This window comes from Waltera sp. (assembly GCF_046969025.1).
Lineage (GTDB): Bacteria > Bacillota > Clostridia > Lachnospirales > Lachnospiraceae > Acetatifactor > Acetatifactor acetigignens.
In genome coordinates, this window is sequence record NZ_JBKVQF010000006.1 from 124,658 (window position 1) to 180,112 (window position 55,455).

At 43.4% G+C, this 55,455-nt stretch carries 48 protein-coding genes (1 of these 48 running past the window's edge); 11 read left to right on the top strand and 37 right to left on the bottom strand.

Features of this window, described 5'->3' with window-relative positions; translation table 11 throughout:
• The 3 genes in view from ACLTOH_RS04870 to ACLTOH_RS04880 are tightly spaced (at most 55 nt apart) and all read right to left on the bottom strand, a layout consistent with a single transcriptional unit that may run on beyond the window.
• A protein-coding gene (locus ACLTOH_RS04870; protein ID WP_412223501.1) for a beta-galactosidase crosses the window boundary here: on the bottom strand, window positions 1-1,114 show its 5' portion. The gene continues 917 nt to the left of window position 1, outside the view; 1,114 of the gene's 2,031 nt are visible here — the first part of the coding sequence; the start codon lies at window positions 1,112-1,114; the stop codon falls past the left edge of the window.
• Between the two features lie 55 nt (window positions 1,115-1,169).
• Window positions 1,170-4,499: a DUF5107 domain-containing protein gene (locus ACLTOH_RS04875; RefSeq protein WP_412223503.1), complete on the bottom strand. Its 3,330-nt coding sequence runs from the start codon at window positions 4,497-4,499 to the stop codon at window positions 1,170-1,172.
• A gap of 52 nt (window positions 4,500-4,551) precedes the next feature.
• Window positions 4,552-7,461 (bottom strand): glycoside hydrolase family 2 TIM barrel-domain containing protein, encoded by a 2,910-nt coding sequence (locus ACLTOH_RS04880; RefSeq protein WP_262593224.1) that lies wholly within the window; start codon window positions 7,459-7,461, stop codon window positions 4,552-4,554.
• A 263-nt stretch (window positions 7,462-7,724) separates the two neighbouring features.
• Between ACLTOH_RS04880 and ACLTOH_RS04885 the strand changes: the two genes are divergently transcribed.
• Both ACLTOH_RS04885 and ACLTOH_RS04890 read left to right on the top strand, forming a co-directional pair.
• Window positions 7,725-8,558, top strand: a complete 834-nt coding sequence (locus ACLTOH_RS04885) for a helix-turn-helix domain-containing protein (protein WP_118538090.1) — start codon at window positions 7,725-7,727, stop codon at window positions 8,556-8,558.
• A 19-nt stretch (window positions 8,559-8,577) separates the two neighbouring features.
• Window positions 8,578-8,703: a hypothetical protein gene (locus ACLTOH_RS04890; protein WP_265104439.1), complete on the top strand. Its 126-nt coding sequence runs from the start codon at window positions 8,578-8,580 to the stop codon at window positions 8,701-8,703.
• Window positions 8,704-8,742: 39 nt separating this feature from the next.
• Here the strand turns inward: ACLTOH_RS04890 and ACLTOH_RS04895 are convergent, their stop codons facing one another.
• Complete coding sequence (locus tag ACLTOH_RS04895; RefSeq protein WP_412223505.1) at window positions 8,743-9,510, bottom strand: zinc ribbon domain-containing protein; 768 nt, start codon at window positions 9,508-9,510, stop codon at window positions 8,743-8,745.
• 142 nt (window positions 9,511-9,652) lie between these two features.
• Between ACLTOH_RS04895 and ACLTOH_RS04900 the strand changes: the two genes are divergently transcribed.
• Window positions 9,653-10,954, top strand: a complete 1,302-nt coding sequence (locus tag ACLTOH_RS04900) for a transposase (RefSeq protein ID WP_412223507.1) — start codon at window positions 9,653-9,655, stop codon at window positions 10,952-10,954.
• Window positions 10,955-11,471: 517 nt separating this feature from the next.
• On the opposite strand, the gene ACLTOH_RS04905 is transcribed toward ACLTOH_RS04900, so the two are convergent.
• The 7 genes from ACLTOH_RS04905 to ACLTOH_RS04935 form a co-directional block, all read right to left on the bottom strand.
• Window positions 11,472-12,365, bottom strand: coding sequence for an ROK family protein (locus tag ACLTOH_RS04905; protein WP_227734002.1), 894 nt, complete (start codon window positions 12,363-12,365; stop codon window positions 11,472-11,474).
• A gap of 28 nt (window positions 12,366-12,393) precedes the next feature.
• Window positions 12,394-13,560, bottom strand: coding sequence for an MFS transporter (locus ACLTOH_RS04910; protein ID WP_412223508.1), 1,167 nt, complete (start codon window positions 13,558-13,560; stop codon window positions 12,394-12,396).
• Window positions 13,547-14,905: a glycoside hydrolase family 28 protein gene (locus ACLTOH_RS04915; protein WP_118538093.1), complete on the bottom strand. Its 1,359-nt coding sequence runs from the start codon at window positions 14,903-14,905 to the stop codon at window positions 13,547-13,549. Before ACLTOH_RS04915 ends, ACLTOH_RS04910 begins: the two co-directional genes overlap by 14 nt.
• 22 nt (window positions 14,906-14,927) lie before the next feature.
• Entirely contained in the window at window positions 14,928-18,050 is a 3,123-nt protein-coding gene (locus ACLTOH_RS04920) for an alpha-mannosidase (protein WP_412223509.1), read from the bottom strand.
• A gap of 76 nt (window positions 18,051-18,126) precedes the next feature.
• The gene (locus ACLTOH_RS04925; protein WP_227063484.1) at window positions 18,127-19,008 is read right to left on the bottom strand and encodes a carbohydrate ABC transporter permease; all 882 of its coding nucleotides are present in this window, start codon (window positions 19,006-19,008) and stop codon (window positions 18,127-18,129) included.
• The gene (locus ACLTOH_RS04930; protein WP_117465050.1) at window positions 18,992-19,906 is read right to left on the bottom strand and encodes a carbohydrate ABC transporter permease; all 915 of its coding nucleotides are present in this window, start codon (window positions 19,904-19,906) and stop codon (window positions 18,992-18,994) included. Before ACLTOH_RS04930 ends, ACLTOH_RS04925 begins: the two co-directional genes overlap by 17 nt.
• A gap of 125 nt (window positions 19,907-20,031) precedes the next feature.
• Window positions 20,032-21,366 carry an ABC transporter substrate-binding protein gene (locus ACLTOH_RS04935; protein WP_117465049.1) on the bottom strand — a complete coding sequence of 445 codons (1,335 nt, stop codon included), beginning with the start codon at window positions 21,364-21,366 and terminating at the stop codon, window positions 20,032-20,034.
• Between the two features lie 339 nt (window positions 21,367-21,705).
• On the opposite strand from ACLTOH_RS04935, the gene ACLTOH_RS04940 reads away from it, so the two are divergent.
• Window positions 21,706-23,496, top strand: a complete 1,791-nt coding sequence (locus ACLTOH_RS04940) for a sensor histidine kinase (protein ID WP_337536461.1) — start codon at window positions 21,706-21,708, stop codon at window positions 23,494-23,496.
• Window positions 23,471-24,994, top strand: a complete 1,524-nt coding sequence (locus ACLTOH_RS04945; protein WP_412223510.1) for a response regulator transcription factor — start codon at window positions 23,471-23,473, stop codon at window positions 24,992-24,994. The genes ACLTOH_RS04940 and ACLTOH_RS04945 overlap by 26 nt, the downstream gene beginning before the upstream one ends.
• 31 nt (window positions 24,995-25,025) lie before the next feature.
• On the opposite strand, the gene ACLTOH_RS04950 is transcribed toward ACLTOH_RS04945, so the two are convergent.
• Both ACLTOH_RS04950 and ACLTOH_RS04955 read right to left on the bottom strand, forming a co-directional pair.
• Window positions 25,026-25,880: a sugar phosphate isomerase/epimerase family protein gene (locus ACLTOH_RS04950; RefSeq protein WP_412223511.1), complete on the bottom strand. Its 855-nt coding sequence runs from the start codon at window positions 25,878-25,880 to the stop codon at window positions 25,026-25,028.
• 13 nt (window positions 25,881-25,893) lie between these two features.
• Window positions 25,894-27,048 carry a Gfo/Idh/MocA family oxidoreductase gene (locus ACLTOH_RS04955; RefSeq protein WP_337536465.1) on the bottom strand — a complete coding sequence of 385 codons (1,155 nt, stop codon included), beginning with the start codon at window positions 27,046-27,048 and terminating at the stop codon, window positions 25,894-25,896.
• A gap of 125 nt (window positions 27,049-27,173) precedes the next feature.
• Here ACLTOH_RS04955 and ACLTOH_RS04960 point away from each other — a divergent pair, with 125 nt between their 5' ends.
• A complete protein-coding gene (locus tag ACLTOH_RS04960) occupies window positions 27,174-28,076 on the top strand; it encodes a helix-turn-helix domain-containing protein (RefSeq protein WP_118538099.1) in 903 nt (300 codons plus the stop codon).
• Between the two features lie 53 nt (window positions 28,077-28,129).
• On the opposite strand, the gene ACLTOH_RS04965 is transcribed toward ACLTOH_RS04960, so the two are convergent.
• The 8 genes from ACLTOH_RS04965 to ACLTOH_RS05000 form a co-directional block, all read right to left on the bottom strand.
• Entirely contained in the window at window positions 28,130-28,447 is a 318-nt protein-coding gene (locus tag ACLTOH_RS04965) for a hypothetical protein (protein WP_182427038.1), read from the bottom strand.
• Between the two features lie 7 nt (window positions 28,448-28,454).
• Window positions 28,455-28,832: a TRAP transporter substrate-binding protein DctP gene (dctP, locus tag ACLTOH_RS04970; RefSeq protein WP_227734025.1), complete on the bottom strand. Its 378-nt coding sequence runs from the start codon at window positions 28,830-28,832 to the stop codon at window positions 28,455-28,457.
• Window positions 28,833-29,192: 360 nt separating this feature from the next.
• Window positions 29,193-30,488, bottom strand: a complete 1,296-nt coding sequence (locus ACLTOH_RS04975; protein WP_118668241.1) for an ATP-binding protein — start codon at window positions 30,486-30,488, stop codon at window positions 29,193-29,195.
• A gap of 301 nt (window positions 30,489-30,789) precedes the next feature.
• Window positions 30,790-32,337, bottom strand: coding sequence for an InlB B-repeat-containing protein (locus tag ACLTOH_RS04980; RefSeq protein WP_118538102.1), 1,548 nt, complete (start codon window positions 32,335-32,337; stop codon window positions 30,790-30,792).
• A 284-nt stretch (window positions 32,338-32,621) separates the two neighbouring features.
• Entirely contained in the window at window positions 32,622-34,286 is a 1,665-nt protein-coding gene (locus tag ACLTOH_RS04985) for a recombinase family protein (protein WP_412223513.1), read from the bottom strand.
• A gap of 47 nt (window positions 34,287-34,333) precedes the next feature.
• Window positions 34,334-34,510 carry a hypothetical protein gene (locus ACLTOH_RS04990; protein WP_022036775.1) on the bottom strand — a complete coding sequence of 59 codons (177 nt, stop codon included), beginning with the start codon at window positions 34,508-34,510 and terminating at the stop codon, window positions 34,334-34,336.
• Between the two features lie 433 nt (window positions 34,511-34,943).
• On the bottom strand, window positions 34,944-35,192 hold the full coding sequence (locus tag ACLTOH_RS04995) for a helix-turn-helix domain-containing protein (RefSeq protein ID WP_002593582.1): 249 nt from the start codon (window positions 35,190-35,192) through the stop codon (window positions 34,944-34,946).
• A complete protein-coding gene (locus ACLTOH_RS05000) occupies window positions 35,176-35,616 on the bottom strand; it encodes a sigma-70 family RNA polymerase sigma factor (protein ID WP_412223514.1) in 441 nt (146 codons plus the stop codon). Before ACLTOH_RS05000 ends, ACLTOH_RS04995 begins: the two co-directional genes overlap by 17 nt.
• 527 nt (window positions 35,617-36,143) lie before the next feature.
• Between ACLTOH_RS05000 and ACLTOH_RS05005 the strand changes: the two genes are divergently transcribed.
• Entirely contained in the window at window positions 36,144-36,494 is a 351-nt protein-coding gene (locus ACLTOH_RS05005; protein ID WP_412223516.1) for a helix-turn-helix domain-containing protein, read from the top strand.
• 94 nt (window positions 36,495-36,588) lie between these two features.
• On the opposite strand, the gene ACLTOH_RS05010 is transcribed toward ACLTOH_RS05005, so the two are convergent.
• Window positions 36,589-36,924, bottom strand: coding sequence for a hypothetical protein (locus ACLTOH_RS05010; RefSeq protein WP_118413176.1), 336 nt, complete (start codon window positions 36,922-36,924; stop codon window positions 36,589-36,591).
• A 167-nt stretch (window positions 36,925-37,091) separates the two neighbouring features.
• Here ACLTOH_RS05010 and ACLTOH_RS05015 point away from each other — a divergent pair, with 167 nt between their 5' ends.
• Window positions 37,092-37,349 carry a helix-turn-helix domain-containing protein gene (locus ACLTOH_RS05015; RefSeq protein WP_118489394.1) on the top strand — a complete coding sequence of 86 codons (258 nt, stop codon included), beginning with the start codon at window positions 37,092-37,094 and terminating at the stop codon, window positions 37,347-37,349.
• A gap of 21 nt (window positions 37,350-37,370) precedes the next feature.
• Here the strand turns inward: ACLTOH_RS05015 and ACLTOH_RS05020 are convergent, their stop codons facing one another.
• From ACLTOH_RS05020 to ACLTOH_RS05040, 5 genes are all read right to left on the bottom strand, one after another.
• Window positions 37,371-37,745, bottom strand: coding sequence for a winged helix-turn-helix domain-containing protein (locus ACLTOH_RS05020; protein ID WP_334294566.1), 375 nt, complete (start codon window positions 37,743-37,745; stop codon window positions 37,371-37,373).
• Between the two features lie 103 nt (window positions 37,746-37,848).
• Window positions 37,849-39,105 carry an ABC transporter permease gene (locus ACLTOH_RS05025; RefSeq protein WP_015521673.1) on the bottom strand — a complete coding sequence of 419 codons (1,257 nt, stop codon included), beginning with the start codon at window positions 39,103-39,105 and terminating at the stop codon, window positions 37,849-37,851.
• Window positions 39,102-39,989, bottom strand: a complete 888-nt coding sequence (locus tag ACLTOH_RS05030) for an ABC transporter ATP-binding protein (RefSeq protein ID WP_412223517.1) — start codon at window positions 39,987-39,989, stop codon at window positions 39,102-39,104. Before ACLTOH_RS05030 ends, ACLTOH_RS05025 begins: the two co-directional genes overlap by 4 nt.
• 104 nt (window positions 39,990-40,093) lie before the next feature.
• Window positions 40,094-41,218 (bottom strand): sensor histidine kinase, encoded by a 1,125-nt coding sequence (locus ACLTOH_RS05035; protein WP_147403407.1) that lies wholly within the window; start codon window positions 41,216-41,218, stop codon window positions 40,094-40,096.
• A 19-nt stretch (window positions 41,219-41,237) separates the two neighbouring features.
• Entirely contained in the window at window positions 41,238-41,951 is a 714-nt protein-coding gene (locus tag ACLTOH_RS05040) for a response regulator transcription factor (protein WP_412223518.1), read from the bottom strand.
• Window positions 41,952-42,419: 468 nt separating this feature from the next.
• On the opposite strand from ACLTOH_RS05040, the gene ACLTOH_RS05045 reads away from it, so the two are divergent.
• The 3 genes from ACLTOH_RS05045 (at window position 42,420) to ACLTOH_RS05055 (ending at window position 45,132) form a co-directional block, all read left to right on the top strand.
• Window positions 42,420-42,761, top strand: coding sequence for a plasmid mobilization protein (locus ACLTOH_RS05045; RefSeq protein ID WP_118413182.1), 342 nt, complete (start codon window positions 42,420-42,422; stop codon window positions 42,759-42,761).
• A complete protein-coding gene (locus tag ACLTOH_RS05050; protein ID WP_412223520.1) occupies window positions 42,710-44,080 on the top strand; it encodes a relaxase/mobilization nuclease domain-containing protein in 1,371 nt (456 codons plus the stop codon). The genes ACLTOH_RS05045 and ACLTOH_RS05050 overlap by 52 nt, the downstream gene beginning before the upstream one ends.
• A 62-nt stretch (window positions 44,081-44,142) precedes the next feature.
• Complete coding sequence (locus ACLTOH_RS05055; RefSeq protein WP_117831463.1) at window positions 44,143-45,132, top strand: Abi family protein; 990 nt, start codon at window positions 44,143-44,145, stop codon at window positions 45,130-45,132.
• A gap of 156 nt (window positions 45,133-45,288) precedes the next feature.
• Here ACLTOH_RS05055 and ACLTOH_RS05060 read toward each other — a convergent pair whose 3' ends face one another.
• From ACLTOH_RS05060 to ACLTOH_RS05105, 10 genes are all read right to left on the bottom strand, one after another.
• Window positions 45,289-45,495, bottom strand: a complete 207-nt coding sequence (locus ACLTOH_RS05060; RefSeq protein WP_412223521.1) for a transposon-transfer assisting family protein — start codon at window positions 45,493-45,495, stop codon at window positions 45,289-45,291.
• Window positions 45,496-45,499: 4 nt separating this feature from the next.
• Complete coding sequence (locus ACLTOH_RS05065; protein WP_412223523.1) at window positions 45,500-48,817, bottom strand: YodL domain-containing protein; 3,318 nt, start codon at window positions 48,815-48,817, stop codon at window positions 45,500-45,502.
• A 217-nt stretch (window positions 48,818-49,034) separates the two neighbouring features.
• Window positions 49,035-49,364, bottom strand: coding sequence for a winged helix-turn-helix domain-containing protein (locus ACLTOH_RS05070; RefSeq protein ID WP_117947817.1), 330 nt, complete (start codon window positions 49,362-49,364; stop codon window positions 49,035-49,037).
• Between the two features lie 69 nt (window positions 49,365-49,433).
• Complete coding sequence (locus ACLTOH_RS05075) at window positions 49,434-50,105, bottom strand: hypothetical protein (RefSeq protein ID WP_008118594.1); 672 nt, start codon at window positions 50,103-50,105, stop codon at window positions 49,434-49,436.
• A gap of 12 nt (window positions 50,106-50,117) precedes the next feature.
• On the bottom strand, window positions 50,118-50,774 hold the full coding sequence (locus tag ACLTOH_RS05080; RefSeq protein ID WP_008118593.1) for a hypothetical protein: 657 nt from the start codon (window positions 50,772-50,774) through the stop codon (window positions 50,118-50,120).
• Window positions 50,775-50,790: 16 nt separating this feature from the next.
• Window positions 50,791-51,378 (bottom strand): hypothetical protein, encoded by a 588-nt coding sequence (locus tag ACLTOH_RS05085; RefSeq protein ID WP_227700707.1) that lies wholly within the window; start codon window positions 51,376-51,378, stop codon window positions 50,791-50,793.
• 263 nt (window positions 51,379-51,641) lie between these two features.
• Complete coding sequence (locus ACLTOH_RS05090; RefSeq protein WP_007889061.1) at window positions 51,642-51,779, bottom strand: hypothetical protein; 138 nt, start codon at window positions 51,777-51,779, stop codon at window positions 51,642-51,644.
• A 69-nt stretch (window positions 51,780-51,848) separates the two neighbouring features.
• On the bottom strand, window positions 51,849-52,214 hold the full coding sequence (locus ACLTOH_RS05095) for a DUF6033 family protein (RefSeq protein ID WP_008118586.1): 366 nt from the start codon (window positions 52,212-52,214) through the stop codon (window positions 51,849-51,851).
• A gap of 106 nt (window positions 52,215-52,320) precedes the next feature.
• Complete coding sequence (locus ACLTOH_RS05100; protein WP_021960360.1) at window positions 52,321-53,280, bottom strand: hypothetical protein; 960 nt, start codon at window positions 53,278-53,280, stop codon at window positions 52,321-52,323.
• A gap of 439 nt (window positions 53,281-53,719) precedes the next feature.
• The coding region (locus tag ACLTOH_RS05105; RefSeq protein WP_412223524.1) for a helicase-related protein at window positions 53,720-55,455 on the bottom strand (1,736 nt) is incomplete at its 5' end.

Consider the following 55,455-nt stretch of genomic DNA (forward strand, 5'->3'; position numbering starts at 1 on the left):
TTTTGATAAAAGTATGGTGCTTGCGCAGTCGATAATAGCTTTCTGACGGCAGACCGTTTTCCCGCAGGCACGTCTGAAAATCATAGCTTTTCACAGGAAGATCATTGGCATAGCCGGTCGCCTTCGACTCCTGCAGGGTGGTATATTTTCCGTCAGGATTCACGCCGCCGTGGTACATATAATACCCGATCAGATTTGCCCCTGCTCCCAACATACAGATTGTCTGTGCCTCGATATCCTCTGGGTAAGGGTAGGGGCGTCTGTGTGCCGTCACCTGCAGTCCCCCGCCCAGTTCCGCCGTCAGGTAAGGGAATTTTGACGTATCAAATGTAAAACCGCTCTGTCCTTCGGCGAAATCCGATGCGATATTGGCATCGTCGTGAAAAGGCTGAAACAAGAAATTCTCGCTTGCCGCAAGTTCATGGGTATGATTTGCCCACGGGGCATCCACATACCCGCCCAGCACCGGCAGGAAACTTCCCGGCACATAGGCACCACCCCAGCCGGTTGCCGACACATACGGGGCTTCCAGTCCCTTTTTCTCCGCCATGGCACGTAGCGTGCGCATGTGTGCCATACCCTCTTCCCTGTCGGAGGGACCGCCGGCATGTCCGTATTCATTCTCGATCTGTATACCGATGACCGGACCGCCGTCCTTATGCATATACCCTTCCGCCTGCTCTGCGATTTTGGTAAAAAAGACATCGACATATCTCAGATACTGTGGATCGTCCGTCCGCAAAGTCAGTTCTCCCCGTCTTTCCTTCTCCACCAGCCAGTCCGGGAAGCCTCCGTTTCTGCACTCTCCATGGGCCCACGGACCGATGCGGAGCCATACCTTCATTCCCACTTCCCGACAGCAGTTAAGAAAGGCTTTCAGGTTCCTCCTTTCGGAAAAATCCCATTCTCGTTCCGCTTCCTCATGATGGATCCAGAAGACATAAGTGGCTGTGATCTCCACTCCGCCCAGTTTCATATTCTCCAGGGCAGATCTCCACTCCTTTTCCGGATAGCGGGAGAAATGGAATTCTCCCATGATGGGCAGGATCGGTCTGTCGTTGCAGGTTAAGCATTCGCTGTTATAGCTATATACCTCTTTTCCCATGTTTTCCATTTTGTAATCCTTTCCTCAAAAGCCTTCCTATTCAAGTCTTTCTTTTCAAGCTTTTTTACAGATCATGTACCCGGATTCCCTGATGAGCATTGTCCATGGCAAGTAGTTCTTCCGCACACTTTTCCGCTTCGTCTGACCGTCCCAGTCCTTTAAGTCCCAGGCTCATCATGAACAGGCAATGCTTCCGGTTCCGCTCGTCCAGGTTCTCCTCAAAGATCAGCAGATCCGGCAGGGATACCGCAAAATAGTCTATTTTTATTTCATCCCCGATATGTTTTTTTCCATAATCCTCCAGTTTCCGGAATCTCTCCACTGCTTGTTCTTCGTCACCCAGTGCCCGGTACGCCAGTCCCTGATAATAGATCATCTCGGGGGGCTGATCATTGTAATACATCATGCCCACCGGCTCCGACTCTCCGTGACAGGCTTTCGTAAGACTTGCAAAAGCTTCCTCTGTCTCTCCCAGCTTTTCCTGCACCAGTCCAAGCAGATAATGCAGATTATTCTCCTGTGCAGACTCCAATTTCCCTTCTCCCAGATTTTGGGGATATTCATCCACTGCCTGCAGGAGAATTGTTTTGGCTTCTACATATTCTCCTTCTGCCGCAGCCGCTTTTGCCAGCTGATACAGGGCGGTCAGGTACTGGGCTGCCACTTTGCCTTCGCCGCCTTCCCACTGATGGAACTTCCTTGCTTTGATCAGATTGAGAGCCTTCTCAGATTCTCCCAGAGTGTTTAAAATTGTCACGTACTCCAGATACAGATCATCCCTGCTTTCCACCAGGTCAAAATGTTTTTCCATATCACTCCATCGTTCTTTCACGGCAACATTCAGACGCTTTTTCAGCTGATCCAGTTCCAGATACACTCTGGCATCCGTCTCATCCAGTGCAAAAGCTTTCTCCATTTCCTCGTACGCTCTCTGCGGCAGCTTTTTCACATTGTAATATGCCAGTGCCAGATTCCTGTGTACCGTCGGGAAATCCGGACTCCGGAGAATCGATTCCTCATAATCTTCTATGGATTCGTCGTACACTCTCCTGTCATAGAGCAGGCATCCCAGATAATAGTAAGCCATGGCCAGATGATATTCTTCTGCCAGACTCTTTAACACGATATAATCTTCCGTTCTGTGAGGAAAACAGCCATCCGCTGCAGCATTTTCTCCCAATGTCACGTACATTGTCATGTAACAATTTGCCTGTTCCGTATTTTCTTTCCTATGCAGGTTCTGGTATCCGTAAGCAATATAATAATATACCAGCGGATAAATATCCTCTTGCCGTGATACATTCTGTTGTTTCACCCATTTTTCGGCAAGGGTGATTCCCTGTGCGTAGTCTCCTGCCTCATAGAGATCGATCACCAGCTCCAGCAGGGTGTTATGGTTGATTTTCTCCGGCTGTCTGTCATAGAGCGGATCGATCTTCAGACTCTCCTTATGTAATTCTTCTGCTTCCTTCACTCTTCCCAGTTTTCTTAAAATATTTTCCTTCAATGCACGGGCCTTCATACACTGGTACTGTCTGAGAATAGATTCATTTACATGCTCCAGAGCCTCTGCGAATCTTCCCGCTTTTGCATCCAGACAGGCCAGTTCATAGAATCCGGGTGCCTGGAAGCTGCCACCCCAGATGGCCTTGTAAAAGACATCATAGGCTTCTTTTTCTTTCCCTTGATATTTCAGGGAAAGTCCCAGATTATAGTACGGCTCATAATCGTAAGGGTTTGGATTGGAACGAATGGATTTCTCCACTGCCTTCCGAAAATACTTTTCTGCCCCGGCAAAATCACACTTTTTAAGCAGACATCTTCCATAGACATTGTTCAGACGGATATCGGTAGGATCCCTGCGCAGCCCCTCCAGATAATAATCCTCGGGATGATAAGTGGCATGCCGGTATTGTTCCACATGCAGACCGTAGAGGAACAGATCCTCCGTGGTTTCACAGTCTTCGGGAAGTAGCGCTGCCTTCGCCGGTTCCGGCACTTCCGCTTCAATTTTTTTCGGAAAATGGTAAGAGACCAGTTCTCTCCCATCTGCGGCACAAACACATACCCGCAGACCGCAGAGTACCTCTGTTCCATTCTGCTCTCCCTCTGCAAATGTCGGTATCTGTTGCAATTTTTCACGGTCGATCTTTACTTCATAAGTTTCCTCCGGTGACAGATCTGAGGTTTCCTCATACAGTACCTTTTCCTGTCTGCCGTTTTCTCCCGGCAATGTCAGCAGTATATGTGCCCCTTTTTGCACGGAAGTGGTATAGGCCGATACCGTAAGCTGCCCCTTTGTCTCATCATATTCCGCATTTACCGCCGCATCGATCGTAGCATTTTTCACATAGCCGATATTTTTATAGGGCATAAAATACTGTTTGAAATTCTTGGTCTCCTGGGGCTGGATCCATGTGAAATCCGGCTGATTATCCGTAAAACAGCCTGTCATCAGTTCGATATACGGACCGTCCTCGTCGGTCAGTGCAAGGTCCCATGCTTTGCCGAATTCTCCGCATCCCCAGGTCCACTGCTTTTTCCCGGGAGCAATATGATGATCTGCCACATGCAGAAGTCCTGCCTGTTTTCCGTAATCGTACTCCCCTATAAAATTGTAATCGGAACGATATGCCATATAGGAGGTGGGCACCGGAATATTTTTATACTGGGCAATATTCACATGGTCGTATTTATGCTTATAATAAGTTCCCTCCGCATAGGGGAAGCTGATAACATCCCGCTTGCCGTGGTCATAGACCGCCGTCACATCCTCCGGAAATACGGAGATGGTGTCATCATTTACCGCTACTGCAGGGTTCGCCCACCACAGGAAGGTCTGGGGCATTTTCGTCCGGTTATATAGCTTTACAGACAATTCGATGTATGCCTTGTCGGGATACAGGGTCACGCCCAGCACTCCTTCGGTCCGGAACATGTTCTCAATCTCTCCCATCCAGACTGTGGCGCTCCCGTCCTCATTTTCCGCATAGGTATATTCCACCTGATCAAAGGTACTGGGTCTGTGATGCTGCGGCCAGTTGAACTCAATACCGCCGGAGATCCATGGTCCCGCCAGTCCCACTAACGCCGGTTTGATGACATGATTGTAATATATAAAATCGTAGCCATTTGTCTTGTCATAAGCTCTCTGGATCCTGCCTCCCAGCTCCGGCAGCATCATTACTTTCAGATAATCGTTCTCCAAAAAAAGCGCTGTATACTCCTTATCCACTTTCTCATCGCTGATCTTCTCAATCACCGTGTGGGGATAGATCCTTCCCGAGCTTCCCTGATAGACACGTTTCTCCAAAAACATCGGATTCTTATCCGGCTTTCCTGCTTCGTATGTGGGAATGATCACTTTTTCTTCCCAGACCTGAACCTTATTCATGGTTTCCTCCTTTTATCTCCGTGCAGCTTTCTTTCCGCCGCCCGATATTATTTTAACCTCGCACCAGCATGCTTAACTCTTCTTCCGTTATTTCCTCCGCCGGCTCAAAATTCTCTCCCGACAGATACGTATAAATTGACGCCTGCAGTGCCCTCACCTCCGGATACTGCTGACTCTTATGCAATTCCATGGTGGATAGCAATACTTTTCCCTTCAGGCATCGAAACTCTATCATCTGTGCCATGGGACGTAAGAATGCATAGCTGTCCATCTCCGTAATGATCGTCTTCATGGGATGCGGTAGAATCACCGCCCGCTTCGTTGCCATAATCCACCATTGCCAGTCCGTATGAAAATCCGTCGGAAATTCCTTAAAAATTGGATGCTCCGTATCGATCAGCTGCCCCATACCGCCTTCCTGATCTGCAAAAGTTCCCACCGACCAGAAATCCGTCGTAAACTGTGTTTTAATGGAATTGGGCAGACTCTCTTTGTCTGCATCCGGAGACAGATAGACTCTTCCACCATTTTGAAGGATTTCTCTCGTCTTCACATCAAAGGCTCTGGTCTCATATACATTTTCCGGGCATACCGGAGTGGTCTTTCGATACACCCATATCGGATAAGCACTGATACTGTCACCGATGCGCACCTTAAGCGTGAGTGCGGTATTCTTCTCCACAAAGTCGAGCGGAATATCCAGACTTCCTACCTCTGTATAACTTCCAGGGCGGCAGATTGTTATCTCTGTATCTTCTCCGGTTGCGATAACTGTATTTTTGCTTTTTATCTCCGCCGGCTCACAGTTTCCATTCTCAGACACACTCTTTTTTCCCGCAAGGGTCCAGCAAAATACTCCTTCGATATTTCTCTTGCCGAAATTCGCTGCTTCCACTTCTGCGATCAGCCGTTCTCCTGCCTCATAGGTATAATGTGGCAGCTTTACCAAAATCCTACACTCTTGAAAAAATTCCCGGAACCTTTCCGGTCTGGCAAAATCATAGGGCTTCGGTTCTAAATGGGAATTCATCATGCCTACCAGTGCCGTCCCCTGCCCCGGGAAATCCTGCAGTCCGAGGAGCGAAATCCCTGAAAGCTCTCTCGTCCGCATAGCTGCTTCAATCTCTTCCCGGTATGCCAGCCTCGACAGTTCTCCGGTGGCTTCTACGTATTTTTCCCATGTGGGCAAAAGTCCCCGTTCCTCTACACGTTTTTTGATCAGTTTCAGATTCACCGGATCCGATATTCCATGAAAGCTTTCCAGCTCCTCAAAATCCGGCAGCACTTCGAACTGCCCCACTTCAAAACTGAATACCGGCTTCTGATACTCTTTTCGTATCTCTGCCATCGCCTCATCATAGGTTCGATCTGCGGAGGGATAGTTTTCATTGAGATACCCCCGCATGCCGGAGAATGTTCCGCGGATCACCACATCCTTGCAACTCTGCGATGTATAGAAATCGCTCTCTGGGTCACATCCTTCTTCACCATAGAAGGCATTGGATCCGTTCGCATACAGTCTGGTCGGATCCATCCTTTTCGCCGTTCTGACCAGTTCCCGCATCCGTTCTCTGCCTTCATCTTGTGCCTGCAATTCATTGCCCAGTGTCAGCATTACAAAAGAGGGATGATTGGCATAGGTTTTCAATAGGTCCACAAGTTCTGCCCGGTAATACCGATAGCTTTCCTCCGTTCCAAAGGCATCCTTCGGATCCCAGTGAGACAGCTCCGGCTGCAGAAGCATTCCCAGTTCATCCGCTGCCGCAAACGCAGCTTCCGGCTCACAGTGGGAATGGAATCTTACAAAGTTGATTCCATAACTGCGATATTTTAATAACATCTCTTTCCATTCCGGAATTGTCATGGGTGGATGCCCGGTCTCCGGGTATTCTGCGCAATTTGCCTCACCCCGCAGAAAAATTGCCCTGCCGTTCAGTGCCAGTCTGCCGCTGCCGTTATCACCAAAAGAGCGGATGCCGAAACGGGTCCTGCACTCAGCAGTGCTACCGCCTTTATCTTCTGCTGACATACCGTTGTCCAGGGTTACAGCCATCTCATAGAGATTGCCCTCATCTTCGTCCCACAGTTTCACATTCTCCCGCAGAGGCAGATCACGGAACCAGATTTCCATTGTTTTCGGATTCTCCTCTTTATCTGTTCCGGCTTCCGCTAATCCCTCCCCGGAATAGCTGATAATTTCCGTCAATGTCTGTGTGTCTTCTAACTCTCCTGCCGCCAGAGCCTCTGACTGTAATATGATTTTCGCATCTTTATATACTTTCTTTGCGCCAGGTGCCAGTTCCACACATACATCCAGCACATATCCGCCTGCTTTATTTTTCTCTTCCTTTTTCACCGCTCTCGGATATACCCGGAGGCTGTCTATAAAATTCTGCGGTCTGGTATACATGCTGCATTCGCCAAGTATCCCGTTCCAGTTTGTCTGTGTCTCATCCGTCGCTGCGGAAGAATAATAGATGGCAGCTTTGGGCATTCCCGGATAGCTGTTATCCGAAAGAAACGTAAATTCATGTTCTCCCGGTGCCGCCCCGGTGAGTTCAAAAATATAAGGTGTACTTAGTGTCCCCTGCCGGAACACCGAACACGCTTCTCCATCCACTAGCAGCCGGAGTGCCCGTGCCCGCTCCGCCAGTACGAACAGCCTGTCGGTTCCGTAATCCGGTACCGTTATCTTACGACTGATCCTGGCTTCTCCCTCATAGGTATGCCGCCTGGTAAATCTCGTAGCGATCGGTGCATCTTTGTCTATCTCTCCCGCCGCATTCCCCAGTACCGCATCCGGATGCCACTGATTCGCCCCCACATCTCTATGTCCGATCCCGTTCTCATCCAACGTCCCCGGCAGATCCATCTGTCCCGTGGTTCCGTCCTCCAGTACTACATGCCATTTTCCATTCAACAATATTCTCATATAAGCTCCATCCCACAGACCCTTTTCCATACAGAAAATCCCCTAGCAGATCCATAGTAAATTTTCTGATGTTTTCTCCTTGATCACGGAATCATTATATAGCTTAACTTTAGTGTTTTAAATTCACTATCATGAACTATTTTTTATATTTATTGCATTATTCTGAACCTTTTTGATATAATATGATGCCAGGGGCGAAAGGTCTAAGCCCATAAGCACGGAACAATCCGTAGGCATCAAAGTTAAGGGCTTTTGACCCCGACATCATAATACCTGAGAGGAGTGAATCAGAAATGACAGATAGAAGAACTTTTTTATGCGAAGATTTTGAAATTTCCTATGAAGATACAAAAAAAGGATGGTCCATGCCCTATTCGCATCACCACACCAACTATGAAATCTATATTCTGCTCTCCGGGGAGCGTCTGGTTACCATCGGCGATATCACCTACCGGGTAAAAGCCGGCATGGCAAGCCTGTTTGAGAGCAATATCTCTCACCGAAGCGTCGGTGACACGGATTATACCGGGATCTGCATCCATTTTTCAAAAGTCTATCTTGAAAAATACTTTTTACCTGCCGTAGTATCTTCCTACCTGACCTGTTTCAAGGCACCGATTATTTTCATTCCCGAGGATTACAGACAAAAGCTCGTCGACTGGAACGCAGCTTCCTGCTGCAAATCTCCCACTGCCTACCTGTTGCTTGCACAGATTCTTACAGATCTGGCAGCTTTTCGCTATCAGTATCCTCTTGAAAATGAAATTTCTGTCAGTGAGAATAAAGCTTCCGGTTTTCAGCGGATCATTAATTATATTAACGCAAACTATACAACGCTTCAGACCGTCCGGGATATCGCCGAATCCTGCGGTGTGTCCGAAAGCTATGTCCACCGGGCTGTCCGGCGGACAGAATCCCTCACCGTAAAAGAATATATTAATAAGCTTCGCCTCCGTCATGCCATACACCAGGTGGAACAGGGCGGCAATTCTCTCTCTGTCATCAGCAAGTCCTGTGGTTTCCAAAGCGTTTCTTATTTTTACCGGGTTTTTAAAAAACACTACGGCATGACCCCTACACAATATTTTTCCAAAAAAGAACCCCATTACTTTCTGCAGATCACTTAGTATCCTGATGGATGCCTTAATGGCAAGCCTTCAGGAAATCCTAAAGCTCAGCAATGAGCAGTTGGCTGTATTTACTGCTGATTTTGAATCAAGACTGCCGAGATATCTGCGGAATGCACTTCATCCGGAAGCAGTAGCGGCTTAAACCACTATTTTGTTAGCTGAAATTTTCTTTTTGTTAACATTATCTCTTTTTATAAATCAGAAGCTCCGGATTTTCACCATTCTTCTCATATGTACATACCAGAATAAAATCCATACCTGCCAGAATGCCAAAGCATCTGTCTCCTCCGTATTCAGACTCCAGTTGGTTCCCCAGATAGGTTTTCTGATCATCAAGGAATTTCATTTTCTGTCCATTTGGCAGACTATATTCCAGATTCACATGTTTCCCCACAAGTGCATTTAGTTTATCTACCCTGGGAAGTCCGTCTATATGCAGATCATTTATTTCATTTATCAACTGCATTTTAAACTCTTCAAACTGCCCATTGTCACTAAGTTCATCATACCTTTTCCAGTAATCCAATTGGGGAAGCATTTCTTTCAGATAAGAACGTACCTGTTCTTCGGTAAAGTTTTCATTTACCATATTCTTTACACACACATCAATCAATTCATCCATATTATTATATGTGTATGTTCCATCTGCATAGCACCATTTGCAATACTCCTCATTTAATGTGCCATCTTTATCACGTCCCAATATGGAATCATCATCAATTGGCATTCCACAGCACTGGCAGATCAGCTTTCTGGGTTCTCCCAAAAGCGTATTGATGGAAACATCAAATTCTTTTGATAAGAGCTTAAGTGTATCAGTATTGGGAACGGTATCACCGTTTTCCCAACGCGATACCGCCTGCCTTGTAACCATGATTTTATCTGCCAGCTCGTCCTGTGACATTCCTCTTTCTGTGCGAAGTTTCAAAATTATATTTTTTGTTTCCATAGTCATCACCTCCATAACCATATCATATTAGCCATGAGCAAAACTCCACATACTCAGTATTTATGCATGTTTGCGAGGCATGGCAACCTCTTTTATCACTCCAAATTTATAGTAACAACCAGCTCCAAATGGTATAATTAAGTTGTCAAAATCAATTCACCGAGAGGAGCTGATTGTTATCTATCGTCAAGAAATTTTGAAAGACATCCGTCTTTTCACTTCACAACCAGTTGCAAAGTTTTACGATTCACTTTTTCTGAATCTCGATTTATCCTTTGTCCCTGAATTCCCTAAAACCGGACGAAAAGGCTTTTCCAATCATGCCATGATTTGTTCGTTTATCGTTATGAAATGTGAAGGCTTTTCAATGATTACGGATCTTGTTGATTATCTTAACAACAACCTTCTAATCGCCCATTACTGCGGTTTTGATATTTCTGCTCCGTTGCCTTCTTACTGGACGTTTGATCGTTTTCTAAAACAGCTTGATAACGGTGTACTTTCATCCATTATGAAATCCCAAGTTCTTTATCTTTCAAAACAAGGTATTGTTGATACATCTTTTATTGGTTTGGACTCTACTCCGATTGCTGCAAACACTTCACAGAATAATCCTAAATCTTTTCTATCCAACAAATTTAAGCCTGATAACCAGCCCAAAGCAGATACTGATTGCAAACTTGGCGTACATACTGCTTCTAACCAAACAAACGAGAAAAAGTATGAATTCTACTGGGGGTACAAAAACCACGTCCTTGTTGACTGTATTTCAGGTCTTCCCATTTATGAACTGACCACTACCGCCAATGTCCATGATTCCACTGTTGCGCTTGATATTTTGGCTGACACACATACCTTTCTGCCGATAACCGAATGTACCTTCCTTGCTGATAAAGGCTATGATGTTAAAAATATCTATAATCAGGTACAGGAACTCTACCAAGGCGAATGTATTATTCCATTAAACAAACGATCCACCAAAAATCCAAAACTTCTTCCACAGGGAAATCCTGTCTGCGATGCCGGGCTTGCCATGTGGAAGGATGGTAAATTTTCTGATAATGGACGTACACGCCAAAAATTCTGCTGCCCACTAAAATCAAGCAAAGACGCTGATTGTCCCTGCCATCACAAAAATTTTTACAACGGCAAGAAGCATCGCGGCTGTACAAAATACATCACCATTCCCGATGATTTAAGACTCTCCGTCGACAGAGACAGCAAATATTTCAAAAGTAATTACTCTCTTCGTACAGAATGTGAAAGATACAATTCACGTTTCAAAAATACAGGGCAGGAACGTATGTGGGTAAGAAATAAATCATCTGTTACCAACTTGAATACAATTGCCCATATAAGTCTGTTAGCGGTTGCTGTTGCGGCAATCACCACCGGCACAGGGCAATCCTATCGTAAGCTTAAAGCTGTAAAGCGGATCGCATAATAAAGAGCTATTCATATCTCCCCATTTGCGTAGGTTCTGGACTTACGTCAGCTTTGCTATGTCATAAATTCCCATTCTTTCCGATTTGCAAAAGCTAACTGCCAAATCCAACTGTTAAATCAATTCGTTTTGCTCATCTCTCATATCATATAGATAAATTCATGTTATGAAAAGCAACCTGCTGTTGCCATACTCTATGCCTGTCATCCACCAAAATATTTTCGGCACTTTTCGCTTTTAGTGCCAAAAGTGTATTGACAAAATTATGATTATTTATTACATAATTTCAAATCTTTGTTACACGTTTTCATCTCCGCAATCTTGGAACTGCCCAGCAACGTTCCACACACCACTTACAGTCCCCCGGCGTCTCGGCGGTGCCAACCCCGACACGACGAAACCGGATTCTCCCGAGATCCTTGCCTTATAGGACCGCAAAAAAGAGGGCGAGATCGCCGAAAACTCTCTGGTGATCTCACCCTCTCTGGATTATCAACCGCTACTTCATCAAGCCTCCTCACAGATTCTTCCCGCATTCCATCAGGTATGCATCCATTCCCAGACACATTGCACCGATGATTCCGGGGTTCTCGCCCAGTGCAGGAGCCACCACATACTGTGACATATCCTTCGGCAGGCTGGTCTCCGGCAGATAGCCATTCAGAAACTCCACCGCATTCTGTCTCACCATGTCGAAAACCTTCTCCTGGTGCATCACACCGCCCCAGAGAATGATCTTCTCCGGCGAGTAAGTCAGCATGTAATCTGCCACAGCCTGTCCGATGTAGTAACTTTCCAGTTCCCAGACATCCTCTCTTCCGGCCAGTTCAGCTCCCTTTCTGCCATACCTGCCCTGAATCGCAGGACCGGAAGCCAGTCCTTCCAGACAGGCACCGTGATAAGGACAGCAGCCTTCATAGGTATCCTCCGGGTGCTTGCGCAGGAAGATATGTCCGCCCTCGGGATGCATCAGGCCATGCAGCAGTCTGCCGTTAATATATGCCCCTACACCTACTCCCGTACCAATGGTGATATAGAGTGCATTCTCACACCCCTTGGCTGCGCCGAAGCGTACCTCGCCAAGCACTGCTCCATTGACATCTGTATCAAAACCTACAGGGACTTTCAGTGCTTCCCGGAACGCTCCCGCAAAATCATAAAATCTCCATGCCAGCTTCGGAGTGCTGGTAATATAGCCGTAGGTTGCTGATTTTTTATTCAGATCCACTGGGCCGAAACAGCCGATCCCCAGTGCCTCGATTCCTTTATCCTGAAAATATGCTATCATTTTCGGCACCGTACTCTCCGGTGTCTCCGTAGGGAATACTGCCCTGTCGAAAATCTTTCCCTGCTCATCTCCTATGGCACATACCATCTTTGTGCCGCCGGCTTCAATTCCGCCTAATTTCATTCTGACATCCTCCCAATACAACTTTTTACTATGCCTGTTCCCTGTTCAGGATCCGCTTATGGAACACCAGCACAAACAACAGAGTAAAGAGTATCATTGCTGCCGGCATGATCAGAAAGCTCCTGCCATATCCTGTTTTTTCAGCAATGTCTCCGTAAATATAGTTAAATCCAATATCAAACAGGGATGCCACACTGATGATCAATCCGGACATCGTAGACACTTGCGACGGATCATAAAGTCTCCCGATGGCCATAACCAGTGTCGGATAAATGATCGAGCAGAACAGTCCGGCCAGACTCAGCATCCAGAGTGCCCCACTGAAGATCCCTGCCGCATAAAGCACTGCAGAAATCACAGAAAACAAGGCAATGCTCGGGAATACCTTCAGCCGGTCAACCAACGGAGAAAAGACCAGTCTTCCCACCGTCATTCCGCCAAAAAACAACGCCATATAATTGGCAGCCTTTCCCTGCTCCAGTCCCAGCGCATTGGTTCCGTAGATCACAAACCAGTTCAGCATTCCATGTTCTGCAATAAAGTATACACCAAAGATCACCACCATGACAATCCAAAGGTAGTTTCCCTTCATTTTCCTTCCCTGCCGATCCTTTTCTGCCTTCTTCACTTCTCCGCTGTCCGGGATCTGCAGTTTTAAAATGATCAGGAACGCCAGAACGCCGATGGCAAAAAGCACCCCTGTCACAGCTTTCCATCCGCCAAAATCGTTAGCCAGATTTCCGATCAGACTCTGTCCTCCGCTGGTACCGATTCCCTGCGTAAAGAACAATACATTGACGATCATGGCCGGTGATGTGGCAAAAATGAACGGTGTGATCAGTGTAATGGACGTATTCAACAGCGTAGAAGCTCCCGTTGCCAGGAACATTCCCACCAGCAATGCATAATAGTTATCTGTAAGCAGGAATACCAGCATTGCACACATCCATACTGCGAGAAATCCCAAAAAAGCCTTTTTGCGGTCGATCTTATCCATGATTCTGCCTCCGGCCAGCAGGAAGCACAGATTTCCCGCATAGCTTACGGCTATGATCGTGGACAGCCCCTTTGCCGTCAATGCAAAATGCGTCTGAAAAATGCCGGAGAAAATACCTCTCAGGCTGTCACTGATTCCCAGGCCGACCATCAGGATTGCAAATCCGATGAGAGCGATCCTTCTATTACTCTTCTCCATTCTGGCTCCCATCTTCCGGCTCTTCTACATCGATCCGTACATTTTCTACATTTCCCAGTGTCACGTCCTCCTCGTAAAAAGGCAGGATTCCTTCTTTCTTCGTGATCTGAATATCATGGAAGGAGACATTCTTCACATAATCCGCATAGATTCCGGAAATCTTTGTGTGGATCTCTCCCTCTCCCTGGCAGGGTCTCTTATCGTAGCCGTTGATCTCCCACTTGGATTTCTTATCCAGTGTCAGCCGAATGCCCTCAAAGGTCACATCTTCAATATAATTGTCTTCACTGCCCAGCAGGAAAATGCCGTTTTCTCCCTCGCAGGTAATATTCTGGAAGCGGATATTGCGGATCTTACCGGCCTTAACTCCGGGTTTGCGATCCAGCGCAGTCAGGCAGACAGCCTCCGCTCTTCCCCACCATTCATAAGAGAACCTTCTGGTCTCCATAATGATGTTGGAAAAGATTACATTTTCCACGTTGCCATTATCTCTGATCTGAATGGAAATTCCACGGTTACTTCTGGAAATACAGCAATTTTCCACCAGAATATTCCGGAAGTCAGACTCTCCCTCCGTGCCGAATTTGATGGCAGCACTGGTGGATACCAGGGTACAATTGGTGACCACGATATTTTCACAGGGACCGTATTTCTTATAATCCCCGGAATTTTTCAATACGATGGCGTCATCTCCACATTCAATGTGACAGTTACTGATCCGGACATTCTGACAGTGATCCGGATCGATGCCATCGGAATTCGCCATCTTCAGATTATTCAGCAGGCGGATACCGTCGATCAGCACATCCTTACAGCCTACCAGATGCACTGTCCAGAAGGCACAGTTCGTCAGGCGGACTTCCTTGATGGTCAGATGCTTTACATCCTCCAATAGCAGGAGCGGAACTCTGGGATAATAGGAACCCTCGATATGATAACCCGAGTCATCTCCGTAAAAGACAGATTCATTGCCATCAATGGTACCCTGTCCGGAGATCGTCACATTTTCCTGTCCCAGCGCATAGATAAAGGCATGGAACGGGCGTCCTGCATATTCACTGTTCAGGAAAGAAGGCAGGCCGGATTCATGGGCTGTGATTTTACCATTGTTGCTCAGCGGGTAATAATCTTCTATATTGCTGCTGGCTTTCCAGACAGCGCCCGGCTCCAGATGTACCTCCACATTGGATTTCAACAGCACATATCCGGAAGAATATGTCCTGCCGCCGGGGAAGAGGACTACGCCTCCTCCCTGTTCTGCACACGTATCGATTGCTTTCTGAATGACAGGGGCATCATTGGTCTGTCCATCGCCCACTGCACCGTATTCTAATATATTGATCATAATTTTCTCCTTCGTAACCCTCTCACTTTTTTTCATTCACAATACGCAGGGTCTTGATTTCATAAGGCTTCATAGTAAAGCTCCATCCGTCCTGTGCACGGGTCATATCCGCATTCTCCACCCCGGAAAAATTCTCCATGCAGTCACAGACTGTTACCTGTGCATCCGGAGCAAGTGGGAAGTTCACATGCACTTTGGTACGCATTCCCCAAGTCTCATAGATACGTACGATGATGCCATTGCCGTCCTCTGCTGCTTTCACAGTATCTGCCATCACATTTTCCTCTGCTATCTGCAGCATTGAGAAGCTGTCTTCATAGATACCCTGTACCTTCTCCCATGCCATCGGGCAGTTCAGATCGTAAGCTTCTCTTACCACACTGCCCTTGCGGAAATCTCCCTGATGAGGGAACAATGCGTAGGTAAATTCATGCTGTCCCTGATCTGCATCGGGATTGGGGAAAATACCTGACTTGATCAATGTCAGTCCCATCACACCCTCATGGACATCATAACCGTATTTGCAGTCATTCATCAGTGCCACACCATAACCGGGCTCGGAAAGATCTGCCCATTTGTGTGCGCATACCTCGAATCTTGCACGATCCCAGGATGTGTTCTTGTGTGTCGGCCGCTTTACATTGCCGAACTGGATCTCATAATCCGCTTCATGTGCCAGAATATCCACAGGGAAGGATACTCTGAGCAGCTGTTGATGTTCCTGCCAGTCCACTCTGGTCTGAAAATCGATCCTTGCGGTGTGCCGGTAGAAACGAATGGTCTGTTCGATCATGGAATCCTGGAACCGCCTGCGCACATGTAATGCCGCCGTCTCCGGTCCGTTCTCCAATACTTTGAATTCTTCCACATCAATGACATCCCAGGATTTCTCCAGATATCCCTCGTCAATATTCCAGGCATCGAATTCTGCCGGCCGATCCTCATATACGGTGAGACGGTTACCCATCCTGCCCTTTTGGATCAGTTCCCGGTCCTCCCTGATATCCACCAGGCTTGTGATCTCAGCATTGGCATCAAATCTTACGGTAAAATAGGGCGTTTTGAAGCTTACCGGTCGTCCGTTTTCCTCCATTACAAGCTCAGTGAAACAGTTGTCCTCTCCGGAGTTCACCGCTCTGCACACAGTAACACCGCTGGGTCCTGCTGTTATTTTCTGCCAACTGCCCTCTGCATTCCGGATCAGTGCCGTACGTGCAAAGCTCAAAGGATTCCATACTGCGCAGACCTCCTCATTCTTCTCCGCACGATACCGGAACAGCTTTTCCCGGATGCTCTTCTTCGCTGTTTTCATCATTTCTTCATCCGCAGCAAAAATCTCTTCATACTGTGCGGCGGAATCCTCATACACTTCCTTAATAGAGGAACCGGGCAGAATATCGTGGAACTGGTTCAGCAAAAGCAGTTTCCAGCTGTGTTCCAGTTGTTCCTGTGGATAGAGATACTTTTGATCCAGAAGTGATGCCATTGCTGCATACAGCTCGGTTTCGCCGTTTTTGAACTCAGCCTTACGATTATATTTTTTATTCTGTGCCATGGAAGTATAAGTACCACGGTGGAATTCCAGATATAGTTCACCATCCCATACCGCCAGACGCTTTTTGTCCATTTTGTCTTCCAGAATATGAAAGAATTCCTTCACCCCTGTCTGTCTTGCTGCAGGACATTCCACGATGCTGTGCTCCAGCCTTCTGCTCTGCTCCAGCATCTCTTCTGTGGGGCCTCCACCGCCATCACCATAGCCGTAACAGGTCAGCACCTCAGTGCTCACATCCTTATCCTGATACCGCTGCCAGGTACCCATGAGCTGGGAGGCATTCTGCAGACCATTATAAGTGGTGGAATGGTTTCCCACCATCTTCAGGTCACCCGGCTTCTGATAGTTTCTGGTAGAAATCAGATGTGTCAACACTTCCGTTCCGTCAATGCCCTTCCAGAGAAAGGTGTCGTGAGGAAACCGGTTGAACTCATTCCATCCGATTTTCGTGGTCATAAAATAAGGAATCCCGGATTTCTGCAGGATCTGCGGCAGCGCCGCACTGTAACCAAAGACATCCGGCAGCCACAATACTTCATTTTTTTCCGCACCGAGCTCTTGTTCAAAAAATCTGCGGCCATAGATGATATGCCGGATCAGGGATTCTCCGGAGGAAATGTTGCAGTCCGGCTCCAGCCACATGGCCCCTTCCGCTTCCCACCTGCCCTCTTTGATCCGTTCCCTGATTCTGGCAAATACCCCGGGAGCATCTTCCTTCACGAACTCATAGAGCTGTGGCTGACTGGACATAAAACGGTATTCCGGATATCTGTCCATCAGGTTCAGTACCGTCTCAAAGCTGCGCACTGCCTTTTGTCTGGTCTGACGCAGGGGCCATTTCCATGCCACATCAATATGGGTATGGCCGATACTGTGCACCGTCACCGGATTCGGTCTTCTGTCGGCATAATAAGTACCTTCCAGCTCCTGCGCCGCCATTTTCATGCTCTCAAAGCATTCTGCGGATCCGGGTCTGCGCAGATCCAACAGATTTATGCATCTTTCCAGTGCTTTAAAGCCCTCGATCCTGGATAGATTGTCCTCCGGCAGAAGATCCGCAGCTTCATAGACAGCCTGCATGTCATAATAGAGTCCCGCCGCCTCTTCCCGGTAGACTGCCAGCTCCAGGCGGAAGAAATTCGTACCGGTAAACGTGCCTGCATACGCACTGGAATACGCATAAAAAGCCAGTTCGTAAGTCTCTCCTGCTTTGGCATGCTCCGACAGAATGATAAACTGATGGTTCATATCCAGCGTGGCTGCAAATCTGCCGTTCACATAAGCCATGATCTGGGGATTGTCCGTATTCCAGATATCTGTGGCTCCGGTATTCAGCACGGCACGGACTGTATGCCCCTCCATCTGCTCCGGGATCGCCACATCTGCCAGGAAGAAATAATGCTGATCCAGCTCTCCCCAGGTCTCATTGCGGCCGAAATCCCGGAAATCTTTTCCTTCTCTGTGGAATTCCTCCTCAAAATGGTAATCCGCTTTGGCGATCTTCACGGAAATTACCGGTTGTCTGTCACTATATATCATCTGCTCTACGGCTTCGAGAACAGCTTTGATTCGATTTCTAACAGTGTCCATATCACACTCTCCTCTGATTTTTATCTGAAAACAAGAAAAGCGGGAAGAACCGGAACAGTCTCCCCGCCGAACAGCTTTAGCCCTTGATACCGGTGGATGCAATTCCTTCTACCAGATATTTCTGCATAGTCAGGAAAATAACAAATATAGGAATCAGGGACAAGGTTGCCATTGCAAACATAGCACCCCAGTCAGAACCTGCGGTAGGATCCGAGAACATCTTCAGAGCGTAACTCACCGGATATTTCAGAGGATCGCTTAAGTATAACAGTGCTGCCAGGAAATCATCCCATCTCCACATAAAGGAGAAGATCGCACTGGTTACCAGTGACGGTTTGATCAGAGGAAGGATGATACGGAAGAAGATCGTATAGGTAGAACATCCGTCCATTCTGGCCGCCTCATCCAGATCCATTGGAATCCCCTTGATGAACTGGATATTCAGGAAAATGAAGAATCCCTGACCGAACCACTGGGGAACAATGATAGGAAGGTAAGAACCGACCCAGCCTAATTTATTAAAAATTATGTACTGCGGGATCATTACTACCTGGAACGGAAGCATCATGGACAACAGCATGCAGGCGAACCAGAATCCCTTGAATTTGAAGTTAATTCTTGCGAAGCCGTATCCGATCACAGCAGAGGAAGCCACTGCTCCGATGGTGGATAAACCTGCGATCACAAAAGAGTTTTTGAAGAAGGTTCCGAAATTGTATCCGGCAAATCCCTGCCAGCCTACCTTGTAGTTCTCCAGAGAGAAGTGTCTCGGGATCAATTCCGATGCCGTTCTTATAATCTCATTGGTATCCTTAAAAGAACTAAGTACCATCCATACTAACGGATATATCATCACGCAGGCAAAACAGAAGGTGAAGATATGATAAATCACTCCGATAGCAAATCTTTTTTCTTTATATCCTTTTTTCATACGCTCACCATCAACCTTCTGATTCATAATATACCCACTTGTTCTGGGTCTTGAACAAGATCAGTGTCAAAATTCCTACTACCAGAATCATAAACCATGCAAGTGCACATCCATAGCCAAGTTTGTTATAGGTAAATGCGTTCTGGTACATATATACAGTATAGAAAAGGGTGGTATCCCTTGGTTTTCCCTGTGTAATAATATAGCTCTGTGTAAATGCCATAAAGCCGTTGATCAACTGGTTGATCAGATTGAAGAAAATCGTGGGGGTCAGCATGGGGAGTGTGATCTTGAAGAACTTATGGACACCGCCAGCTCCATCCATGGTGGCTGCCTCATATAAGCTTACGGGAATCTGCTTTAATCCTGACAGGAAGATCAGCATGGAGGATCCGAACTGCCATACTGCCAAAATGATCAGGGTCCAGATTGCAGTATCGGAACGTCCCAGCCATGCGATATCCAGTCCGAACAGACCGTTGATCACACCGTCACTGGCGAACATTCTTTTCCACAGAATGGCAACCGCCACACTGGAACCGATAATGGAAGGAAGGTAATACACTGCTCTGTAAAAGCCGGACAGCTTGGTGCTCTTCACCAGAAGCATTGCTACGATCAATGCCATGATCAGACGAAGAGGTACGGAAAATACCACGTAATACATGGTGACACCGAATACCTTCCAGAATTTCGGATCATCCGTGAACATGGTAATGTAGTTTTCCAGCCCAATGAATGTCGGGGACTGTAAAATATTGTATCTTGTAAATGAAAATGCAAAAGATAAAAGCATGGGAACCATCATGAATGCCAGAAATCCGATAATGAACGGTCCGACAAACACATATCCGGATACGTTAGGACTATCCAGCCACTGGCCCAATGTTCTTTTTCTCTTTGGGGAAGTCTTTTCTTTGCTCATTTTTCCTCTCCTTCTGCCGTTTCTATAACAAGCGCCCGGCTCCCGCCCGATGCCGGATGGGATCCAGGCGCCCTTTGATTACAATTTGTTATAACGGTCTTACTTCAGAAGTCTTACTTCTCGTCTTACTTTGCCGCCTCGCTCAGAATCTTCTGAGATGTGGTTACGAATTCTTCTGCTGCTCCCGCTGCATCTGTATCTCCATAACGCAGGTTCTCAACAATGGTCTTGGCCTGTGCTTCTACTTCACCCTTACCGGAGGGATCGGGATCATCAATAGGAGTTGCGATCTTGGATACTTCTGCGATATAGTCAAATACCTTCTGGGAATTCTCATCCACATTAGGTTTGATTGCTTCTGCCACATCACTGTTCACAGGGATGCCTCTCTCTGCCAGCAGGATATTGTTGCACTCAACGCTGTTGGTGAACCAGTCCAGGAATTTTGCAGCTTCCTCTTTATTCTGAGAAGTCTCGGCGATAGAAAAGAACTGGCTGGGCTTTAAGAACATCGGTTGGGTGGTTGCATCGCTGGTAGTAGGATACATGGTGATTCCCAGATCTCTACCGGCTGTGTTGGCAATACTGATATACTGGTTGGAATAAGAAAAGTCATTCCAGGTAGTTCCGTCAATGATAGGCTTGGTCTCTACTACATCCGGGTTCTTCTCTGCCAGAAGATCAGGAGAAATAGCGGATTCTGCCTTGTTGAACTTATCTACATTAGCGAAGTGGGTTTCGCTTGCAGTCTTGGTTCCTGCTGCCAGTTCATCGAACAAATGAGAGCCCTGGGTTCTTGCGATGACCTGCATCATATTGATGCCGCCATCGTAGTAGGTCTTCACACCGGTCTTCTCGTAAATGGTCTGTCCGATATCATACAGTTCTTCGATGGTCAGCTGCTCGGGAAGCTCTACACCGGCCTGTTCTACGATTTCTTTGTCATATACCATCATAGGAGCATTACTGCCAAGGCTTAATGCATAACAGGTTCCATCAATAGATCCACTATCGATAACGCTGTCTGCAATCTTGCTGGTGTCAATGACACCGCTGTCAATGAACTGGCTCAGATCAGCAAGCTGGCCGCTCTGCTGATACTGTTGCAGATAGGAGTAATCCATCTGGATAATATCGGGAAGGTTGCCGCCTGCTGCCATTGCAGAAAGCTTATCCCAGTAGCCGGACCAGTCGGTAAACTCTACCTTGATCTCTACATTGGGGTTCTGTTCCATGTAAAGGTCAACTGCCTTCTTGGTTACATCATTTCTTGTCTGGTTGCCCCACCAGCAAAGGCTCAGGGTTACTTTGTCACCACTGGCAGCCTGTGCTGCGCTGTTATCACCTGTGGCAGCGGAGCCTGTGCCAGATGCATCAGAACTGCCTGCGCTGCTTCCACATGCAGCCAGAGACATGGTCATCAATACAGCCATAAGACCTGCAATCATTCTTTTCTTCATTTGTTATACCTCCCATACAATCTGTCGGGTATGTGTCCTGCACATCCCTCGTTGTTGTTTTGATGAATTTATTTTATGTCCATTTTGCATAATGGTAAAGTTAAATAACGGTTCTGTCGATGCAAAAAAATGGCTTTTTAACCATAATCTTACATTTTTTTCGTCACATTTTCATACTTTTTTCAGTTTTTCCATATTCCATATGGCATTTTGCATAATTTCGTGTTCAAAAAAAGGTTTCTGAGTGTTCAAAAAACGGCTTTTTGTTTTCTTCCCACGGATGAAAATTGAACTTCCCATATTTTTACTATATAATAACCATGATACGGAGGTTTTTCCATGAGCAATTTATCACAGCGTTTTAATAATCTGTCTTTATATAAGAAAATACTACTGATCCTGTCAACGACATTGCTTTTTGTGTTCTTTGCTTTTGTTGTGGGCATTCAGCTTCTTTCCCAGTATTATGCCCGTGAGCTGTATACTTCCAATGCACAGTCTCTGAATTATGTATCTTCCTTCGTCTCTGCAAGAATGGAGACCGTGGAATCCGGTTCTGCCCGGATCCTGTCCGATACCATCATTCAGACGAATCTCACCGATATCATGGATGCTCCCACCAGTATCCGTAATGCCCAGAGAAAGCAGACGATATATCAGGCTCTCTATCCTTATATTTTTGATGACGACTATATCAAATCCATCAGTCTGATACTTCCTGACGACACACTGATCTGTATGGGAAATACTTCCGATCTGGATGCTTTTCCTCTGGAGGAACTGGCAGAAAATGCAGCAGCCTGCCAGGGGCGTGCCAGCTGGAGTGCACCGGCTTCCCCCGGGAATACCATCGTACTTTACCGGGATATCCGGCAGCTTCGCCATCTGACCCTGGATCATCTGGCTTACCTGTACATAGTGATCGACCTGGACCAGCTGATCAGTGATGCCCTGGAGAATGCCGGATATTCTCTCTCCACGCATTCCCGTTTTATCCTGTTTGCAGGAAATGCGCAGTTTTACCCACAGGAGACTTACCATCCGGAACAGTATTCCAGCCTGCTGCAGCCGCTGAATCATGGCAGCAGCCATTATTCTATTCTTTCCATAGATAAACGAAAGACCTTTGTCATCCAGGGAGATTTTCCACGTACCGGATGGAATTATCTGTATTTTCAGGATTACGATCCGCTCTTTTCTGCGATCCATACCGTTCTGATCCGGATGATCCTGTTCTCCGCCGTGGTCGTGATGATCGCTCTGTTTCTGGCACTGTTGCTTCTGCGCAGGATACTGCACCATCTGGATCTTCTGGTAGAGAAGATCCGCCGCTTCGGACAGGGACTCCAGGATCCGGAGGACACCGCTCACTACGATTACAGTCTCCGTACCGATGAGATCGGGCAGCTGCATGTCAGCTTTGACGAAATGAAATCCAATGTAAAGACTTTGCGGGATAAAAACTATGAAAAGCAGCTGTTGCTCCGGGATACCAATATCAAGATGCTGCAGCAGCAGATCAACCCGCATTTTCTCTACAATACCCTGGATACCATCAACTGGATGGCGCAAAAATACGGTGCCGATGACATCTCCACCATGGTCCGTTCCCTGGGGAATCTGTTCCGCGCTGCTGTCAACAGCAAAGAAGACCTGATCCCTTTAAAAATGGAACTGGACGTTTTAAAGGATTATATCCGGATCCAGCAGATCCGTTTCGGAGACCGGCTGGACTTCCAGCTGCATGTGCCGGATGACATTTCCAATATTTATGTCCCGACACTTTGTATCCAGCCTCTGGTAGAGAACGCATTAAAATATGCTCTGGAATTCAGTGACGATGTCTGTCATATCACCGTCACCATTTCCGAAAAAGACACCGTCTACCAGATTACCGTAGCAAATACCGGTTCCCATTTCGAGGATGATCTCATCTGGAAGCTGGAACACAGGCAGGTCACTCCCCAGGGTTCCGGTGTGGGACTGGTGAATATCAACTCCCGCCTGAAGCTGCTCTTCGGCGACCGGTACGGCTTATCTATATACAATGAAGACGGAATGGCCATTGTACTGCTGTCCATTCCCAAAGAAAGAGAGGATTCTTATGCTCAGATTGATGATTGTAGATGATGAACAGATCATACGTGAAGCACTTTCTTCCATGATCGATTATACCTCCCTCGGCTACAAGGTGATTGCTACCGCCAAAAACGGAATGGAAGCCTATGACCGGATCCGTGATGACTATCCCGATGTTGTGATCACGGATATCAAGATGCCTATTTTGAACGGTCTGGAACTGATCGAACGTGGCTCCCGCATCGACTCCCGGATCACTTTTATCCTGTTATCCGGTTACGGTGAATTCGAATATGCCAAGCAGGCCATGACATACGGGGTCCGCTACTATCTCTTAAAACCCACGGACAAGCAGGAGCTGATCAACTGTCTGGATACGATCCGTGAAGAAAAAAAGCAAAAAGAGGTACAGCAGAAGGCGGAGCAGGCACTTCTGCTGAAGGATATGCAGTCGCCATTAGAACAGGGGCTGCTTATGGAAGCATTGGATCAGCCTGATAATTTTCCCCAGGTATTCAAAAAGTATCAGGGACTTCTGTCCTTTCCCGAAAAGGGACTATATGCCTGTATCTGTTCCTTTGTAGAAGAAACCTATCTGAAAAGTTTTCTAAAGGATATCGTGCGGATTCTGCTTTCCTGCGGAGCAGAAAGTGTCTTTCCTGTGATTTATGTAAAAAACAGTGCTCTTTTCGTCCTGTCCTCTCCCACCCTGGCCCATCAGGAAACGATCCGCCAGTCTTTGGAGGAGCTGCATTATCCGCAACAGTGTGTAACCTTTGAAACCTCTTTTCTCCACGGTGACACTTCGGAAGATTTGTTTGCGCAGATCATATCCAAGATATCCCGCTATGAACGGATCCTGCTGATCCGCCCAGAAACCGGAGAAACCAGGGACTTCCATAACAACATGGCCGCTCCCTGGCGGATTTCCAAGCTGCGTGAGGCATTTACCGCTTCCCCGGCCGAAACGGATATTCCATCTCTGCTGGATTCCGTCTTCACTCCTTCCATGACACCGGATGTTGCGAAGAATATCGCCCTGGGACTTTTCCTGAATCCCGATAACTCCGGACAAGAGCCGCCGCTCGATATTGCCTGTGACTTTTTCCGCCGCCTGTATTCCTGTACCCAGACCTCCGAGATCCGGAAGCTGGCGGAGATCGTACTGCTGCAGGAGAAGGACGAGGCTGCCTCCTCTAAGGGCGGTGCCAACATCAGCCTCTTAAAATCTTACGTGGAAGCCCACCTGGACTGTGAGACCCTGTCTTTAAAATGGCTGGCAGAGAACTATCTCTTTGTCAGTGTCGGCTACCTGAGCAAACAATTTGTAAAGGAGGAAGGCATCCGGTTTTCCGATTACCTGAACAAAAAGCGGATGGAACAAGCCATCCGCCTTATGGTGTACTATCATAATGACAATATCAAAACTATTGCCAGGTCTGTGGGATTCGGCAATAATCCACAGTATTTCAGCCAGGTATTTAAAAAATATACCGGCTATACTCCCACAGAGTATATTGAGAAGGTGGGTGCCTCTGCGCCCTCCTGATGCAGTCTCCCTCATCGTAAGGGAATTACATTCAGTTGTCCAGAAGCTTCATCAAAGCATCATGCGCTATGGTAAATGTCTCAAGACCGCTGAGTACCTTCTTTTCTTTGACAGCAATGCTCCTGCCGTCCTTTTCCAGTGCATGGAAACCCTCAAACTCAAACAGGTGCGGTTCCAGTGACAGGAATCCATCAAATCCGGAGGCTGACAGACGCTTCAGGATCACCGCCACATTTCCGTCACCATAGCCTGCCGGAACTACACTCTGGTCTGACTTCAGTGCATCCTTTACATGGATATAGGCAATATAGGACTTTAACATCTCATAGGCTTCCAGCGTATCCTGTCCGCACTGTACAAAGTTGGCAAAGTCAAAAATAGCTTTAAAATGATCCCCGTAAAAGGTATCCATGAGTTTTTTGCATTCCGGAGCCATTGCTCCATAGATATCTTTTTCATTTTCATGCAGGAGCAGTGTATCATTCGCAGAGGCATAGTCCACGAATTTACCGATCCTGTCGAAGACTTCGCCCTCATAGGCTGCCGGATCACTCTCCTGCGGAAGATAGAAGCTGAACATCCGGATCGTCGGGCATTCCATCTTATGGCTGATCTCCACTGCCCTCTTGAACTCTTCAAAATGGGGAGTGAAATCATCCGTGATCAGAATCTTACCCAAGGGAGATCCCAGGGCAGAAAGCCGGATTCCATTATCATCCAGTGTCTTCTTGATCTGCTCCACTTTTTCATCCGTGTGATAGATCAGATTTTCTCCATCCACTCCACGCATCTCCACATAAGACATTCCCAGTCCTTTCAGTCCTGCGATCTGAGCTGTCAGTTCCGGTGCGATTTCATCTGCAAAACCTGTGATTTTTACTGTCATTCTTTTGTCCTCCTTAATAAGTGCCTGTCGTATCAAATACAATATCAGTGTCTTCCTTTTTTCTGGAAGTGGCACGTTTTTTGTTCAATTCTCGTAAAAACAATTCTTCATCCAACGGCAGTTCCACGGTGCGGTCCAGCCAGCTGGACAGGTGCATGGCATTGGACAGGGTCAGCCCCCGGATTCCCTCCGTTCCCTCTGCCACCAATGGAGTTCCTCTTAAAATATGACCTGCGAACGCTTTCAATACACCAATATGCTGCTCGTTTTGTCCATCCGTCTCAATCTCAATTCTGGAATATTCCGGCTTTTTAAATCCTTCCTTCTCCGTTTTGCAGAAATCACTCACATTGGTGGACAGTTTATCAAAAAATAGTCTGCCTTCCTCGCACACGATTTTTCCCATCTCGAAGGTCAGCTCCAGCCGGTTGGTTCCTGGAGCATCTGCCGTGGTAGTCACGAAGACACCGGTGGCTCCGTTTTCAAATTCCATATAAGCCGTCACATCATCCTCGACCTCGATATCATGCCATTTTCCTTCGTGGCAGAAGGCTCTCACCTTCACAGGCATGCCGCACAGCCATTGCAGCAGATCCAGCTGGTGCGGACACTGGTTCAACAGCACGCCGCCACCTTCTCCGTCCCAGGTTGCCTTCCAGCCCGCCGCATCATAATAGCTCTGATTACGATACCAGTCGGTGATGATCCAGTTGACACGTCGTAGCTGCCCAAGTTCGCCGCTCTGGATCATTTCGTGAAGTTTTCTGTATACACAGTTGGTTCTCTGATTTAACATGATGGCAAAGGATCTGTCAGACCTTTCCGCTGCCTCATTCATCTCCCGTACCTGTTTCGTGTAGACTCCTGCCGGTTTTTCGCTGATCGCATGCAGTCCATGCTCCAATGCATAGATGACGAATTCCGGATGCAGATAATGTGGTGTTGCCACCAGAACGGCATCACAGCTTCCCGAATCAATCATTTTCCTGCCATCATCAAATACCTTGACCGTCTCCGGAAGATTGTTCCTTGCCCAGTCCAGGCGGCTCTGCCAGATATCCGCTACGGCGGTCAGTTCCATATCCGGCACCATCCCTTTCAACACATTGCCTGCATGACCGGTTCCCATACTCCCAATACCAATAATGCCCAGTCTTACCTTTTCCATTTAGACACCTTTCCTTTCATTCTCTGATGTATTTCTTTGATGTTCTTATTGTAACTTCTCTACGGTTGTAATAATATGTATATAAAATACTAATTTTATGCAAGATAACGACCTTTGGAGTGCCTATGAAAACCCAAATGACTATTCCCTATTTTACAATTGATGCACCCTATGAACTGGCTTATCGCAACAACGGAACCTCTTCTCCTGCCAGACCGCATACGCACAACGCTCTGGAAATATATCTTACAATGTCCGATCTCCCGGATGTCCTCTTAGACGACACTGTCTCCAGTGTTTCGAAAGGATCTCTGATCATCATTCCGCCTCACCATGTGCATCAGCTGTTCAATCAGAAGCTGACCATCTATGAGCGCTACGTCCTGAATATTAACAGCGACTGGCTGTATACTGTCCTTGGAGCCGGTTCCGGACTCATGCCTTATGCAGATCCGGCTTTCTCTCCTGCGATCCTCCGGCTTTCTCCCACCGGGCTTACCGGGCTCTGCAGTCAGTTGGATCACTATTTGCAGCTGCATCCTCAGCCCTCCCTTTCTGCCTATGCGGATTTTTTCTCTCTGCTAAGTATACTGGATAGCCGGATCCAGCACGGCCTACAGGCATCTTCTACCGGACAGCGTTCTATTTCCCAGTCCCAGAAAAACATCAATGAGGTCATGGCCTTTATCAACCGGCATCTGACAGAGCCACTGACCCTGGAAAGCATTGCTGCAGAATTCTACCTAAACAAGGACTATCTCGGGCGCCTGTTCAAGGAACATACCCATGCCACCATCGGGCATTATATCTCCGTGCAGCGGGCTAACCTCGCCCAGACGATGCTGGCAGAGGGCCGGACCGTCACCGAGGTACAGGAACTTCTCGGCTTCTCCAGCTATGCCTATTTCTTTAAATTTTTCAAAAAAATGACCGGGATCTCTCCCAGTCAATATCGTAAAGATAACACTATGCCTCTGTCGCATTCTCCGTCTCCACATTCCAAAAAAGGAACTGTAGCCTGTGTATAAACACACATTGCAGTTCCTTTTGCTTTTACCTGTCTACTTCACAAGCTATCTTATTATTTAGTCAGCAGCATCATAATGTCATTGCTTCTTGCCACGAACTTGGTCATGGCATCGGCAGACAGAGGTGCGTGCTGAAGCTTTGCCAGATCGTACAGCTGCTCGCAGATCATTTCTGCATTCTCACCATCCTGGTGCTCAGTAATGTACTGTACCAGAGGATGGCTGGCATTCAGGATCAGGGTCTCTCCCTCACCGCCGAAGGCACTCATGTCCATACCGGGCATGGAATACAGCTTGCTGATGCTCTCCGCCTGCTCTTCCATCTCTTTCTCGGCCTTCTTGGAAGTCTTGGACTTCAGGGCATCGGTCACATCCGCATCAATACGCTGGAACTTGATTCCCTCGTTCTTTTTCTTCCGCAGAAAGGGTGCTCACACAAGTTCCGTTGGCAATGGCGGTCTGTCTGGACTGTTCCTCTCTGTCTTTCCAGAGTACTCTTTCATATTCCGCAGACTCTCTGGCACATTCCCGCAGGATTTCTCCGTCCAATACCCTCCACATATGCTCCGAATCTCTGTACAGATACGGCAATTGCAGTACATTCATCTCCGGTGCCTGTTCTGCGATCTGCGACAGGGAAACTCTTGCAAAAGCGATCCCGCCGTATTTGATCTGTTCCAGTACTTCGCTTTCCGAACCCAGTTTTGCTTCACTCTCCACGATGATGTGGATCCGTCCTCCGGTACGCTCCTGCACCAGTTCTGCAAAACCTCAGCGTTACCCAACGCCGCATCTGGGTGCCATTGATTCGCTCCGACGTCTCTGTGACCGATGCCGCTCTCGTCCAAAGTTCCCGGCAGATGCATCTGCGCTGCCGTTCCATCCGTCAATATTACCTTCCACGTTCCCTCCAGTGAAATCCCCATCGCAATCCCTCTGTTCTTATATAATTTTTTATATTTTTCAGTCATCACGAAATATAGTTAGCTTCATTATAGACTTCACCTCAAATTCAATGCAACGGATTCTCCTTCATGTTCTATGCAAAAAAGAACCACATTACCGATATTTCTATCAGTAATGCGGTTCTTGAATTCTTATCAGTATGCCCACGGTTCAAATACAAAATGCCGCATAAAGCGGAACCACCTTTTTGTTGTCCTCAAACGCAAAGTTTTTCGCGGAAAGTTTGATCGCGTAAGCCGGCTTATAGGTATCCATATAGACCTTTAAGCTTTTGGCTCTGGTATTATCGGCGGATTTCACCTCAATCGGGATCAGCTGACCATCCCGCTGGATAACGAAATCTATTTCAGCCCCACGCTCGGATTCCCAGTAGTAAGTGTTATAACCATTGATGGCAAGCTGTACATTGACATAATTTTCTGTCATGCCACCTTTAAAATCATTCAGTTCCTCCACCATATAGAGAATATCGTTTGCAGCCAAATCCTTCTTGGCGCAAAGCAGCCCCAGATCCGAAACATAAATCTTAAACGCATCAATATCCCGATAATTTTCCAAAGGCTTCTTGATCTGCTCTACCCTATAGACCTGTGACACAATTCCCGACAGACAGAGCCATTCAATCGCATTTTCAAATTCAGAAGCACGTCCACCCTTTTTGATCAGCTTATATTGAAAGCGGGTATTTTTCTTGGAAAGCTGAACCGTAATATTATCATAGGCAAGTCTGGTTTTCTTAATTTCATTCAGATTATTGTATTTGCTCATATCATTCAGATAACTTGTCAGAATGGTATCCTGCGTATGGCGGATCAGGATATAATCCCCTGTCTGGACAAACTGCATCACACACTCCGGCATACCGCCTACCACAAGATACTGACGGTAAAGCTGCATGGCTGCATCATGGAGTGCGGATGGCATCGGCCGATTCGTTTCAAAACATTTTTTAATCTGCTCTACAAGTTCATCCTCTCCCACAGCAATCATAAATTCTTCCATATCCATCGGATACAGCGTTTTCATATCAACCTTACCAACGGGAAATGAAAATTTTGCTCTGTTGACGGCAACGCCCAACAGGCTGCCTGCCACAATAATATGATAATCCGGGGCATCCTCACAAAAATATTTCAATGACGTTAAAGCCCTTTCGCAAAGCTGTACCTCGTCAAATACAATCAATGTTTTTTCTTTTACAATCGTCTGACCTGCAATATGAGATAAAATCGGTATCAAATAATCAGGACTGATCTTTTCCTCAAAGGTTTCATTCAGTTTTGGATTCGTTTCAAAATTGAAATAGGCTACATTTTCATAATGAATTCGCCCGAACTCTAAAATAGAATAAGTCTTCCCCACCTGTCTTGCCCCCTGCAAAATAAGAGGTTTGCGGTGTTCATTTTCTTTCCATGCTTCCAGAAAACCCATGATTTTTCTATACATGATCCATCCTCCTTAAAGGTCCTGAATATAGTATAATTATTATTCATGTAAAATTCAATATGTTTTTGTGCTGTTTTTGCATTAAAATGCATGAATATTTTTATGAAATCATCATTTTCCGACATGTTTGCTATGGTTTTTACATTTTTTTACATTTTTTACATTTTTTACGTTTTTACATTTTTTTACATTTTTACATTTCTTTACAAGGAATCGCGTTTGCAGTAAAAGCACCCCCCGCCACAGGTTTTTATTCCTGTAGCGGGGGGTGCTGTAAAATATGGGATTCAACTATCGCAGATCAGTATTCCAATACATAGGTTGCTGTCTCAGTAATCGGGAAGCATACCTGTCCGCCTGCATTCGAAACTGTCTTGACAATGCGGGTTCTGCCGTTGGCATCTACCTTGTAAACCGTCACTTCTCCGTTTTTCACAGGTACTGTGGTATGGAATACAACGTTTGTACCCAATGCCTGTTTGTTGGTAAAGTCGATGGTTCTGGAATGCTCTGTAACAGTATCCTTATGTTCAAAGTTGGTTTCCTTGTAACCGGACAACTTGCTCTTTGCAAGGAAGGTTACTGCATCTGAGTTGCTGATGAATACATGCAGGCCACGCAGAGCTGAGGTGGACACTGCTTTCACTGTTGCTGCAGGAATTGTCTTGTCAAAGCCGCTGGCATCTACATGAAGCAGATCCTGGTTGGCACCGGATACATTCTGCTGCTTGTCTTTTGTCTGGGTAGAGATCACTTTTGTAATGGCATCCCATCCGGTGATCTGCTCTCCTGCGATATTTGTGGTGGTCAGTACCGGTTCAGGAGCTGATGAGCCGGAGTCAGAGGAATCACTGCTGGTGTCTCCGGCGGACGGTGCAGTTGTCGGGGTCACAGGAGCAGGTGCCGGAGTCGGGGTTACCGATGGATTTTCAGAATCATCCGATGTTGTGCCCGGAGTTCTCAAAACATAATAGGTATACTTACTCATCCAGTTTTGTTCCAGACTTTCCGGAACCGGGTTATAGCCTACACCTCCTTTTGCGGTGTTATAAGTAATATAACATACGGTATCAAAATTATAAATTCTTCCTATAATAACAGCATATGCATCATTTGGGTACGGATGTTGCACAAGATATTCATTCGCAAACTTTTTTGCTTCTGACAAGGTAAAGAAAGGCAGGTCAGCACTTTCCAGTTCTTTTATGGTCGTTGCTTTCACCCAGTCTTTACTTCCTTCAGGCCATTTTTTGCACCAGTGCGCATTAATTTCCGTTCTTCCATTATATACGCTTCTTAATGATATGTCCTCCTTATTACTTTGGGGGTCTTCACTCTGAGGATCTTCATACCACCCAGTAAATATATAGCCCTCTTTCGTAGGTATCGGAAGATCTGTAAATACTCCTGCTACCGTTGTTATAGTATCTGTCTTCCACTCACCGCCGTCAAGATTTAATTTAACTTCCTGTGAAGGGAAAAAGTAATGATTAGCTACAGAAATATCTATAGTATCAAGAGTCTTAGAACGAACTTCAATGTCCGCACCATAAAGGCATATATATTTTCCACCCTTTTTTCCTAATATGTAATACTCGTTTTTACTTGACTTAATATAACTATGAGCCCATTCAGCATTAAAAATAAAATTATCATATGTAGTCTGGCTCAAATTGTCCAAAACGGCTACCTTTGTGTCCAAGTCGTCTTTATTGTCCTCCGTCACCTGTATCCAGCCCGAGTTTTCACCCTCTGCTGCTTTCGTGCGCATCTCCGGCACCATACCTGCTATCAATGTAACAACAAGCGCCAGGCTAAGCACCTTTCCTAAAAATTTTGTTTTTCTCATTCTCTTTCCCCTTTCTTCTGTACTTCCGATTTCTATAAATCTGAGTTGTGTTTATTATAACAGCATTTCCAGAAAATAAGCGGCAGATTGCACCAATCGACCCAAAAACGACATCAATCGACCGGGACGGAAATATCGTGCTTTAATTCAGACGAAATAGTAACAAAAAAGAACCTCATTACTGATATTTCTATCAGTAATGAGGTTCTCATCTTATTCTCATATACCCCAATTTATTGCTTGCGCAATACCCTCTCAGATCTGCGTGTTTACCGCCAAATTACTTATCGGCGATAGCAGCCTGTGCTGCCATTGCCAGTTGTAGGACTCTCGATCAGGCTAACTGTTGGATCATTTTTTCGACCCTCGACCTGTAATTTCAAGTCATCATCGACTATATTCAATTTCCATACAAAACAGTCTGGATATACGATTATTTCCTTTACAAAAGCATCTATCACTTCTTCAGGTATGCTATGTGTTGAGAAATTAAAATTCTGTTCCAACCCATACTTTAATACCTGTAAGCGTTGATCATATTCTTCATCCGAAACTTCTTCGTCTATCTGATATGACTGTAGCATTTTCTGCCACTTTTCTTTTTCCTCAAACAAGCTCTTTTTCTTCTCGTCGAATTTTGCTTTGTCGATTTCCCCTGCCATTCTCATATCAACCAGATTATCGAATTTCTTATCTATAATCACAATCTTTCGCTGCGTTTCTTCTATCTCACTTTGAAAATCAATATCCCTATCATCTTTAAAGTGTTCTTCCAGCATTTCATTTGCGATTTCTATAATTCCATTTCTGTCTTGCCAAAACTTCTGAAAGATTATATCTGCCATTGCCCCCAATTTCCATCCCGGAACCATCGGTGTATCACAGATACCTTGTAAATCAAGTCCTTTCTTTTTTCGAGTGGCAATACTTCCAGTTCTCACCTGTGAATAGCATTGATAACAATACTGTGGAATGCCATTTACTCTGCGCCAAACCCGCCTATTCATAGATGCTCCACAATAGCATTTCAACTTTCTGCACCAAACATCATTGGCTTTATGCTTTCCCCTGCGTCCTCTATTATTAACAGAAAATGATTTAGAATCAAGCATTTTTCTTACTTTTTCAAATTCTTCTTTAGTGACAATAGGCTCATGTGAACCTTCTACTGCAATTTGCTCTACTTCTCCCCAATTCTTAACCTTCTTTTGCTCCAGATAATCCGGAACGTATTCTTTCCTATATAATATAATTCCACAATAAAATGGATTATTCAATATCCTACTTATATAAGATGAATACCAATGTGTCAATCCAGTTGAAGTCTTTCTCCCTGCCGCTTCGAGTGCGAATTGAATTTTTCGCATTCCCATACCATCTAAATACATATCATAAATCATGCGAACAGTTTTGGCTTGCTCTTCGTTAATGATAAAATCTTTTCCTATTTTATCATACCCCAAAATATTTCCATTTCCATATATAACACCATTTTGGAAGGAAATCTTCTGCCCCGCCTTTACTCGAACTGATGTTTTTTTACTCTCGTTCTGAGCAAGTGTTGCCATAATAGTCAATCGAAGCTCGCCATCCTCATCATTCATTGTCCAAATATTGTCTTCAGTAAAATATACTTCTACACCATATTTTTTCAACGTTCTTGTCTGTTGTAACGTATCAACAGTATTTCTGGCAAAACGAGAAACCTCTCTAGTAACAATGAGATCAAATGCTCCATTTTTAGCATCTTCCATCATTTCGAGGAAACTCTGTCTTTTATTAACGGATGTTCCAGTAATACCTTCATCAATGTATCTCTTGTATAACTTCCATTCAGGATGATATTGGAATAAATTATCGTAATACTGCACTTGGTTTTCCAAAGCTGATATTTGTGCTTCATGCTCAGTAGACACTCGTGCATATATTGCAACTAATCTCTCCTTCATCGTATTCTCCTCTTTTATTTTTCCTACTTTGTTTCTACGTTTTTATATTAACATAGATAGTCCCTATTTTCAAGTGAAACTTTCTTCTCTGTGTCACTTCTGATATTTCTAAAAACAAACTCAGATATTTTTCCCTGATTATATAGGCTTTTAACAAGTGCTAACGCAATAATTCGCTCCATATCATTCTTTTGCTTTATATTTCTTTTTTCTTTGTTCACCATAAACTCCTTTCACTTATTATGCACCTTATCTGCCAATGACAACCCACACACCATTGCAGGCTCTCATCGGCAGATAAAAATGCAATACAGGTGGCAGGTCATTACTCTGCCCACATCGGTCTTGCACCGTCATTCAAATTGACCGGACTGCAAATTTCTTTACAATCCGGAAGTATCATTATTACAGATATGCTTCATCGCCCTGTGTTACTGCCACACATTTTGTCAGATTTTTCTCGCTCCATACCTTTGCTTCAATGTAATGTTTCAACACTTCTTCACGTTCACTCTAAAAAGAGCAGGCACATCTTTGCGAACCTACCTAGTGGCTCGACATATCCTCACGTCCTGTATGCAAAAATATTCAGTTGTCAAGGTACAACGCTGCATCATTTCCAATCAATGAATAGGAAAGGGATTTTCTGATCGGATGCTATGCAACTTCAAAAGCCAATATTTTTGTAATCAGCTTGGTTTCCAATCTGCGACGTAGCGTTTCATCAATGCAGTAATGCACCTGTCCACTTTCGTCATATAACTTTCTGGTAGACAATTTGATTATGTATCCCTCATAGTGTTTTAACACTGCATTGATGGCACTTACATCGCCCTCTGATGCTGCCTTTATAATATGGAAAGGCAACAAATTTTCCTCATTTCTGCTTTTATACATCTTTTTCATCTGCTATTCCTTCCATGATCTTCTTCAAAATTTCAAGTGAGCGTGTCCTGTGTTCATGAATGGTACTGCGAACCAGATTCATTTCTCTTGCAATATCCGCATCGCTCATTTCCATAAAATACGAAAGTAAAATGACATTCCTTTTTCTTTCTGAAAGTTCCTTCAACGCTTCAGCAATCAGGGTATTTTTCACTTCAATGTCATAGCCATGCACTTCAAAATGATGATATTCTGTTCCATACTCATCCATAGTAAATAACTTGCTCAGCTCCTTTTCCGACAGTTCAGAGAATGTAACTTCGTGTTTCCTGCGATAGTCCATGTGTTTGTAATAATTTACAGCTTCGCCTTTTAATGCCATCTGGCATAACCGGTCAAACTGGTGCCGGATAGTCATTTCATCCTTAGAAGAAGGTTGCCCCATACGAGTTCACCTCCTCCCGTTCCGAATGCCAAGGCTTTTGCCTTTTTTCCCTTCCGGAGTATCTCCCAAATGAAACTGGGGAGATGTTCGGGTGGATTGAAAAATTTTTAGAAAAATTTTTCTGTATATAAAAAACGCCCTTATGAGCACACACCCACAGGACGCAGTTCATATCTGATATTAAATTTTCTCCACACTCTACGAGTGCGTATAATGCACTTTCAACTGTAGCATCTGCCGCATTACTTAAAATGCGACCTATTTACCTGCCCTTTCACGCACTAAACGGTATAGTATTTTCCAAATACAAAAATATCCTTTCAACGGTTCAGAATACATAACTCTCCCAAACACATTCAAAGGATAAAAAAGCATGTGAAAAAACCTTTGAACATTGCGTTTTTTTATATGCAATATCCAAAGTTTCTTATTTCATTAAAGTGTACTATACCCCTCTATTTTAGTGCTTTATTAGTTCATTTCTTTTTCAAATCGTGAACTATACACTATATACGGAGGTGCATGATATGGCTAAATCTAAGAAAATTGATAAAGACATGGGTTTTCGCCTGAAGAAAGCCAGATTAGACCAAAAGCTGACTTATGATGAGTTATCCGAAAAATCCGGTGTCTCATCAAGATATATCAAAGAGATTGAAAATCATGGCAATGTTCCAAGTCTTAAAAAACTCGGACAACTCATTCGTGCTTTACATATCTCTGCTGATCCGTTTTTTTATCCGGCAGCTCCAACCGATAATCTGGATTACCAAAGGCTACTGGTTTATCTTTCAGAATGTACGGACGATCAGATCACCACTATTCTTGCACTTGTGGAAGCCTATCTTCGTACATATAAAACCCATGAGACAGAATAGCAGAAAGATTTCGATTTTTTCTGGATTATTTCTGAATTATTCTGAAGAAAAACAGGGTGGTCAGCTTCCCGGTAAGCCATCCACCCTGTTTGAACTATTTTTTGATATGCATAAGCACTTCTTTCACTTTGTTTCTTTCCTTTAAAATCCCCAGTCCGTCAAATATCTGCATTACATCTACCATCCCCTGATAGTAGGCTCTTTGTTCTTCTTGAAAATGAGCGTGATCCACTATATCCATATAATTTTCAAAAAATTCTCTGTGTTCTGCGGAAAGCTCAGCCAACACCGTTTCATATTCCCGATTCGCCTTTTTCAATGCTTTATCTGCCTTTTCCGATTCTTTCGTCTGAACAGAATATTCACACTCTCCTGCTTCACTCCGAAGCTCCTCAAATACCTCTGCTATTGTTTCAAATACTTCATTCATTTTGTATCCACCTTTCCATATAAGTATTGCATTTTGCAGGCAGTATTATCAATCCTTAAATTTCTTACAACAATATTTTTCCGCACTTCATCTTTAGAAGTATATTATCAAGATTATTCCGTAAAATCAATCATGTGGCACTTCATCTTTAGAAAGTTGGTGATGATATGAAAATTTACTGGAATAAAGAAAGCAATTCCAAAAATCTGATAGGTCAGAGAGTAAAGGAATTGCGAACTGAAAGGCAGCTATCGCAAAAAGCACTGGCAGAACAGCTCCAACTTGCCGGATATGAATTTAGCGATTTGACTGTATTACGAATAGAACAAGGAACACGCTTTGTACCAGATTATGAAGTGGTTGCCCTTGCTGAATTTTTCCATGTATCTTGTGAATATCTTTTAGGTGTCAGAAGCGAAAAATAAGCAGTGATCTGTATTTCTTCTTTACAGACCGCTGCTTAAATTTTTGTTGAAACGATAGCCTACACCCCATACCGTCTGTATGTAGATTGGCTTGCTTGGGTTATCTTCTATCTTTTCTCGTATGTTGCGTATATGGCTCATGACAATATTATGATCGCCAAAATAAGGTTCTTTCCAAACACGATTATATATCTGCTCTTTACTGAATACCCTGCCGATATTCTGTGCCAGCAATAATAAGATTTCAAACTCTGTGTAAGTCAGCTCAATTTCATTATCTTCCCGAACCACCACCCGCTTATGTTCATCAATGTGAAGTCCATCAAATATCAGTTTTTCTTCATCGGCAATCCGATGTCGTAAGACTTCTGTTTCCTCATTCAGCCATGATAAAATATGATTGATAATATGTTCTTCATTATCTTCAAAGGATAAAATCAGTAACTTCCCAAAAGCACCACCTCCTCCATAAATTGAATTTCCTTTTTATATAATTCTCCTATGCCACCTGATGTTTTCTCCAAGTCTTTCGTACAAAAGGAATACACATCAGCGTGATTACAGCATATACAAACATTCTTACTGTTACTACATCAAAAGTAACTCCGCCCAATGGATAGCCAAAATACCCGTAAAAATCATCAGAGAAAACCGGCTGTGCTGCTCGATAAGGCAATAACACAAGAATACGATTCCAAATACCATTTGTTTCGCTGATACCCAAGAACATTGGTAATATCATTGCAAGTATAATAATTGACAAAACAGGAACAGAAGATTTCATTTTAGCTGATAAAAGAAGCGTAATAGCAACCATACCAATCATAACAAGATATAATGTAGCAATCGCAAGCAATGTTGCTCCCAATAATGACAAATTATATGGTGCGATTGTATTCAGTACTTGAACAGGTAAATTCCAACCATCAATACCAAAAGAAAGAAGCAGAATACCACAGCCAGCCAAAATTAATAGAGTAAATGCCAAAAAACTATATACAAATGCAGCTAAAATTTTAGCAGTAACTAATTTTGATTTTCCATATCGTGACGACAGTATAATGCTGTCTGCACCAGACTGATATTCACCGGAAAAAGTTCCTGCCACACAAATACAGATACCAATAATGCCTATTACAAACAATTCCAAACAGCTAAGTAATGTTTCCCACCCGGTATGATAACTGTATTCATAGGGGGTTGAAACAGATGAAACACGATTTAACCAAAATGTTTTTTCACTGTCCGAAAAATTCCAATCGTCATATTCTTGATTTAGTAGTGTTTCAACTTTTTCATCACGAGTTGCATAGAAATCAAAGTTATTTTCCAAATCCATATTCGTAATTGCGGAAAAAGAAGAATCGTAGGCATATGGAGCAGCATAATTTCCATTTATCAATTTCCAATAATCTGAATATGGGAAGAAGTATTTGAAATATGCACTATCATTCAATGATTTTTGCGTAGCGTCTTTGGAAACATTCTCCGGATCATCAAAGAGAGCCTGATATTTCGCAATGTCTGCTTTGATTTTTTCGTTCGTCAATTTACCCGCATTGCTATTTGAAAATTCTTTATCCATAGCGATTGCTTCCATACCGCTTGTTTGTTTTCCGTCTGTATCAAGCACAATAAACTGGCTTACAGGAAGATAAAACAATATCCCAGCCAATATTAAGCAAACTGTAATTACAATGATATTCATTCGCTTTTTGGTAAGTTTTTTTAATTCAAGAGCAAATAATGTTTTCATTCCTCGTCCCTCCTAATTTCCTCATCTTGAAAATGATATAAATACAAATCGTCAAGCGTTGGTGGAACATTGACTGCTCCACACATTGGCTGCGTATCACTAACAACACGCAGCAAGACTTCATTTCCCTGTTCATGGTGCAAGTTTACCACCCGGAAGCGTTCACTTACTTCGTTAATCTGTGATTGTAAAAGTTTACACTTCCAGACTTTTCCATCCATACTATGAATTGCTTTTTCGGTTGAACAGTTCAGGATTAAACTGCCTTTTTTCATCATCAAAATGTCGTCAGCAATGTAATCAATATCTGAAACAATATGTGTTGATAAAATAACGATTTTGTCTTTTGCAAGTTCTGCAATAAGATTACGAAACCGCATTCGCTCTTTGGGATCAAGTCCTGCTGTTGGTTCGTCTAAGACAAGAATATGCGGATCATTGATAACTGCCTGTGCAATACCAAGTCGCTGCTTCATTCCACCAGAAAAAGTGCGGATTTTCTTTTCTGCCACATCAGATAAATTAACAATTTTTAAAAGTTCTGTTATCTGTTTTTTTGCGGTTACAGTATCAATTCCTTTAATTGCGGCAATAAAATTCAGATACTCTTTTGCAGTAAAATCCGGATAATAGCCAAAATCCTGTGGTAAGTAACCAAGATAACTGCGATAATGTTCGCCTAACTGTTCAATTTCTTTTCCATTGTATAGGATTCTTCCTGATGTAGGTTTGAGAACATCACAGACCATACGCATCAAAGTTGTTTTTCCTGCACCATTTGCACCCAGTAATCCATAAACCCCTGGCTGCAATGTAACAGAAATATTGTTTACGGCGATTTTGGAGCCAAATCGTTTCGATAAACATTCAATAGATAGTTCCATACAAATTCTCCTTTCATGTAAAAAGCCTGACAGCTTTTGGTATTATTGTACCGAAAAGCATCAGGCTTTGTATTAAGTCGATTATGATAATTTCCTAAGAAACACTAAAGGTTTTCATTAGAATTTCCTTTTTGTTTTGTGGTTATATCCGGTAAGCTAATGATGAACACTGTTTTGCGATTCTCGCTTTCTACCGTAATATTTCCTCCATGTAAAGCAACAATATTCTTTGCGATTGCTAAACCAAGACCTGCACCTCCTGTATTTCCTTGTCTTGCTTCATCAGCTCGATAAAATTTTTCAAAAATATGTTCCTGCTGTTCCGGTAAAATCGTATCTCCCGTATTGATTACAGAAATGACTACCTTGTCTGTTTGGTATACTGCGGAAATAACAATAACTGAATTAGTATCACTATAAGCGATTGCATTTTTAATAATATTTTGAAACGCTCTTGCAAGATAATTCGCATCGCCGAATATATACACATCTTTTGGCATATTGATTTCAATTTCAAGCTGAGCTGCTTGTAACGATGGAGTAAATTCATCTACAAGCTGTATCAACATATAGTGAAGATCTATTTTTACTTTTGAAAGAGCAAAATCAGATTGTCTAAACCTCGTAATTTCAAAAAATTCATTGATAAGTTTTTCAAGTTTTGTTGCTTTTTCTAATCCTACATGAATACACTTTTCTCGCTGTTCCTGCTCCATATCTTTGTTTTCATCTAAGATACTTAAATAACCAATAACGGAAGTAAGCGGTGTTTTTATATCATGTGCCAAATATAAAATCAACTCATCCTTTTTCTGTTCTGCAAGCTCCGCCTCTTTTCTCTGTTCTGCTAATGTCCGCTGAACCGTTTGCAGATTTTCTTCTACGAAACGCATTTCTTTCGGCATTTTTATCGGTTCAGGCTGTTGGCTCAAAAGAGCGTTGATCCCTTTGTTGATAGAGTCAAAATATTTTCCAAACCATGTAAGTGAAAAATGAAACAATATCAAAAATACGACTGCCATAGCAGCAAACATAAATTCAGTCCAATGTTCTCTAAAAATCATTTCGTAGATTTTATATGCCTGCTCATAATCAATTCCCGGCAATAATGAAAGCAAACCTATTCCCCATACTCCAATTTTTCCTTGCAGAAAATTATATAAAAGCAATACTGCTATGCCTGACATGACAAGCATAATCACAAGTTGCATAAACACTTTTCGCTTCATTCTCGAATAATCATTTCTCTCAGTTTTCAATCTTATATCCCACTCCCCATACCGTTTTTATATATCGAGGTTCATCTATCGCATCCCCCATTTTTTCACGCAAATGCCGCACATGAACAGTAATGGTATTACTATTCTTTTCATAATATTCATCTGCCCATACAGCCTTAAATAGTTCTTCGGATGTCACAACCATTCCTTTTTTTTCGCAAAGCGCCTGTACAATTTTAAACTCCGTAGGTGTTAAGGATAACGGAACATCATTAACAGAACATGTATGAGCATTTATATTCACTATCAAACCATTACTCGTTGTAATAATTGATTCTGTCTCTTTTGCAGCCTCCGTCTCAACATCATTACTATATTTTTTATAACGCCATAACTGTGCTTTTACTCTTGCCATTAAAGCTAAGGGTTTAAATGGTTTCGTAACATAATCATCTGCTCCCATTGTCAAACCTGTAATTGTATCAAGTTCTCCGTCTTTAGCTGTAAGCATAATCACAGGATAAGTATATTTTTCTCGAATTTTCCTGCATATCTGAAACCCATCTATTCCTGGTAACATAACATCAAGAATGGCAAGGTCAAATTCTATATCCGCAATATAATCTAATGCCCCCTGTGCAGTATAAGATTTATAGACAGTATAATTTTCATTTTGCAAATACATTTCTATTAAGTCTGCAATTTCACTTTCATCATCAACGACAAGAATTTTATAATTCATACTTTGCTTTTCCTTTCAAAAATAATTCCATAATTATTATATCAGAATAATTTGACTTTTTTATAACTAACCACCTAAGAAATTATTAAAGAATTCCTAAGATACCATTCTTAAGTACACTTTTCCTTTTCTTTTTAGCTATTCCCTTTGGATATACATACATAGCACACCCTTTGGGAGTGCCTAAAAGGATACATAGCAAGCACTGCCTGTGTCATGACACAGGCGAAATCCCTCACACTTTCCTATCGTCTGTGTGGTTGAATTTCCATAGGGAAGTATCCCTAACCCTCTCTTGATTTTTCTTCGGTTTTCCGGTGGAATACCTTGACCTTTCCTACTGTCTTTGCTACAATTTGCTATGGGTAATTACACCCAAAATTGAATAAAACACGAAACAGACTGTTGTAAAAATCGAACATTTTACAGCAGTTTTTTTGTACCCAAATTTAGAAAGGACGTGGCACAATGGCAAACCGAAACCGCACTAATCCGGTGCAATTTTATCTCAGTGATGATGAGCAATACATTCTCAATACCAAGTTCAAAGCATCCGGCATGAAAAGCATGTCAGCCTTTTTACGCAAACTGATTTTATATGGATATGTGTATGATGTCGATTACAGTTATCTGCGAAATTATAATACAGAGCTTGGACGAATCAGCTCCAGTCTGAATCAGATTGCAAAGCGGGTAAACAGTACTGGAAACATCTATCAGGACGATATGAATGAAGTAAAGGAGTTGATGAATAAAGTATGGCATACACAAAAATCCATGCTATCAAAGCAACCGTTGATAAAGCAATAGATTACATCTGCAACCCCGACAAAACTGATGAGCAAATCTATGTTTCATCTTATGCGTGTGCGCCAGAAACAGCAGCGATTGACTTTAAGTACACCCTTGACCATTGCGGTGAGAACAGTCCTAACAAAGCCTATCATCTGATACAGGCTTTTGCTCCGGGAGAAGTCAGTTATGAGGAAGCTCACCGCATTGGAAAAGAACTTGCTGACAAGGTTTTAGAAGGAAAATATTCGTATGTCCTCACCACACACATTGATAAAGGACATATTCATAATCACATCATATTTTGTGCTGCTGATAACATCGAGCATAACAAATATCACGACTGCAAACAGTCGTATTACCACATCCGGAAACTAAGTGATGAACTATGCAAAGAGCATAACCTTTCCATCATCATTCCGGGTGGTGAACGTGGTAAAAAATATAAAGAATGGCAGTCTGAGCAGAATGGCTCTACTTGGAAAACCCAGCTTAGAAGAGACATCAATTTTTGCATCAAGTCAGCTTCCACATACGAAGATTTCTTACTTTTAATGAGAGCCAAAGGATATGAAATTAAAGGGGAATCTTTTGAAGAAAGTGCTGCCAAATACATCTCTTTCCGTCCTCTGGATAAAGAACGTTTTGTCCGTGGCAGTGCGAAATCGCTTGGTAAGGAATACACAAAGGAACGTATCCGGGAACGCATCGAAATGAAGCATGAGCGAAAATCTGTCATTCCGAAAAAAGACTACTCTGCCCGCAGGCTCATTGATACCTCGGATGAAAAATTTCAAAACAGTCCCGGACTCCAGCAATGGGCAACTATCGAGAATTTGAAGATTGCTGCACAAAGCTATAATGAAGTTGGTTCTCTCTCCGATCTGAAGCATCAGATTACTGTGAAAACCGAAGCGGGAAAATCTGCCAAACAGAGCGTTGTGAAACTGGAACACCGCATGAAAGACCTTGCAGAAATCATCAAATATGCCGAGCAGTACAAAACCAACCGCTCCTATCACATCGCCTACAAAAAGTCAAAGAACCCAGACGCATATTTCCGCCGATACGAAAGCCAGCTCATTCTATATGGCGGTGCACGACGTGTACTTGAGCAGACTGGGATAAACTTAAAAGGATTGAATGTTGATAAGCTAAAAGCAGAATATCAGGAACTGATGAAACAGAAAAATGAACTGACTTCCACCTATAAAGATTGTGAAAAAGAGGTTCAATCATTAAACCGAAAACTGGAAAATTTGAGCCAATACCTCGGTCAGACACAGCCCGATTTTACCTCAGAACAGTCTAGGAAAAAGAATAATCCCATCTTGTAGCTTGTTAATGTTAAACCCATGTATTATACTTAATTTATTATTACAAATGTTTAGGAGAGACTATGGCAAATACAGATTATAAATCACCCGATGCTTTAATGCGGCATCTTAGGGATAATGGAATTTCCATCTCAGGGAGTTCACAAAAGCAACAACTAATCAATACCGGATATTTTCACGGATATAAAGGATACCGTTTTTTTGTATCTTCCTCTAACAGACTTCCATTCACTTCATATAATGAGATTAACGCAACCATACAATATGATACAAAATTAAAATCTCTTTTATATGGAAAAATGATGTTTATAGAAACTGCGCTTAAAAATATTGCTTTGAACACCATTATGTCAGAAATTGATTCCAGCAGTATCTATGATATGTACGATAAGGCAATCAGCAGCTACAAGAATGCTCCTGCCGGAACTCGTGAGGATATAAAGAAGAAATACCAGAACAACAAACTAAATCTTCAAGGCTCCATACAAAATGCCATTGCTGCTGCATACCGAAAAGAGAATCCGAAAATCACTCATTTTTATAATAATGTCAATTACAATGAAGTTCCTTTATGGGCAATATTTGAAATTCTCACTATGGGCGATTTTGGATATTTGCTTTCATGCCTGACCATTGATATGCGTGAAAAAGTATCCCGTGCAATCGGCATCAATCTATCAAGTGATACTTACCGGGAATTACTTTATAAATATGTATATGCCTTAAAAGATTTAAGAAATGCCATTGCTCACAACGATGTGGTATATGATACCCGTTTCAAAAAAATGGACCCTTCAAGACCAATGAAACAATGCCTGATTTTAGAAATGGGGATGCCGTACATAAATTTCAAAACAATCGGCGATTACATCATCCTTATCTGTTACTACTTAAAATTACTGAAAGTCTCTAAAACAGAGATCAAATCATTCATCCGTGAATTTGAAAAGATTACAAGAGAATACGAATCTTCTGTAAACCCGAATGTTTCAGCTATTTCGATTCATCCTGATTTGTTCTCTCGCTTAAACATCTTAAAAAATTCCATATAATGCTTGCATATTTTACCTGCCTATAGTATATTATAGATAGCAATTGGGGTATGTGTTTGCGGACACATACTTGGAGGAGTCGGAGTGATCCGGCTCCTCTTTAATTTTTAACAAAAAAACGGTAGTCAAAAGGGGCACCTAATGACTACCATATTTTTATTCTGCCGTTTCCAACACTAATCTGGCATATTCTTCATCACCTATGCTTTCCAGTTTTCCTGCCACACGCACCGACAATTCCACAAGCTCATCATCGTCGATATGCTTCATAGCCTTATGAATATCCTCTATAACTTTTGTTCTGCTGTCACTCTGGAAAATACATATCAAATTTGTTTCTTCAACTGTAAATGGATTATTCATATTCTTACATCTCCCTGTGTGTATTCTTTGATTTTTCCTGCTCTTTGGAATCTTTCTTGCCCTGTGCCACTTCCTTCTGCTTAGCCACCAGACGCTCCTTTAAGGAAGAACGAGCCTGCGGTTTTTCCGCCTGTTCTTTCTTTTCTTCCTCACGATTGAATTTCTCCACACCATTATTAAGCCTGTCATCAATCATGTTATAATTCTGTTCCTCCAGCTCCTCGATTTTGGCAAGCGGTTTATATTCTGCCAGCTTAGCAATCAGCTCTTTTGCCTGTCTTTCGCTGTCCTCGTCAATTCCCTCATCAATAGATGTCTGCAAAAAAATCTGTAATGGCTTCACATTACCGCTTCTTATATCATTTGCAATCATTTGAACCTGTGCTTCCCTGTCCGGTACCGAGTCTCTATATTCAAAAGTGTCAATATCATAGGATAACTGGTCAAGTTCTGTCGCAATCGTCTGTATCTTTGCTTCCTTTGTCTCCCTGTCATTAACCTCTTTATCCGGATATGCTGCAATCAGTTTTTTAAGGGCATCCTGCACTGTGGGGGTATCCCGAAGCTCTGGTGTGTAATTCAGAAAATCCACATCTATGCAATTTCCTCTGACAATATCCGCTTCCTCATCTTCCCATTCTTCTGTACCGTCAATGTGCATATTTACACCAAGCGAAGGGATTCCGTGCATACGGGACGGATCAATGACATTGTAGAGTTGCATAGCTTCCTCTATCGTTTCAATACCCTCATGGAACTCTCCCATAGTGTGAAATTCGCCACATTCTGCAACCGTAAATGTGATATGGACTGTCTCCGGTTCAACCACTGGCTCTTTTTCCAATTCTGAAAGTGTCTTTTCTTCTATCATTTTTTCTTTTTCCGGTTGCTGTTCCAGTGCGTTTTCTCTGCCCTGCGTGACAAGCTGATTGTTGGTCTGCTCCTGCTGTGCCTTCTCCTGCAGGTAGGTTTCCACCTCCGGCAGATATGTCTCCAGTGTTCCGGTTCTGCCCTCTGTGATCGGGTTAATATCCACCTGAATGCCTGCGATATAAATGCTGTCCTCATGCAGCATATTGAAAAGGTCATCTTCTCTGGTGGAACCTGTGTATTCTACTACTACATCCAAATCTGAATTTTCCTTTTCTATGCCCCTGCAACGGCTCCCGGATACCACCACATCCACAATTTCTGCATCCAGACCGTATTCATCAATCTGCGATCGCACATAAGCATACACTGTTTTTTCAATATCTTCCGCACTCTGTCCGTCCAGACTGTGAAACAGTTCTTCCGTCCTTGCCCGGAAATCTGCAACCACATCCGGATTGTTCTCTCTAAATTCTGCCTGCTTTGCTTCCAAATCTGCCTGTTCCACTTCCTCGGCTTTCTCCGAAAGTTCCTCAAAATCAACAATCTCTGCTTCGGAACCTGCATACACCTCGCCCTGCAAAAATTCATCACGATAATACTGCTCTGTGACCGCTGAAAACCTCGGTTCTTTCAAATTTGCAATCACCATATCCATTGCCCTGCGAATGGTAATATCCGGGTTATCGTAGACACCGCCATCCAGCAAATGGTACTGTTCATCCAGAATGGAATAATCATATCCCTCCTCACATTCGTGCATCAGGATATAACGGTCTGCGATATGAACCGCAAGCTCCGTCTCTATCTCATTCTCTTTGCCCTCCAGTGTCAGCATGAACTTCGGCAGCTCTGTAAATCCAAACGAATCTACAAAGTGTGCGGTGTTTTCCCCGTTCTCATGTAATACCACAATATCGCTAACCGACAGGGAATGTGCCTTGTAATCCGCCGGATGGTCAATATTGAACTTTGTATAGATTGCTTCCAATGTTTCCGATTGTGTCTGCCCCTGCAATTCTGCCAGTTCTCCCATATACACGAGCTTATAATTTTCCGGCAATACTGCATCAAAATTATCCTTGGTTATTCCCATACGCTTCAAGCTTTCCGTTCCTTCAAAACGAAACTTATCCAGTTCCGGATTATCCTTTAACTGATAAATGCCATATTTGTCAGTATTTCCATACAAGAGCTGTGCTTCCCTGTTGGAATCACTCTCTGCAAGTTCTTCCTGCATTGCCTTATCATGGGCTGCCTTTCTCTCCTTCATATCAATCAGCTCATCTGTATCCGTGTTATAACGCACATCCAGATGATACTCTCCGTACTCTCCGGAATCCTGATTGCCGATTTCTGCCGTCCATGCGCCTTTGCTCTCCAAATACGCCTGTATGCTCAACTTGTCATCATCCGACATTTCCGATAATGCCTGCATCAATTCCGGTCTGTCCATGCCATAAACATCAAGCAGGCTGAACTCTGAAAGATCGGTATTCTGTATAAGCAGAATACTTTCCTTTGTCTGTTCCTGTGATACTTCTCTGTTCCTTTGTATCTCCTGTAATTGTTCCTCTATCCCAGTAATCAACTCCGAAGCTGTCCTCCGTATCGTATCCATGGAAGCTCTCAGTTCCTTGGTATCTCTGCCACTGCTCCATCCGGCAATATATCCAAAGGAATAATCGGAAGTGTCCACTCCAAAATGCTGACATACTGTATAAGCTATGCTCTCAGCTTCCACTTCTTTGGTATTGCGGTCTTTTTTCATCTGCTCATCCTGCTCCACTTCCTTGCTATGCAGCTTGGAGTGAGCCACCTCATGGATCATGGTCTTTAAGGTCTGGCCCTCGCTCATGTTTTCCTGCACCGCAATCCGCTTTGCTTCCCTGTCATAGTAGCCTTTGGAATCTCCGGCTATCTCCTCCAGTTCAATCGGTACTGGCGAAATAGCTTCTACCGCACGAATCATATCCTGATACCCTTCCACATCTGAAAGAAGCTCCTTTGCCGCAAGTTCCGGTATCGGCTTTCCGTCTGTCTGCGCCACATCAAAAACGGATACTGCCCGGAATGCCGGAATTGTTATCTCGACTTCTTCTTTCTGCGGATTTCCGTCCTTATCAAGTAAAAGTTCTTGTGTGACCGGATCAATCTTGTCCCTCTCCTCTTTGATTTTATAGGGTGCCGGGGCAAGGATACGAATACCCTTTTCCCCCTTCTTAACGTGCCTGTCAAAATTCTTCTGCCAAGCCTTGAATCCGGCCACTAACGTAGCGTCTGGCTTTTGCATCGCAATTAACATAGTATTGTTAAAGCTGTAATTATGGAATTTTGACATGGTATTCAGATAAGTCTTGTACTTCTCGCTTTCAAAAAGCTCCTTGATACCCTGCTCTAGCTTCTCCGTTATTTCCTGTACTTTCTGTTTTTCTGTTTTAGATTCTGCCATAGTATTTCCTCCATCTGCTTATTTTTTGCATGACAAAAGGCAGCCATTATTGACTGCCTTTGCATAACTACGATATTCACTTATAAACCTTTATCATTACTGCCCGTATTCGTTTTGATTTCTGCAATGTACTCCTGTCTCCTTTCTGCACCTGTCACTGTAAATGTTTTTACAAATAAAAAAGACAACCAAGATTTTGTTTCTTAATTGCCTGTTTCTATGCTATTAAATTTTTATTGAACCGATAACCAACTCCCCAAACAGTCTGTATATAGCTTGGCTTGCTAGGATTATCCTCTATCTTCTCCCGAATATTCCGGATATGGCTCATGACGATGTTGTAATCGCCGGAATAGGATTCTTTCCACACAATGTCATAAATCTGTTCCTTACTGAACACTATTCCCGGATGCTTTGCAAAAAGCTTCAAGATTTCAAACTCGGTATATGTAAGCTCTATCTCCTGATTTTCCCGAATGATTACCCGTTGAACCTCATCTATCATAAGACCTTTGAAATTCAACAGATGCTCGTTCATACCTGACATCTGAATGACTTCTTCCTGTTCCTGAAAAATATCTGTTCTGCAATGAACTGTTGGATAAATTAACCCGCATTATTCCACCCTCTCCTGTAAATTACCTAATCTGTTCAGCACTTCATACATCCGGCCATTGCCAAATATATAATTTTGCAAAACAAGCGGCTTCCCCACCTGCCTGCTTTCCCGGTACAGCTTCATATAAGCATCCTTCGCTTGATAAAAGCTGTCTTCCAATTCTTCCATCTCTTTTGTTGGCATTTCAAAAATTTTCCCCTGAATGACCTGCCCCTGGGCTGCTATTCTTGCACAGGATTTCTGCCATGCCGCTTCCTGCTCAAATTGTATATCCAGCCACTCTATCTCATCTTCTTTTGTCAGCGGCGTCCCATCTACCTTATAATACTGTTCATTTTCATAGCGCTGTTCAATTTCAGAATACAGCCTTGCATAACTCAATCCGCAGGCATTTACAACATCAGTATAGTCATACTGCCCTTTTTCTTCCCTAATTTCTTTTAATATTCCGGCTCTCATATCGCTGAACGATGTAACCGAATGCACAACTGTATGCTTAATTTTATCCATTAAATTTTCCCTGTTTTTCGATAATTGAGAAACCTCTAAAATATCCTTATGAAACACTTTCTGGTCTTCATTTTGGCTTTCCTGTTTTCCCAAATATTCCCTATCAAACTTGAAAAAATCCGGCAGATGAATAGGATGACTTAAAAATGTAATTGACATATCTCTTTCTCCTTACTTAAAAGCACTATCCGTAACCGCTTCCGTCATAGCATTTGCTTCATAAGCATTAGACGCTTTTGACAACAGCCTTTCATTGTTCCACGACCGTAATAATCGGCTTCTTTCCTGTTCCTGCTTTGCAATCTTTTCATTCAACATTTCCTGCTGCTGTTTTTTAACCTGCGCCCGTTTTTCCAGATATTCTTCCAAAAGCTCTTTTTGTCTATCTTTCTTGTTGCTTGTCTTTTTATAAAAACTGTTTTGTGAACGAGCATAAAATTCCGATTGATTATTAACACCAGACCATGAATCGCCCCTATAATCTTTAGCAGTAGCTCCTACAGTGAGCACCATAGAAGCTTCCAACGGTGCAAAGGACGAAGTTAAGTCACGTTTAAGTGCTGATAATATCTTTTCCCTGTACTCCGGATCATCTTTCATATTCTTAAATGCTTCCTCTGATATGTTGATAGCCACATTGGTTATAGTTCTATTTCTGGGTATCTTATCAATTTCAGCATAAAATTCCTTTTTGAAAATCGCCATTTCTTCCGCTTCTGATAATTCCTTTGTATTGCCCGTTTCTCCCGTGCTGTTTACGCTCTTTGTACTTTTCGTTGTTGCAACATTGTTCTGATAATAACTCTGTCCTACTCCACTAATAGCCATTTTTAATCCTCCTTTATCAGCACTTTTTCATAATATCCGATAGTATGCTTGTTGCTGTTCCTTGTTTGTAATTTATACTTTTAAAGGCTACCAAAAACTTCTCTTTAGCCTGCTCCATTATTGATACTGCGGTTTTCTGATATTTTGTATCAAACATTTGAGCCTTATCTTGTGTTTTTACTTCATTTTGAGGGCTATTTCTACGGAAATACCATGAACTGCCTGCGTTTTCAAATGCTTTATTGGTTTGTTGACAGGTAATATATCCTTCTAAATTTGCCAGACGCATTTTAAAGGCTTCGTCCAATCCGGCTAAATCTTCGTCAAGTGTCAATGACCTTTTCCCCGTAAGTTCGTAGGAAACTTCACGATCTCCATTTTCATGTTCTTTTACGATTTCATTATAACGGGTTTCATATGTATCCATTATAGATTTCATCACATCTTCAACATTATAATTCCCGTCTTTTAATGTTAGGCTGCTAATATCCCGCATTGCGGTATAGTGTTCCCAAGCAACCTCATTTGTATTTTGTATTGTCAGTTCCCTGACATTGGTATAATCCGAATCGGGTTCAAATTTGCTTGCCATTTCCCGCTGCATATTTCTTCCTGCATCAGAAATAGAAAGATTTGCCTACTGCTTCACCATCTTTGAGATTGCTTCCCTAACAGTTGCTTTTCCCCGTATATAATTTGTAGTCGTTCCCAAATAATCATAATTATGTCCGACTCCATTAATAGCCATTTCCTAATCCTCCATTGTCATCAATTTTTTATATTGCCGCCCCTGCCCCCTTGCAATAAGTCCGGGCAGTCCGCAAAAGCAAAGGTTTATGCGCCTTGCGGAATATGAACAATTTCTCCTTATGCCTTTATATCAAAACTTGCCCCTGTCGGCGCAGATGTACCAGAAACCGCAGCTAAGAGGTTCTGCGTAACACTTTTTACATCAGTGCCAGTAGCTGATATTGTAAACGTTTCATCTTCTGTCAGCTTCTCCAACTGCGCCTTTTTCTCTGCCCGTCTCTTAGCTGCCTTTTCTTCTGAGATTTTTCTTTCCTCACGCTTTTTCTATAATCTTTCTTTTTGTTTCTTTTCCGCATTCAATGTAGTTGAATTTTGTTTTGAACCACTGGTTCTTGTCATACCTCCGCAAGTAACAGAAGCATTCCCATCGGCATCTATTACAGTTGTAACACCATGTATCACTGCATTATCAGCTTTGGCTTGTGCAAACATTCTATTCTGTCCCGGTACTGCACCAGTTAAATTAAACTCTACTTTCTTGGCAAATTCCGGATCATTTGCCATTTTCTTTAGACATTCGCTAGAAAGATTTATTACCACTTTATTTTCATTTCCACTCATAAGACTGCTACCCGTATTAAAAGTAATCTCCGGGAACTTTTTACACAGTTTCTCATAGTATTCCTGCACTTTGTCCTTGCTGTTTGTCTTTACCTCCGTTGCTACATTAGTGTTTCACACTCTTCTACTTCGAGAATTAATTGCTTTTTCATATCCTGTCATAAAACTCGCTATATTAAACAATTCCACCGTGCTTATATTGCTGTTCCCGAAGCTTATCCAACGATTTTGCTCCATCCGGGCTATACAAATCCAATAATTCCAAAAAATTACCAGACTCCTTACACCCATTCAATATCATACGCATACTATCCGCATCTTTACCGAATAACATACCCAACAGACTCATATCATACTGATTTTGACTATCACTTAATACTCCCTGCTGATGTAAATCCTCCATAAAACCATAAGAACGAACCTCGGAACCTATTCGCATCGCCACATTATATAAATCCGGATCAACAGTATGAAGATAATTTAGGTAGCGTGTCTCAATATTTCTATTGGGCGTGCCGCTCATCATCCAATTTGCTATATCTTCCAAAGATGCACCTATGGCAGCATCATCAATCAAATGCATCTGCCATCTTCCGCTTTCAGTCTTTGTAAAGGTATATTTTCCATCTTCCGAATACAATGTATTTGACCATGAGTTTTTTGGAGCCGCCTGGTCTCTGACAAGCACTTCAAATGCATCCATTGCAACTCTGTCTGGGATACACTTTTTCTCATCTGTTGGTAATTCCATTTTCCCCAATGCTACTGCAGTTTGCACTAGTTCATAATCCGATATGTTTTCTCCATGATAAAAATAAGAATTTTGTTCTTTCAATTTATCAAATGATGCCGGTAGTTTTACTTCTGCCAACTGTTCTTTGGAAACCTCAGTCCAATCTTCTTTTTTCTTACTACCTGCGGTCTGCATCTGCACTCTCGAACCGTTTGTAATCTTTGTACCATATTTTGCATTTACCATATGTTCTGTTATTGTCACATGTGCAAACTGAAATAAACTCCTTTGGTTTCTTGTATTTCCGTAACCTTCAACTTTCACAGCATATGGAAATGATGACTTCGTATTCAAAACAGAGTAAGTACCTGTATAAAATGTATTTGCCGCTTGTATTCTCATAATATAACCTCCAATCCAAACAGAAACAGCGTCTATTTTCACATTCAATCCCTTGAAAACAGACGCCATCCTTAGCTCATAATATTTATCGACATTTATTCATTTTTCTTTACAGAATGGAACGAAACCTGAAATTTGGGCGTGCCTCTTACTATATCTGTAACCCTATAAGTTTTCGATACTCCTTTGCATTTTCACAATCTGATACAATTCCTGATTGCGCATCCAAGCAAAACGGTAACATCTGCCAATCCTCATTGCCACATGCTCCTACCAATAACAATTTTCTGCCATAAATGACCTCCATTTTGTACGATAAAAGGCAGCCACTACTGACTGCCCTTACATCAACTGCTATAACATTTTTAATAATCCTGCTTTTATTCCCAACCCGAATAGTGCTGACAGGTTGGGAATAAAGTTGGGAATAAAACTTTTTTTATAAAATCTGATCTTTCCCCTTTGCCTTATCCACTGCATCCCTTCCTGCAGGTGTCCCAGACACTCTTGCCTTCATTGCTGCGAGCCTTTCTTGCAATGAAGTCCGTTCTGCTGGTCGGTCTGACAGCTTATCATCCGTAACCGTTTTTCCAAGATTACTCTGCTTTGCTGGCATATCAGCAACCTCATCCCCTTTTTTATCCACCGATTTCACATCTTCATGTGTTTTTTCCGGTTCCGTGGCTTCGTCATCCATGCCAATCGCATCATCGCCCTTTTCATCCATGTTAAGCAAGGCATTAAGTTCTGCAAGACGTTCCAGTTTCTCGGAAAGCTCCGCTTCCTGCGGAAACGGCTTGTCTACTTCTGCTTTTGCTGTTTCAAGCTGATGTTCCACATTGGAAAGTTTCGTCTGTGCTTCCTCAAGTTGTGCTGGCATTGCTTCCAGTGCATTGTTGATTCTTGTGATATTTCCGAGCGGATCAGTGCCGACTTCCATCGGATGGCTCATGGCTCCTTTGACATTCATTACAAATTTATTGTTGAAAGAATCAAAAGTTACATTCAGCTTAAATCCAAGATATTCCCCTACATCCGCACTGGCATTGATGCCTTTGATTTCCTTACACATGGCTATGATTGCAGTTCCTGCTTCCTTTTTATCTGTATATGGCTTTCCTCCCACCTGCATGAAAAATTGTTCCTTATCCTCCGGCTTATTTTTCGCATATTTTTCCATATCAGCGGTAAAACCTTCGATACGTTCCTTGAAAATAGCGATCTGATGCGGATAATGCTGTGTGATGTTATCCTCCAGCCTGTATTTCTGACTGGTATGGTTTGCCTTCATCAGTTTCAATTTCGATACCTGAATATCGAGATCCATCTTTTCTTTTATGTAGGGATTACCTGTTGCAAGTGCCTTAACCTCCGCATAGGAAAGTGCCGCTTCGTCCACATCCTCACAGCTTCGCACCGGGGATTTACTGGTCATAATCTGTCCGATGAATTTCTGCTTATTCTCAATGAGCTGCCATGAATAACTGTCAAACGTACCTTCCGTAACATAACGAAATATCTTTACTTTATCATTCTGGTTGCCCTGTCGTAAGATTCTTCCCTCCTGCTGTTCAATGTCAGAAGGTCTCCAAGGCACATCCAGATGATGCAATGCAATCAGTCTGTCCTGCACATTCGTACCGGCTCCCATTTTAGCGGTGGAACCTAATAAAAAACGAACCTGTCCGCTTCTTACTTTTGCAAACAGCTCCGCTTTTCTGAGTTCTGTATTGGCATCATGGATAAATGCTATCTCATTCTCCGGCACTCCTTTTTCCATGAGCTTATTTTTTATATCCTCATACACATTGAAAGTGCCATCGCCCTTCGGTGTCGATAAATCACAGAAAATCAACTGTGCTGACTTCTGCTCTTTGGTATCTTGCCATATCTCATAGGCTTTCTCCACACAGGTTGCCGCTTTTGAATTTTCCTCATCCGGCAGCATATCGTTGAGCAGCCTCTGGTCAAGTGCCAGCTTTCTTCCGTCATTGGTAATCTTTAGCATGTTGTCCTCGTAAGGCTGTACCTGCCTGTCCCGGACTGCTTCGGCACGTTCCGCTAGGGACGCTACCATGTCTTTCTGGAACTCGCTCGGCTTTAGAACCACATTTTCATATTCTGCTTCCGGCACAGGAAGTTTTAACATATCCGGTGTCTGAATGTCCGCACTCT

Bases quoted from the DNA above. Each gene is read 5' to 3' on its own strand.
- ACLTOH_RS04875 (WP_412223503.1), bottom strand. From the start codon at position 4,499: ATGAATAAGGTTCAGGTCTGGGAAGAAAAAGTGATCATTCCCACATAC.
- ACLTOH_RS04880 (WP_262593224.1), bottom strand. From the start codon at position 7,461: ATGGAAAAGGGTCTGTGGGATGGAGCTTATATGAGAATATTGTTGAAT.
- ACLTOH_RS04885 (WP_118538090.1), top strand. From the start codon at position 7,725: ATGACAGATAGAAGAACTTTTTTATGCGAAGATTTTGAAATTTCCTAT.
- ACLTOH_RS04890 (WP_265104439.1), top strand. From the start codon at position 8,578: ATGGCAAGCCTTCAGGAAATCCTAAAGCTCAGCAATGAGCAGTTGGCT.
- ACLTOH_RS04895 (WP_412223505.1), bottom strand. From the start codon at position 9,510: ATGGAAACAAAAAATATAATTTTGAAACTTCGCACAGAAAGAGGAATG.
- ACLTOH_RS04905 (WP_227734002.1), bottom strand. From the start codon at position 12,365: ATGAAATTAGGCGGAATTGAAGCCGGCGGCACAAAGATGGTATGTGCC.
- ACLTOH_RS04910 (WP_412223508.1), bottom strand. From the start codon at position 13,560: ATGGAGAAGAGTAATAGAAGGATCGCTCTCATCGGATTTGCAATCCTG.
- ACLTOH_RS04915 (WP_118538093.1), bottom strand. From the start codon at position 14,905: ATGATCAATATATTAGAATACGGTGCAGTGGGCGATGGACAGACCAAT.
- ACLTOH_RS04920 (WP_412223509.1), bottom strand. From the start codon at position 18,050: ATGGACACTGTTAGAAATCGAATCAAAGCTGTTCTCGAAGCCGTAGAG.
- ACLTOH_RS04925 (WP_227063484.1), bottom strand. From the start codon at position 19,008: ATGAATCAGAAGGTTGATGGTGAGCGTATGAAAAAAGGATATAAAGAA.
- ACLTOH_RS04930 (WP_117465050.1), bottom strand. From the start codon at position 19,906: ATGAGCAAAGAAAAGACTTCCCCAAAGAGAAAAAGAACATTGGGCCAG.
- ACLTOH_RS04935 (WP_117465049.1), bottom strand. From the start codon at position 21,366: ATGAAGAAAAGAATGATTGCAGGTCTTATGGCTGTATTGATGACCATG.
- ACLTOH_RS04940 (WP_337536461.1), top strand. From the start codon at position 21,706: ATGAGCAATTTATCACAGCGTTTTAATAATCTGTCTTTATATAAGAAA.
- ACLTOH_RS04945 (WP_412223510.1), top strand. From the start codon at position 23,471: ATGCTCAGATTGATGATTGTAGATGATGAACAGATCATACGTGAAGCA.
- ACLTOH_RS04950 (WP_412223511.1), bottom strand. From the start codon at position 25,880: ATGACAGTAAAAATCACAGGTTTTGCAGATGAAATCGCACCGGAACTG.
- ACLTOH_RS04955 (WP_337536465.1), bottom strand. From the start codon at position 27,048: ATGGAAAAGGTAAGACTGGGCATTATTGGTATTGGGAGTATGGGAACC.
- ACLTOH_RS04960 (WP_118538099.1), top strand. From the start codon at position 27,174: ATGAAAACCCAAATGACTATTCCCTATTTTACAATTGATGCACCCTAT.
- ACLTOH_RS04975 (WP_118668241.1), bottom strand. From the start codon at position 30,488: ATGTATAGAAAAATCATGGGTTTTCTGGAAGCATGGAAAGAAAATGAA.
- ACLTOH_RS04980 (WP_118538102.1), bottom strand. From the start codon at position 32,337: ATGAGAAAAACAAAATTTTTAGGAAAGGTGCTTAGCCTGGCGCTTGTT.
- ACLTOH_RS04985 (WP_412223513.1), bottom strand. From the start codon at position 34,286: ATGAAGGAGAGATTAGTTGCAATATATGCACGAGTGTCTACTGAGCAT.
- ACLTOH_RS04990 (WP_022036775.1), bottom strand. From the start codon at position 34,510: ATGGTGAACAAAGAAAAAAGAAATATAAAGCAAAAGAATGATATGGAG.
- ACLTOH_RS04995 (WP_002593582.1), bottom strand. From the start codon at position 35,192: ATGAAAAAGATGTATAAAAGCAGAAATGAGGAAAATTTGTTGCCTTTC.
- ACLTOH_RS05000 (WP_412223514.1), bottom strand. From the start codon at position 35,616: ATGGGGCAACCTTCTTCTAAGGATGAAATGACTATCCGGCACCAGTTT.
- ACLTOH_RS05005 (WP_412223516.1), top strand. From the start codon at position 36,144: ATGGCTAAATCTAAGAAAATTGATAAAGACATGGGTTTTCGCCTGAAG.
- ACLTOH_RS05010 (WP_118413176.1), bottom strand. From the start codon at position 36,924: ATGAATGAAGTATTTGAAACAATAGCAGAGGTATTTGAGGAGCTTCGG.
- ACLTOH_RS05015 (WP_118489394.1), top strand. From the start codon at position 37,092: ATGAAAATTTACTGGAATAAAGAAAGCAATTCCAAAAATCTGATAGGT.
- ACLTOH_RS05025 (WP_015521673.1), bottom strand. From the start codon at position 39,105: ATGAAAACATTATTTGCTCTTGAATTAAAAAAACTTACCAAAAAGCGA.
- ACLTOH_RS05030 (WP_412223517.1), bottom strand. From the start codon at position 39,989: ATGGAACTATCTATTGAATGTTTATCGAAACGATTTGGCTCCAAAATC.
- ACLTOH_RS05035 (WP_147403407.1), bottom strand. From the start codon at position 41,218: ATGAAGCGAAAAGTGTTTATGCAACTTGTGATTATGCTTGTCATGTCA.
- ACLTOH_RS05040 (WP_412223518.1), bottom strand. From the start codon at position 41,951: ATGAATTATAAAATTCTTGTCGTTGATGATGAAAGTGAAATTGCAGAC.
- ACLTOH_RS05045 (WP_118413182.1), top strand. From the start codon at position 42,420: ATGGCAAACCGAAACCGCACTAATCCGGTGCAATTTTATCTCAGTGAT.
- ACLTOH_RS05050 (WP_412223520.1), top strand. From the start codon at position 42,710: ATGGCATACACAAAAATCCATGCTATCAAAGCAACCGTTGATAAAGCA.
- ACLTOH_RS05055 (WP_117831463.1), top strand. From the start codon at position 44,143: ATGGCAAATACAGATTATAAATCACCCGATGCTTTAATGCGGCATCTT.
- ACLTOH_RS05060 (WP_412223521.1), bottom strand. From the start codon at position 45,495: ATGAATAATCCATTTACAGTTGAAGAAACAAATTTGATATGTATTTTC.
- ACLTOH_RS05065 (WP_412223523.1), bottom strand. From the start codon at position 48,817: ATGGCAGAATCTAAAACAGAAAAACAGAAAGTACAGGAAATAACGGAG.
- ACLTOH_RS05070 (WP_117947817.1), bottom strand. From the start codon at position 49,364: ATGTCAGGTATGAACGAGCATCTGTTGAATTTCAAAGGTCTTATGATA.
- ACLTOH_RS05075 (WP_008118594.1), bottom strand. From the start codon at position 50,105: ATGTCAATTACATTTTTAAGTCATCCTATTCATCTGCCGGATTTTTTC.
- ACLTOH_RS05080 (WP_008118593.1), bottom strand. From the start codon at position 50,774: ATGGCTATTAGTGGAGTAGGACAGAGTTATTATCAGAACAATGTTGCA.
- ACLTOH_RS05085 (WP_227700707.1), bottom strand. From the start codon at position 51,378: ATGCAGCGGGAAATGGCAAGCAAATTTGAACCCGATTCGGATTATACC.
- ACLTOH_RS05100 (WP_021960360.1), bottom strand. From the start codon at position 53,280: ATGAGAATACAAGCGGCAAATACATTTTATACAGGTACTTACTCTGTT.